Raw genomic sequence first — 40904 nt, 5'->3', positions numbered from 1 at the left:
ATGTAGATATATTTTCCGCGGAAAAGGTTGTAGCCGGTTTCAAAAACCGCAATGGCCGCAGCCTCATTGTTATCTTCGATAAAAACGATTTGGCGGTTATCCGCAAGGGTTTTCTGTACTGCCTCGTTGTAAATATCGTCGGAAAGAGAAGGCCGCAACGCCTGGATGGCACTGCGGCATTTCGATATATCAGCGTCTGTTTTTACAATCTGAACTACTGTCATCCTTTATTGACGGGAATTGTTAGGTTGCTCAAATTGTGACCCATTTTATCTCTTTTTGTCAAGAGGTACTTTTCATTGTGAGGATTAGAAGGAATTTCAACGGCTACGGAATCTACTATTTCCAAACCATAACCGATCAAACCCGCACGTTTTTTAGGGTTATTGGTGATCAATTTCAGTTTGGTAACTTCCAGATCGCGAATGATCTGAGCACCTACACCATAGTCCCTGTCATCCATCGGAAAGCCCAGTTCCAGGTTGGCCTCGACCGTATCGCGCCCCATTTCCTGTAATTTGTAAGCCCTTAATTTATTGAGTAAACCGATCCCCCGGCCTTCCTGATTCATATAAACGATCACTCCCTTGCCGGCTTTGTCGACCATTTCCATCGCGGCATGAAGCTGAGGGCCACAGTCGCAGCGGCATGAGCCAAAAATATCACCCGTGACACAGGAAGAATGTACGCGAACCAATACAGGCTCGTCTTTTTCCCAAGTACCTTTTACGAGTGCCAAATGTAAATCTCCAGTGTTGATCTGACGGTAAGCGATCAGGTCGAAATGCCCCCACTTGGTAGGCATATCTACGCCAATTTCTCTTTTAATCAGGGATTCTTTACGAAGGCGGTACTCGATCAGGTCCTTGATACTGACCAGTTTGAGATTAAACCTATTGGCGATTTCCCGTAGCTGAGGAAGACGCGCCATGGAGCCATCTTCATTCAGAATTTCGACAAGGACGCCGGCTGGCGACAATCCTGCCAGACGTGGGAAATCGATCGCTGCCTCGGTATGTCCCGTGCGGCGAAGTACTCCACCTTTTTTTGCTTTTAAAGGGAAAATATGTCCAGGACGGCCTAAATCTTCGGGTTTAGTATCCGCATTGACCAGGGCCTGAATGGTTTTCGAGCGGTCGCTGGCAGAAATCCCGGTAGTGCAGCCATGTCCGAGCAAATCCACCGAAACGGTGAAAGCTGTTTCGTGCAGGGCTGTATTATTACCCACCATCATTTCCAGTTCCAGTTCTGAGCAACGTTCTTCTGTTATGGGAACACAAATCAGTCCACGGCCTTCTCTTGCCATAAAATTGACAATTTCGGGGGTAACCAACTCGGCAGCGCAAATAAAATCACCCTCATTCTCCCGGTCCTCGTCGTCAACGACAATGATCAGTTCACCTCTTTTTATGGCTTCGATGGCATCTTCTATGGAATCCAGTGCGATCGGATTGTTATTATTACTCATTAATCGGATTGATGAAAAATAGTTTTAAACTAAAACTCGTTTTTACCTTGCAAAGGTACATTGTTAATATTGAAAGTTCTATTTTTGAACCTCCATGCATCTTAACAAAGGATTTCCTTGAAGCGTTTCAAAAGGTTGTTGCACTAAGCAGAGGCATTATTCGGAGACTATTTTACACATTATATGAACATTAAGCTACTGATCGCATTTTTGTTGGGCACATTTTTGCTTTTTCAGAAAGATGCTTTAGGCCAGGGCTTTTGCGGAAATACGGGCGGCTTTACGGTCATTCCTTCTCAAGGATGCGCGCCTTTGACCGTGACAATCAAAAATCAGGTTGCCAAGGCGGAAAATATCAGCTACGCTTACAATTTCAACCGCTCTCAAACGACGGTACCTGACATTAAAGAGACAACTCAGGACTCTTCTCATACCTATACGCTGGCAGGTACCTACACGATCCTGCAGTTCGGGAGCGCCGGTGGTACCGGTTTTAGTCAGTGTAAAGATGTGGTGGTAAAAGAAACCAGGGCTCCGACGGCCAATGTGACTGTGTGTAAAAGCGGCAAAGTTCAGTTGGATATGGTTCTGGATAGCATTTCGGAGGCCTATGATTTTATTGAAATAAACTGGGGAGATGGCACTCAGGTCTGGAACTGGAAAAAGGGAGGCAGCAGTATTTTTCATATTTACAGCAGTGCAACCCAAAGACCAGACATAAGGCTTACAGGAAAGTATGATGGAGGTCAGTGCGCGCAAAGCACTAGCACGTCAATAATCCCAGGCAAATCTTCGCAATCGCTTGCAAGTGTCCGCATCAGAAATGTGGAGATGCTCTCGTCGGGGGATGTCAAGCTGATATATGACGGTTTGGAAGGCGTACCGACAGAAGTGCTGATAGATAAGGGAGATGGACAGTTTGTGTCTACTGGCAAGAAAGGGCAATCGGCTGGACCGCAGGCAGTTACAATTAACGGCCTTAATCCTCAGCAGATTTACAGGTTCAAATTGTCTTCAAAAGATATATGTGATGACATGATCGAAAGTCCGATCGTCAGTAGCCTGATCATCAAGGAAGGCCCGTTTTCGCTGGATGAGATTATTTCAGTAGCCTGGGAACATTACCCTAACACCGATCAACTCATTGAATATCAGTTGAAAAGAGACGGCGCAGTTGTATTCACTTCCTCTGATCAGCTTTCTTACCTCGATAAGGATGTCAAATGCGGGAATACCTACAAATATGAAATCGTAGCGATCATTGAAAATGATGTCCGGTCCTATTCGAGCTTTGTTGATATTGAACCAAAATCATCAGCACCAGGCGTCATTAATACGGCGAGTGTTACGGTAGAGGACGATAACACCATTACGACCAAGGTGGAAGTTTCAGGGGAAGGATTGACCAGCACTTACAACCTGATCGTCGAGCGTGCTCTGCTCGGAAATACTGATTTTCAACAAGTTTCACCGGCAGGCAATCAAACTTTGCAGTTTCAGGATGCGAATGTCAATACTTCAGAGAACTCTTATTGTTATCGGTTTGCCTACGAAAATGCATGTAAATTGAAATCGCCGGATTATAATGCGCCGGTATGCTCTATACTATTAAGAACCAATACACCGGAGATCGTCTGGAATTCAGATGCGCCGTTCACGGATGCAGTAGGGTCTTATGACCTTTTGCAAATGGATGACAAAGGAAATATCGAAGATGCGATCCCTAAACAACTTGGTACCAGCCATACATTGGATTTGAGCTCTCAATCGGCTTTTTCTTTTCGGATAAAGGCCATTTCTGGCAATGGAAATTTTACGAGTTTTTCGAATATACTGAATTTCATAAGCGAAGCAATTATCCTGGTGCCCGATGCATTTACACCAAATGGAGATGCTTACAATGAGCGATTTGAAGTAAAAGGCTACTTCATTTCTGACTTTAAAATGTCGGTTTTTAATCGGTGGGGAGAAGTTGTCTTTCAGTCCAATAATATTGCGGAAGGCTGGGACGGCCGCATGAAAGGAGAAAAGGCGCCCGGCGGTTACTACTTATACAAGATAGAGGCCTCTGCTTCTTCCGGCAGTAAAGTGGTGAAGAATGGAAGTCTTTTACTGATAAGATAGATTTTTTTAATGGCGTAGTAGTCAGGATAATACTTTCGCAGCATTTCCCGTTTAATAGTTAGGCCAAGTTCATAAACCTGGAATAACCTATTTTTGAAGTCTTATCGCCCCGACATTCTTTTTCATTTCGTTCAATGTAAATGTAGTCTTTGTAAAAGAGTCATGGTTTAATATTGCACACATATGAGATTACGGTTACTATCATTATTTTTCACTATAATAAGTTTTTCAGGGCCAATAGCATACGCTCAGGGGCTATGCTCAGTTGGAGGTGGCGGCTTTACCTTGGATAGCTATGAAGGCTGTGCGCCACTTCCGGTGAAAATCACAAACACTATTCCTAACGCGCTTGCAACTGGTTATAATGCGTTTTACGATGGACGTGCAAACAATCCTGCAATTCAGGAAGTTGCCCAGTTCACCTACGTCAATCCGGGAAGTTTCATCATGCTGCAGCAGGTAGTAATTGCGAGCGGCAAAGTTTATGCGTGCAGAACTATAACTGTTTTGGAAACGAGACCGGTAGTCGCTCAGTATTCATCTTGTGGTGGTGGAAAAGTTGTATTGACACTCACCGATGATGTGATTACCAAGGCATATGACCAGGTTGAAATAAAATGGGGAGATGGGGAGACGTCAACATGGTCTAAGGGGGAGCCATTAACAATGGAGCACAATTATGCCAACACCAGCGGCAATCCTACCGCGTCCATAACCGGTGTTTACGCTTCCGGCAAATCTTGTGATCGGGGAAAGGTAGCATCACTTCCGATATCATTTCAACAAGCGCAGCTCAACGAAATTGAAATAAAATCAGTTGAAATGCGAGGAGATGGCACATTGCGATTGAATTATCAAGGTGTTGTCGGAATTCCCACCGAAATCAAATATGCCCCGAATGGAGGAAATTATGTGGTGGACGGAAAGCGATCGTCAGGTGGGGTACAGCCCTATGATATTAAGAATCAGAATGTTAAACAGGTTTATAATTTAAAGCTATCCTCTGAGGACCTTTGCCAGGGCACCCGTGACAGTAAAGTATACAGCAGCATGACGCTCTCGGGGACGTCTGACCAGGGTGAAAATGTGCTTACATGGAGCCAGTATCCCAATGCCGATGGTTTTGCGGGCTACGACCTTTTAAGAGACGGGACGGTTATCAAGAGCTTTACCTCCATTTCTGAGCTCACCTACACAGATAAAGATGTTCAGTGCGGAAGTTATTCAGAATATCAAATTATTGCGAGAATAGGGGATGTGGTGTCTACTTCTGCACCAGTAGGGGTTAAAGCAGAAATTACAGCACCGAAGCCAATTCAGGAGGCTTCTGTTTCTGTTTTAGGAGCTAGTCTGGTGTTGATCAAAGCGAATGTTCCGGGCTCAGGTGGAAATGGAACATACAACATGACCATCGAAAAAGCGGATGCAGGCACCACCACCTTTAAAAAGATCATCACATTGTTCAATCAAAGTGAATATTCGGATATCGATGTGAAAACCAATGACAAGTCGTATTGCTATCGGATAAGCTATGAAAACTCCTGTGGCCAGAAGCTAGCCCCGTCTGAACCGATTTGTACTATTCTTTTACAAAAAAACCTCACAACGCTTTCATGGACACCACCACTTCCTGTGCTAGGGGGTATAAGTGGTTATGACGTCATGCAGACCGGATCCACAGGAAGCGCAGAAATTATTCCGGTTCAGATGAATACCCAGTATACCGTCAAACTGAATGCGCAGAGTGATCTTGAATATAATTTCCTGATCCGAGCAATGTCGACAAATGGCGCATTCGAAAGCCTCTCGAATATCATCAATTACAAAAGAAGCGCAGGGGTTTTTGTACCACAGGCTTTTTCTCCTAATGGTGACGGATATAATGATGTGTTGGAAGCAAAATCTACACAGTTACAATCGTTTAATTTCTCGGTACTGAACCGTTGGGGAGAAGTTGTATTTCATTCCGACGACATTGCAAACAGCTGGGACGGTAATGTTAATGGCGCCAAAGCGCCGGTTGGATCCTACGTTTACAAAATGACATTCGTCGACGATATCAATCAAACTGTTGAAAAAAGTGGTACTTTTATGCTTTTACGGTAGTTACCATTTCTGTAAAATTAATTTTATAAAGCATAAACTTAATAAGTACTAATATGTTTGGAAATATGGCAGACATGATGGGGCTCATGGGCAAAATGAAAGACCTTCAGTCTCGCATGAAAGAAGCTCAGGACCAGTTAGTCACAATCACCCAAACAGCTGAGTCGGGTGGCGGAATGGTGAAAGCCACTGTTAATGGACAGAAAATTGTCATTGGCCTCGATATCGATAAAGACCTGGTGAATCCTGATGATAAGGAAATGTTGCAGGACCTTATCATTGCTGCAGTCAATAAAGCACTTGATAACATTGAACCGAAAATCAAAGAGCATTTACAAAAAGCAACAGATGGCGTTCTTCCCAATATTCCAGGTCTGGATTTAGGAAGTTTCATGAAATAACTGATTGATTAATGGCTTCCTCAGTTGCGATTGTAATATTGAATTATAACGGTCGGCATTATCTTGAAAAATTTCTCCCCAATATAATCCGCTATTCCCAGGGCTACGAAATCTGGGTGGCTGATAATGCCTCAACCGATCAATCCATTGAGTGGCTCAGCGAACAATATCCTGGACTAAAAACCCTGATTATCTCCGAAAATAAAGGTTACGCAGGCGGCTACAACGAGGCATTAAATCGCATCAGTTCGGACTACTACATTCTTCTAAATTCTGATATTGAAGTGACGGAAAACTGGATAGAACCAGTCATTTCGTTTATGGAATCAGACATTAAGATTGCCGCATGCCAACCCAAAATACGCGCATTCGACCTTCCTACCCACTTCGAATACGCCGGTGCAGCCGGTGGTTATATGGATTATCTAGGTTACCCGTTTTGCAGAGGCAGGATCTTTGATACGCGGGAAGAGGATCTGGGGCAGTATGACGATGAAAAAGATGTTTTTTGGGCAACCGGCGCATGTCTTTTTATAAGAGCAGCAGCTTTTCACGAAGCGAAAGGCTTTGATGAATCGTTTTTCGCCCATATGGAGGAAATCGATCTATGCTGGCGATTGCTCAACATGCAATACCGGATTACTTACTGCGGTAAATCCGTAGTATACCATGTCGGCGGAGGAACGTTACACAAGTCTAATCCGAGAAAAACATTTCTGAATTATCGGAATAATCTCATTATGCTTTTCAAAAACTTACCTAAAGGAAGAAGATGGAAGACGGTTTTGATAAGGCTTGTACTGGACGGAATATCAAGTGTACGTTTTATGGCAACCGGCGCCTGGCCTGACGTAATAGCCATTATCAGGGCGCATTTTGCGTTCTACGCCTTGATTCCGTCATTGACAAAGAACACTAAAAGAACTACTTACAGGGCGCCTCTATATTACCGTAGTGTAGTATGGGAATATTTTGTGTTGGGAAAGCACCGCTTCAATCAACTAACAGGTATTAAATCTGCTACAACTCCCAAATCGTAGGGCTGTTATGCCTCCTCCAATGCTGGTGCAGCTCCATCCAGAATGCCAGGATCAGGTAAATGATAATCGGTGAGCCGAAAGTCATGAAGGTAGCGTATATAAAGTATCTCCTGATGCTGCTGGCAGGGAAATTAAGCTTTTCACCTAGCTTCGCGCACACTCCAAATATTTGATTCTCAACGTAATACCGAAGTCTGTTCATACCTTATTTTTGAATAATTACCTCATAATTAACGATTTTCGCCGGGATAACCAATTCGGCAAAATATTTTTTACTGAATGGAGGTCGAAACGGCAAAATACCGCTAACTCTTAAATTTTCAAATTCTTTAATCAAATAAATTGTTTTACAAACAATTTTTGTTTCTTTGTGATTAAAGATTTTGTAAGTAGTTCATTATAATCAAGATGCCTTGTTGAAAATTGCCAAAATTTCTTCTGCTAATGCGTTGAGCCTCCCTCAATTATTTGGTACCGCCATTTAGACTTATCACTGAAACGCTTACAATCTTCTTGTATTTTCACCTTATTTCAATTTTTTTATTTCAACCATTATGCCAACAGGTACTGTAAAATTTTTCAATGAAGCTAAGGGATACGGCTTCATCGTTGAAGACGACACAAACAGAGACATTTTTGTCCATGTGACAGGATTGGGAGGACTTACTATCCGTGAAAATGACCAAGTTGAATACGAAGTCGTTGAGGGTAAAAAAGGACTAAACGCTGTGCAGGTAAAAAAGATATAATTATATTTTTTTTGCAGGAATTTGAAAATGCCGCCCTTGGAAGCGGCATTTTTGATTTTTATATCATCCCACCCACACTTTCACATCGTCCAAAAGCGGCATTTTCTCCTCTATTTTTAGCTTTTTACGCATTCCGCCTAGGTCATTAAAGATCTTGTTCGGACTAGCAGCTTTCAATTGTTCGATCGTCAGAATATTCATTTTCTGCAAGGCCGGTATCCACACGGCCGGAACTCCAGCGTCCACGTAATCTGATTCTCTGGCAACTTCCGCTTTCTTCTCGGGGCGCATTTGCGGGAAGAAAATGACTTCCTGAATGCTGGAATTATTGGTAAGTAACATTGTCAAACGGTCAATTCCAATACCGATACCGGACGTAGGTGGCATTCCGTATTCCAGGGAGCGAAGGAAATCGTCATCCATTTCCATGGCTTCATCATCGCCGCGCTCTTTCAATGTAAGCTGATCCTCAAATCGTTCGCGTTGCTCGATCGGGTCATTTAATTCGGAATAGGCATTTGCAATCTCCCTACCATTCACAAAAAGCTCGAAACGCTCCACCATGCCTTTTTTGGTACGGTGTTTTTTCGTAAGCGGTGACATTTCCACAGGATGGTCGATGATGAATGTCGGCTGGATAATGTGGCTTTCGACCTTTTCCCCAAAGATCTCATCGATCAGCTTTCCTTTACCCATACTATCAGTTACTTCCATGCCCCAGGCGCGGCATTGTTCCCGAATCGTGGCCTCGTCAGAACCATCCACGTCCAGGCCGGTATATTGATGTATGGCGTCGGTAATGCTTAAACGCGGGTAGGGTCCAGCAAAATCCAGTTCTACATCTGCAAAAGTTGCTTTGGTAGTACCATTTACCGCGAGTGCCACCTTTTCCAGAACCTGCTCTGTCATTTCCATCATCCACAGGTAATCTTTGTAGGCAACGTATAGCTCCACAGTGGTGAACTCTGGATTGTGCGTACGGTCCATTCCTTCATTACGGAACAGTTTTCCAAATTCGTAAACGCCTTCAAATCCGCCAACGATTAGTCGTTTCAAATGCAGCTCAGTAGCGATCCGCAAGTATAGACCTAGATCCAGGGCATTATGATGCGTAGTAAAAGGTCTCGCAGCAGCACCTCCATGAATGGATTGAAGCACAGGAGTCTCCACTTCCAACCATCCATTTGAATCGAAGTAGGAGCGCATGGTGGTGATAATCCTGGCGCGTTTGATAAAAATATCACGTACTTCCGGGTTCACGATTAGGTCCACGTAACGCTGGCGATACCTGAGTTCCGGATCGGTAAAACCATCGTGCACAATGCCATCTTCGTCGCGTTTTACAACTGGCAACGGGCGCAGCGATTTATTTAAAATCTTGAACTCCTGGACATGAACAGAGATTTCGCCGGTTTGCGTAGTAAAGACAAACCCGGTAACACCAATAATGTCACCAATGTCGAGCAGCTTTTTAAAAACAGTGTTGTAAAGCGTTTTGTCTTCACCTGGGCAAAGATCGTCACGGCGGAAATACAATTGTACGCGGCCGGTACTGTCCTGAAACTCGGCAAAAGCCGCGCTTCCCATAATGCGAAAACCCATGAGCCTGCCGGCCATGGTCACATGTTTATAGTCAATCTTATTGTTTTCGTAGTTTTTAACGATGTCGGCGGCATAAGTATTGACCGCAAACTCTTCTGTGGGATAAGGTTCAATTCCCATCCGCATTAATTCTTCGCGCTTCTGACGCCTTAATATTTCCTGTTCGCTTAGTAGCATTTGATCAAAATAATTTTTGAAAACGAGATTTCAGTATTCCAAAATAGTGCGCAAAACTAGTATTTTTTGCCGGGAATAGCGAAAATGGAAACCATTAAGATACTTTACTTGGTTGCTGAGGAATATATGCTGGCACGTTATTAATGTAAATTGCATTAAATCCTTTCAATTCATGTTTGCAAGAGTCCTTAAAATCTTTGGTATCGTTGCCCTTTGCGCCGTATTCATGTTTGGAGCAGTGGAGTTCTGGGTTTACAAGAACAGAGAGAAGATTTTCCGCAACGTGCAAGAGGTTGTCAATGAAAATCTCAACGGAAAATTGGAAGTGGCGGACTTTAAATTCCGCCCTTTTTACGGTGGTTTGGGCCTTAATTTTACGCTTTCCGGTGTTAAATTGACGGACAGTCTCTACCAAATTCATCAAAAGCCTTTCCTGGAAGCTGAGCAGATACACGTAGCCCTCGACCTCAAAGGTTTTTACAAAGGCGATATCAGAATCAAAAACCTCATCCTGCAAAACGGAAATCTCAGACTGTTTGTGCAGAAAGATGGCTACTCAAATCTCAGTATTTTTAAGTCTCAAAAAGACAAAAAGGACAAGAAAAAATCTGACGGTAATAGTGCGATTATGGAAAAGCTGGGTAATCTGCGCTTTATCAACTTCGGCGTCAGCTACGGTGATTCGGTGAAACAGAAATTCTACGGCGCAATTTTCAGGGATGTTACCAATATTATCACGCTCACTGATTCTGCTACCAATGCTAATCTAAATGGCTCCGTTTACTTCAATGGACTTACATTTAAACCGAAGAAAGGTGGGTTTTTGGTCAATCAGGAAACGACGCTGGCGGTAGCACTGGCCTACGACGAGGAGGCGAAGACTCTAAAAATTTACCCATCAATACTAGAAAGTGCTACCCATGATAAGATTGGCATCAATGGTGAATTTGACTTTTCCGATACCATCCGAACTTTCACTCTGAATTTTGAAGCCAAAAATATTGCCGTTAAAAACGCGCTGCCTCTTTTGACGGCGAAGGTTTCCAGGCAGATTGATTCAATCGGTATTCAGACAAATGTGGACACACAAGTGAAGGTAAAAGGCCAGCTTTCGGGGGAACAGCCCAGAGTTGACGTTTATTTCATCACGGATAAGTTTGAATACAACCTGCCGGTTGGGGTCATGCGCAATATGCAGGCCGAGGGCGTTTTCACTAACCAGGGAGATACTACAAAATTGTCAGGTCCATCCAATTCCCGATTGACGGCTCCGAAGATTACCGGTATGTTTGAAACGATTCCTTTTAGTTTGGGACTGGTAGTAAACGATTTCCTGAATCCCAAGGCAAAGTTAGACGGCCGGATCGAAGCGGATTCCACTAACCTGGGGCAGCTGCTAGACCCTGCTAAGTACCGGTTTAAAAATGGGACTGCGAAAATCGATTTTCATTTCAATGGAAGCCTTAAAAACTTTTATGACCCGGTAAAAGACCGTTTCAATGGAAAGCTGTGGGGAAAGGCTTCTCTGAACAATATTTCAATGGATTACCTCCCCCGTCAGGTTCATTTGAAGCAGATAAAAGGGGACCTTACATTCAATGAATCCGCGGTGGTACTTCCTGACCTTCATTTTTTTGATGGTCAGAATATGCTTTACGTCAGGGGAAAGTTAATTGACTTAATACCTTACCTGTTCGGTTCTCCTAAACCGCTAAGGGCACAGGTTGACATTAATATTCCAAATTGGCAGCTCAATTGGCTGGAAAATTTACTAGCTCAAAGAACAAGCAGGAAGAACACTACCAGAAAAAAACTGCGGCTTTCGGAACTGTTGGATGATGCTATTGATAAAATGGAGATTGTCGCTAAGCTCGACTCCAAAACGTTAAAATACCGTCATTTTACAGCCAAAGATGTGAAAGGCCAGTTTACCATCAAGAACAATGCAGTGAGCATTGAGTATTTCGTAATGAAGGCTTTTGGAGGTGGGAATGTGCGGGTTTCCGGTGAGATGGATAATTCCGGAGTTGGTTTGCCACACCTTTTCATACGGGGAAAAATTGTGGATGCGGACGTGCATTCTGTGTTTTACTCGTTCGATAATTTTGGCCAAAAAACCTTTACGCATGAAAATTTAAAGGGAATTTTAACCACAGATTTTAATTTCGAGTCCAGACTGAACAACAATGTGAAGCTGGTACCATCTAGCATGAAAGGTTTGCTGCGGATTAATTTGATCAATGGCTATATTATAAATTTTGAGCCATTTATGAAGATGAAGCGTTTGATTTTTAAAAAGCGGAACTTCGAGCGAGTGAAATTTGCCACAATTCACAATGATTTTAAACTCAACGGCCAAGAAATTGAGATACCCCCGATGGAGATAGAGTCCAATGTAGTCACGCTCTACATTGATGGTATTTACAGTTTTGCCAAGAAAACGGACATCAACATTCAGATACCGCTCAGCAACTTCAAAAAGCGTGATTCTACTTATGTGCTAGACCCTAATAATGAAGAGAAGAAAGACGGTTCAAAGATCTATCTGCGTGCGATTGATGAAAACGGTGAAGTGAACATCAAACTGGCATTCAGGAAAAAAAGAGACAAAGATAAGGCAAGGAGGGAAGACGAGGCCGTTCAGGATACGCTCCAAAAGTAACTTACACTCGCTCGTTACTGAACATATAGCCAACTCCTTTCAAAGTCTTAATGTAAGTATCACCCAATTTTTCACGCAACTTGCGGATATGCACGTCGACAGTCCTTTCGAGCACATAAATGTCGGCTCCCCATATTTTTTGAAGCAACTCATCCCTGCTGAACACCTTATTAGGCGTTTGTGCCAAAAAGAAAAGCAGTTCAAATTCCTTTTTGGGCAGTACCGTCGATTTTTCACCAGCCTGCGTAACCGTATAATTTTTCCGGTTAATCGACAAGTCCAGTATCTCAATGGTATCCCCTGATTCAGCCTTTTGTGCCTCTCTTCTGAACAATGCATTGATCCTGCTCATTAAAGCGCGGGGCTTAATGGGCTTGGTAATGTAATCGTCCGCGCCAACATCAAACGCAGCGACCTCAGAGTATTCCTCTGAACGGGCAGTCAAAAAAAGTATATAGGTATTCTTGATCTCAGGATTTTGGCGCAACATACGGCCGGTTTCGATACCGTCCAGTTGAGGCATCATGATATCAAGTAGTATCAGATCAGGAATAAAAGTCTTGGCAATTTCAATTGCTTTTTTGCCATTGGAAGCAGTTAGTACTGAATAGCCTTCCTTGGTTAAATTATATTCGAGGAGTTCAACAATATCAGAATCGTCATCAACTACTAATACTTTCGGTGCTGATGCAGCAGATTTAGCGGTGCTCATTGTTTTTATGATTAAAACGCGATTCGAAATTAGTAGATGTGACGTTCACATTATATGAATTCGGATATTGTTAACACAAACATAATATCAATGATAAGTAATCCGGTACACTGCTCCCTGCTCATTGGTAACCAGCATATCGGTATTGTTCAAAAAAATAAGTGCCTCATTTTGCTTCTTCACCAGACGGAAACAGCCCAATGGTTTTTTGAAATTGATTACATTGTTTTCAATACCAAATAATAGGATTTTACCATAAGTAAGTAATGCGAAAGTTTTACCGTCCGGGCTGATATCGGCAGAAGTAACCTGTGAATTAATCTGGATACTGTCTATCGGAGCGAGTATATGAGTGCCGTTCCCTGCCGGTAGCTGGTACAATTTAACAGATTTCTCCTTTCCCCAGTTTTTTGAAAAAAGGTAAAGGTTATTGTGATTGTAAAAAAATGATTCACAATCGAAAACCGGCGTTGTAGATTTGGAAGCAGTATTTTTTTGTTGTAAGTAACTAAATGTAATTTTCTCTGCATTCGGCTGATCAATGCCCCATTTGTAAATATCAAAACTGGTTCGCGGCGCAGCATTGTTACCAAAGTCGCCTATGTACACGTTACCAGCCTGATCCTGGGCGAGATCTTCCCAGTCGGTATTGTTGGCTCCCGGTATTTTTTTTGTTGAAATGAGCTTGCCGGTCAGATCAAATTCATATAATTCAGGTTTTCCCCCGCTATCATTGTGAGTCCAGAAAGAATCGTTGTTACTGCCTTTGGCGAGGCCTGAACTTTCATTCACGACAGTTGGAAGCTTGCCTATTTTCTTAATTTTGTAGTGAGATCGCACTTTCTTGAAATCGTTGATGCGATGATCAGGCTGGCAGGTGCAGAAAACGGTTTTGACAGCAAACCACAGATATATCAACTTATTCATGAATTCAACGTTACGACCTCTTCCAAACAAAGATAAAGAAACACCCATTTACATCAAGCTTGCGAGTACGCTCGTCGCATTGATTTCGACGGTCTATATTTTATATGTGCTCCGCGAGACCATTATCCCGCTTGCGTTTTCGATTTTGCTTGCCATTCTTTTGCACCCGGTCTGCGCCTGGCTGGAAAGGCACAGGGTTCCACGTATCGGTTCGATTTTGTTGAGCATACTTACTTTGTTCATCGTCATTGTCGTACTGGTCTACGTCGTGTCTTTGCAAATTGGCAGTTTTGCAGAGGAGCTTCCCCGGATCACCGAGAAGGCTGAAACGATTTTGGATCAAACATTGACCATGGGGGAGAAGTACCTGAATGTGAGCCGTACACGGCAGGTAAGTGAAGGGAAAAAGTACCTGATCAATGCATTGAGCGAGGGTAGGGCGATTTTGCTGAACACATTGGTGACTACTACTGGCGCGATTTCAACATTCATTCTGATCCCGTTGTACATTTTCTTCTTCCTGCTCTACCGCGATTTTTTCAGAAGATTTGTTCACAAAGCAGTCGGAAGCGTTCCTAATGAAGATTTGAACCTGCTTTTGAAAAAAATATACGAAGTGATCCGGAGCTATTTGTCAGGATTATTTCTGGTTATTTTGATAGTAGGCGTGCTGAATAGCATTGGGTTGCTGATTTTGGGCGTTCCCCACGCGATATTTTTTGGGTTTCTCGCCGGGTTTTTAATCCTCATTCCTTATATAGGTATACTCATCGGCTCTATTCTTCCTGCATTGCTTAGCATTGTGACCATGGATTCGTCCTGGTATGCGGTGGGAGTAATTGGTATTATGAGTTTTGTTCAGTTTTTGGAAGGCAATTTTATTACGCCAAACATTGTCGGTTCCAAAGTGAGTGTCAACCCGCTTGCTGCCATTGTAGCCTTGTTTTTGGGAGGACAATTGTGGGGACTGTCCGGATTAATTCTCGCATTGCCGGTGACAGCGATCCTGAAAGTAATTCTGGACACGATACCTAGCCTGGAACCTTACGGATTTCTATTGGGAGAGCCTGTTCATGAGGTGGCAGAAGAGAATGCCGAAATATTCAGGGAGCGGGTAGTGGAAAAGGAATTCAAGAAAAAACCTTATCGCCGGTACCGCAACAAGCCGCGTAAGAAACCGGACGGAAGTACTCCCGGACCGGCCGCTGAGGCTTAGTTACTTGGCCACCACTTTTTCCACGCTGACTCCCACGCTCATCACGAAAGGAAGCGGATTCTGCCGCATGGACTGGGAAAGCGTAAAAGTGTAGGTACCGGATCTTGGGAAACGATAACCTTTCAGAAAAGGAATTTTGTGATCAAAAAGGTCCCCCAGACCGTGGCCATAGGGTTTTCCGGTGGTTTCATTGGATAGGTACACTTCTTCGAGCGTATTAGAAATCACTTTTTGATCAGGTCCGGTAAAGTTTCTGGTCAGGTATAAGTTGTAGTAAGGATACTGTAATGTGTTCCGCAGCAAATAGTAAATGTTGTAAACCTGCGTCGTATCTGTAATTTCTACCTTGAATGTTGGTTTATTTTTAATGTACCAGAGGCCGTCATCAATGTCTTCATGCGCTTTGTAAACCACATTTTGATCGCAGCCTGATAAGAACAGACAAAATAGAGAAACAACGGCCAGCCGGGTAAACTTCATGAAAGGTTCGGATATATGGATCGCAAAGCTAATTTTTTATGCATTATAAGCTTGTCTGTTCGGAGAAATAACGGCTCAGCCAGGAATTAGAAGCTGGAATTTTCCATCTTTTCATCCATTGCGCCTTGGTACTAACCTGATTGTCAAAAATGGTGGTGTAGGGCAAAATTATTTCATCTGTCACAGCCTGTTTGATCTTAGGAACCGGAATGGTCTGGACTTCATCCTGATCATCGACGTAGGCAAGTGAACGGTCAAAGAAATCAATGCTCATTCTCTGGCCGATTTCCTGCAACCAATGAACCGATTTGTCAATGGAGCATCCGCTTGGTAATTCATCCCGCTCATCCACGGCAATGACTACAAAACGATTTTCAAAAACCTTCCCCGACGCAGTTAGTGACTTCCCGTGGGCTTCCCAAGTATCCAGCGAAGCTTTGAGGGTCTCTGTGATAATCCCGGTTTCTTCGTTGGTTAGTGGCCTGTTGGCCTGGTACACCCAAACACGGGACTGAAGATCGATATTACTAAATGGTATATACATGATTGAAATGAGCTTCTTAAAGGATTGTCATACCAGAATATGACGTCACAAATGGTAAAACGGAAACAACTATGCTCGGGACTAAGTTCTTAGAATAAAGCTGTAGGACTACAATCCCTGAGCCTGTGCTACAAGTTCCGCGAGGTCATAAATTTTTACAGAATCCTCCTTTTCTTTGTTTTTGATGCCGTCAGTCATCATTACCATACAAAACGGGCAGGCCACGGCAATAGTATTTGCACCGGTATCCAAAGCCTCCTCAATGCGTTCCACATTGATGTCCTTTTTGCCCGGCTCCGGTTCTTTGAACATTTGCCCACCACCTGCGCCGCAGCAAAGCCCTTTCGTCCGACAGCGTTTCATCTCTACTAAATCAGCATCCAGTGCTTCCAATACACTCCTTGGAGCTTCGTAAACATCATTGGCGCGACCCAGATAGCAAGAATCGTGGAATGTTATTTTTTTTCCTTTAAAAATCTCACCGCCTTCCAGACGTACCCGGCCTTCGTTGATAAGTTGCTGTAGATACTCGGAATGATGCATGACATCATAATTCCCACCCAGTTCGGGATACTCATTTTTAAGCGTATTGAAGCAATGCGGACAGGCCGTAACGATTTTTTTGATGCCGTACATGTCTAGTACCTGGATATTTGACATTGCCAGCATTTGAAATGTGAATTCATTCCCAGCGCGCCTGGCCGGGTCGCCAGTACAACTCTCTTCGGTTCCCAGCACTGCAAATTTGATCCCTGCCTTGTTTAATATTTTGACAAAAGCGACGGTGACTTTTTTGTACCGGTCATCAAAAGACCCCGCGCAACCTACCCAGAACAATACTTCCGGAGACTCATTGCTGGCGGCCATTTCAGCCATGGTAGGGACCGTATATGTGGTTTCTTTCATAAAATCAAACATTTGAATGTTTAAAGGCAGCCTATTCAGCGGCTTTGGAATTTAAGCCGTCAACCCAGTTGAAACGGTCACCAGGAGAAAATTTCCAAGGGGCCTGATTCGTATCCAGATTCTGGAACATCGCATTCCAGGAAGCAGGGGCGTGGGCCTCGTCCATAATTTTATATCTGCGCAGCTGTAAAATAATGTCAAGTGGGTTAATCAGCACCGGACATTCCTGTACGCAGGCATTGCAGCTCGTACACGCGAGAATTTCCTCTTCCAGAATGTAATCGCCCATCAGGCTTTTACCGTCATCTTTAAACTCACCCTGATTAGCTTGCATATTTCTGCCAATGTCTTCCAGGCGGTCGCGGGTATCCATCATGATTTTACGTGGCGATAGCTTTTTCCCCGTCAGGTTAGCGGGGCAAGCTGACGTACAGCGCCCACATTCCGTGCAGGAGTAGGCATCCATTAAATTCTTCCAACTCAGATCCTGAACATCCTTCGCTCCAAAACGTTCGGGAACAGCCTGCGCATCTCCGGCCTGAGTTTCAAGACCAAGCATGATTTTCACTTCGCTGGTGATTTCAGGCATGTTATTCATTTTTCCTTTTGGTGTGAGGCGGGAAAAATAGGTGTTAGGGAAGGCCAGAACAATGTGCAAGTGCTTCGAATAAGTCATGTAGACAGCAAATACGAATATGCCGACAATATGCAACCACCAGGCCACACGCTCATAAATGATTAACGTACTTTCATTCCAACCAGAAAAAATAGGGTTCAATGCATGACTGATAAAGAATGGTCCGGAGCTCGTATAATGCACGCTCCCAAGATCCTGCAAGACGCTATCTGCGGCATTCATGGTCAGGATCGCAAACATCAGTACAATTTCGAAAATGAGGATCAGTTTACCGTCAAGCTGCGGCCAGCCATTCATTTCGCGATGCCGGGAAGGTTGTAGTCTTTCCACTTTCGTGACAGTCCGCCTCAATAAGAAGATACCGCAAGCCAGCATCACACCGAGGGCCAGCAGCTCAAAAAAGCCAATTAGAAATGGATAAAAAGAACCCAGCAGTGGCGCAAACAGTCTATGAGTTCCTAAAACACCGTCCAGCACAATTTCCAGTACCTCGATATTGATCAGTATAAAACCCGCGTAGACAGCAAAGTGAAGGATTCCGATAATTGGCCGGTCGAACATTTTTTTCTGACCAAAAGCAACGCGCAGCATAGTAGCAAAGCGTTTTCCGGGTTGATCTTTCCGGTCCTCATCTTTTCCCAGCAGGATGGTCCTTTTAATAATGCCAACCCTTTGAAAGACTAACCATGCGGTTACTCCGAGGACTGCTATGAAAATGATTTGCTGGGTTATGGCCATGGTAGTGTACATCAATTGAAACGGGCAACCATATTGGTATGCAAGCATACTACAAACAAATATGGGAAAAATGTACCGTGGTACAAATGGTTTTGAAATTTAATTAAGGAAGACCATTTGTTAAGACAAAGGTTATCAGCGAAATAGCATCGGACATTAAACAAATTGAGAAATATTTTTATAAAAAATTTGTAAAGCCAAAACAGGTTTCTATTTTTGCACTCCCGAAAGGAACCAATTGAGCCTGGTGATGTAGCTCAGTCGGTAGAGCAAAGGACTGAAAATCCTTGTGTCGGCGGTTCGATTCCGTCCATCACCACAGAATACAAAGCTAGCCGCTTGATAATCAATAGATTGTCGAGCGGTTTTTTGTTTGGTTTATATTCTGGTTGTCCCACATTTTTCGCTCAAAAATTTGACTAAAATGGAACTTGATAATAATCAATTCAAATAACAGATTCTTTTAGGCAAAATGGAACGGAACGGAACAACTGCGGGTGAAAAAAGAAAAAGCTATGAATGCAAAACAGATCAATTAATCGTGTGAAATCGTAGTCTTTTTGACTCAGCATGGCTTTCGGGCAACGTCTGTAAAAGGCGATAACTATTCATATATCAGCATGATACGAAATCCAGAGAAGCGCGTCATTCAAGGTATACATCACTAAAAATCTATGGTACGACCATGCAATTGGAGTAGGACGCAATTTGATTGACTTAGCCTGCCTGATTCTTAAAACCGACAATGTTAAAGCGGTGATTAGGTTATAACTGGTAATTTTTCTTCTTTTCACCCGCAACAAACAGCGCAAGTTCCAAAGCTGCCAAGTAGCAGTAAGCTACTTATAGTGAAGAAAGGAGAGCTCCTTTGTACAGAATCAAAGGCAACCCGTAACGTGTGGATATCTATTTATGTGCTTTTTGTCTAAGAATAATTATTTGATATTCAGGTCATTAAATTTATCTATGGTGTTAAAATCGGTTCATCACGTACAATCAGCTACAGTTGTCGCAAAATCTGCGATAACTGACCCTTTCCCTCTTTTTTGGTACCCGTAGGTCACTTTAATTTGAGCTTCCTGATTTGTTTAAAGAGTCAGTTGAGAAGATGCGGTAAATATCACCGTTATTCGCCGCATGCAATGCTACAAATATTTTGACAATGCGGCGAATAATTAATACATTTAACGCATAATATGCGGTGAAAATATGTATATCCATCAAAGAAGACAATGGCCTCATTTTACCTGGAACGCAACGGTCATTTCAGATTTGCTGGGGACTGTTCGGCACAAACAAGGACGAATAGTAGGCCGTATGGAAGGTCTTGGTTTTTCACTCAGAGAGGAAGCCGTATTGCAGACATTAACGCTGGATGTGCTCAAAACAAGTGAAATAGAAGGTGAAGTTTTAAATGTTGATCAGGTAAGATCTTCCCTGGCGCGAAGGCTTGGAATGGATATCGGAGCACTGACACCCGCTGACCGACATGTGGATGGTGTTGTGGAGATGCTTTTGGATGCTACACAGCATTACACACAGCCTCTTTCCGAAGTGCGGTTATTTGGATGGCACGCCGCACTGTTCCCAACAAGTCGTAGCGGCATGTATAAAATAACAGTAGGGCAATGGCGTGATGATTCCACCGGGCCTATGCAAGTAGTCTCAGGTGCCATGGGTCGCGAGAGGGTTCATTTTGAAGCTCCTGTTTCCGAAAAAGTACCTGCCGAAATGGACACTTTTATCAGTTGGTCCAATACTGATCAAAACCAGGATCCTGTATTGAAAGCAGCGATCGCACATTTATGGTTTGTGACCATACACCCCTTCGACGACGGTAACGGCCGAATAGCCCGTTCCATTGCAGATTTGCAGCTGGCAAGATCTGACAATAGCGCTCAGCGCTTTTACAGTATGTCTGCACAAATCCAGTTGGAACGAAAATACTATTACGAAATTCTGGAAAAGACACAGAAGGGGAATCTGGATATCACAGAATGGTTGGTTTGGTTTCTTTCTTGCCTGGATAGAGCTTTAAGCGCAACTGACACGATTTTGAATGTCGTATTGACAAAAGCTCGCTCTTGGGAATTCTTTGCTTCCAAAGTTATCAATGAGCGTCAGAAACTAATGCTAAACAAACTTCTGGATGGCTTTGAAGGAAAGCTTAATACATCTAAATGGGCTAAAATTGCGAAGGTCTCCAATGACACCGCTCTGAGAGATATTCTCGATCTTGTCAACCAGGGTGTGCTGGAAAAGGAGGACGCCGGAGGAAGAAGTACGAATTACCGATTACATGAAATTCGTTAGGATACCGGATCAAGCATGGTTACCGTTTACTGTTAGTCTGGTGCTATTTTTCCAAAACGCTCTACCTGAGTGCTTTGTTTCTATGCTTGCTTATGGCACCCTTTCCCGGATGATTAGGATTTATTTGAAAGAAATTTCCTTAGCTCAAGAATCAGCGATTCAGGCATGTAATCCTCCGGAACATTCTCTGTTACCTTTCTCGCTAGCGTACTTCGTTTCCCTTTCTTAAATGGCGTGAAGTTGCGCAAAAGAGCTACAATGTCCTCTTGATTGGCATCAAACGGGCTATCCTCCTTAGTACCTTAAAATATGGTCTCATCAAAGCGATGAGCTTCGGCTTTGGGATAAGTGTATAAATGTCGGCATCTTCTCTTATAAGAGTCAGTGATGCGGTTTTAAAACAATTTGGCCGAATGGGGTTATTTAATTAATAATCAATAGGTTACAAATGTTTTTTTTGCTATTTTCTTGCTTGTATAAATCTATTTTGCTAAGCTTGTATCGATGATCGCCTCTCAGACCAAGGATTAATTGCAGTTGATTCAACGCTTTCTCTTTCAGTATACTCAACGAAATTTTTGGATCTCACCTTAGCGCCAAACTGGCGCTTGAACAAGGCTTTTATTGTGAGTATTTGCTTCTGACTGTTACACATGTGGGTAGATTTAGTTAAACTCTTCAACCGGCATTTTACATGGCATTTCTCGAATCAGCTGCCCTCACCCGATTTCTTATTAATGAAAATTTTCAGGCCATCGTGCGAAAAGGGCCTCTGACAGGGAATGGTATGTCCAATTTTGGAGGTTATTTGGGTGAACGAGATGTGGCTGATTTACAGAATTTTATCTTTTCTCGAGCAGAAATAGTCCGCAAAAAATAGTCTTTATTTCAAGTCGGTTCATTAGCAATGCACTTAATAAAATTCAAAATGAAGAACTCAATCAAGATTTCTTTTGCCGCATCCATTTTGATCGCATTATTTTTTGAACTGGCGGCATTTTGTCAAATTATTAAAGAAGAAATCGTTATTCCGCCGTCGCCTTATCCGATAAGCAATGACGCTTTTTCCGTGTCAACCATAGCAGAAGGATTCTCAATCCCATATGGAATAGCCATAGTCAATGAGAATGAATATTTTATCACAGACAGGATTGGTAAATTATTCCATTTTCAAGATAGTAAATTAACTGAGGTAAGTGGAGTGCCGATGGTTGCCATTTTGGTGCATACAGGAAAAGCAGAATTAGTCCACGGGGGATTAATGGACATTACTCTTCATCCCAATTACACAACCAATTCCTGGGTCTATTTTTCTTACGTATCCGTTGATTGTTTTGCAAATGTTGCCAGATGTAAAATACAGAACAATGCGATCAATGGATTTGAGATCATATTTGCGACCAAAAATCAAAATGTTTTTGGAAATGGAATGCGGATTGTTTGGGAAGATGACACACATTTTTTTCTGAATGTCGGCGGTTCCGCTTTTTCTACAAAAGACCATCCCATATTAGTTTCCCAGGACCTGAATTCCGAAGGCGGAAAAATCCACCGGTTAATGGACGATGGAAGAATTCCCTCCGATAACCCGATTTTGAATGGCTTCAAATCTCCCACCTCCATATGGACTTATGGCCATAGAGACGTGCAGGGTCTATATTATGATAAAGGGGCAAAAACATTGTTCGGCGCGGAGCATGGTCCAAAGGGAGGTGATGAGTTTAATATCATTGAAAAAGGGAAGAACTACGGCTGGCCGCTTTTCTCGTATGGCATTCATTATGATGGAGTGGGCGTTTCAATCATTTCAAAAGACTCCGCCGCTAAGTTTACGACATTGCCGGAACATTACTGGACAGTTCCTTCCAGCGATGGAGGACAATCAATTGGGCCGGCTTGCATGCTAAAAGTCGATGGTGGAAATATCCCGGAGTGGAATGATCATTTTTTGATTGGCTCCCTGTCATTCAGGAGATTAATGAAATACAATCGCGCTACGGATAAGACCTTTGGTTTAAAAATAGAAGGCCGGATCAGAACAATAAAGCAATTACCAAGCGGGGATTTCATCGCTTTAATTGAGCGGAGCAATCTTACGGATTCAAATGGGAAAATCATAAGAATTAAGAAATAGAAAGTAAATCATTCAAATCTTTTGGATATGAGAACATACTTTTTTTTGATGCTCTGCGGGAGCATTCTTTTTGCATCTTGTGATCGTAATTCTAAAAATAAAAAAGTTGAAGCAGGACAACTCTCGAAGAGTTTTCCGGTCTGTGGCATTCCTGATCTGACCGATCAAGAATGGTATGCTTCGGGTAAAAAAGCGCCCCTCCTAAAAGGAATAGAAGGCGTGAATTATCCGATCACTACAAAAAGCATGGAAGCGCAAAAATATTTTAACCAGGGCTTAACGCTGGCCTATGGATTCAATCATGCCGAAGCGGCCCGCTCCTTTTTTGAAGCCACCAGGCAGGATTCAACCTCGGCCATGTGCTGGTGGGGTTTTGCCTATGTATTAGGACCCAATTACAATGCCGGGATGGTAAGCGGCAATTTTCAACGCGCATATGCTGCGGTAAAAAAGGCAAAAAATTATTCAAATGCTTGTACGCAGAAAGAAAAGGATCTGATTGAAGCGCTAAGTCGTCGATATGATAGCGATACAACAATTGCCCGGCCTGTTCTTGACTCATCTTATGCCGTTGCGATGCGAAACGTTTATTCGAAATATGAAAACGATGCTAATGTGGGCGCGCTATTTGCCGAGGCGCTGATGGATTTGCACCCGTGGGACCTTTGGAAAAAAGATGGCAATGCGCAGCCCTGGACTACTGAAATCATCGCGGTACTTGGAAAAAGTTTACAAAAAGATCCCAGGCACGTTGGGGCCAATCACTTTTACATTCACGCCATCGAGGCCTCTCAGCATCCGGAAAATTCGCTTGCAAGTGCCGATTTGCTTCGTGACCTGGTGCCTGGTTCGGGGCATCTTGTGCACATGCCCGCCCATACTTACATACGTACTGGCCGCTATCACGATGGCGTGGTCACCAACTTAAAAGCAATCCGTGCAGATAGTTTGTACACCGAAGCCTGCTACGCGCAGGGCATGTATCCCTCCGCCTATTATCCACACAATTATCATTTTGTTGCTGCCTGCGCTACACTCGGTGGCGAGAGTAAAACCGCATTGAGGGCTGCACAGGAAATTGTATCGCATACCAATAAAAAGCTGCTGATGGACAAGGCATGGGTACCGTTCCAGAACTTTTATTCCATCAAATGGTATGTGGCCGTGAAATTGGGCTTGTGGAAACAAATTTTGAACACTAAAACGGATAAAGACTTAAAATACCCAACCACTATCTGGCATTACGCACAGGGAATGGCCAACCTATCCCAAAATAAACTGGACATTGCAAAAATGAATTTGGACGAAATGAAAACGTTATTGGCCGATTCTGCATTAAAAGCAACGCCCACTTGGAGAGAATGTCTGATCGCCGGAAAAACACTTGAAGGAGAAATAAATGCAAGAGAGAAAAATTACGCAAAAGCAATTTCGCTATTAAAAGAGGCAGTCAACCATGAAGATTCATTGAAATACGCCGAACCACCGGAATGGCCCTTTTCTGTACGTCAAAACTTAGGCGCAGTGCTTCTGGAGGCTCAAAAATATCAGGAAGCGGCGCGCATTTATGACGAAGATTTAAAAGTTTACCCCGAAAACGGCTGGTCATTGCGGGGATTGATGAGTGCCTATGAAAAGCTCGGTCAAAAAAACAAATACAAACAAACCAAGCAACGCTTTGAAAAAGCATGGAAGCATGCCGATTTAGCAATTTCTTCCTCACGGATATTGTAGCGATGCATTCAACTTACGTCATGAGCGATAGTGCAGGGCAAGCTTTAACGAGTTGAATAAATTCGAAATTTTATAGAATTTGTGCGACAGGCTTAGCAATAAGAGGTCGATTATTTAATATATTCATTCCCAATAATCGCACCCCAAATTTCAAATCACTATGAACAAAATGTATGTTTCTTTTGCTTCCCGTACAATGGCAGCCGCCATTGCAATGTCGCTAATCGTGGTTGGCTGTAAAGACACCGGAATTGATTCCAATCCGTCTTCTTCACCTGTCGGTTCTGACAACAATGCGCGTGTTGGCGCTGAAAGTGAGTATGTAGAGGGCGAGCTGCTTGTTCAGTTTTCCGAAAGCGCAACGGAGGCAGTCAAATTGAAAGCGCTGGACAAGGTAAAAGGTCAGCCTATTGAGAAAATCCTTACCAAAGCGATGGAACGCGCTGGCAAAAAGCAGGGCGTGCAATTGATCAAGGTTGGCAAAAAAGTGGCGGAGGCTATTGCAGACCTCAAAGCATCCGAAGGTGTCGATTTTGCTGAGCCAAATTTTGTTTATTACCACACGGCTACTCCCGTGGACCCGTATTATACAAACGGGTCGTTGTGGGGAATGTATGGTGCTGGCACGTCACCTTCAAATCAGTATGGCAGCAATGCCGCCGCCGCATGGGCCGCTGGCAAAACCGGTTCGGCATCTGTTTATATCGGTATTATCGATGAAGGAATTCAGCTTACACATCCCGACCTGGCAGGACAGATCTGGGTGAATCCCGCAGATCCGGCGGATGGGGTTGATAATGATGGTAACGGGTTAAAGGATGATACAAACGGCTGGGATTTCGCTAACAATGATGCTTCCATTTATGATGGCGGAAACAAAGGAACGCTGGACGACCACGGCACGCACGTGTCGGGTACCATCGGTGGTAAATCGAATACGCAGGGCGTCGTGGGGGTTAACTGGAATGTAACGCTTATTTCGGCCAAATTCCTGGGCAGAAGGGGCGGTACCACGGCAAATGCGATTAAGGCAGTCGACTACCTGACAAATCTGAAAAACCGTGGCCTCAACGTTGTTGCCAGTAATAATTCGTGGGGCGGCGGAGGTTATTCGCAAGCACTTTATGATGCCATTAGTCGTGCCAACAATGCTGGTATTATGTTTATTGCGGCGGCGGGAAATGCTGGAACCAATAATGACGTGACTGCCAGCTATCCTGCAAATTACAATTTGCCGAATGTAATATCCGTTGCGGCGATTGACAAAAACGGGGCCCTTGCAAGCTTCTCTCAATATGGTGCGACCACTGTTGATATCGGTGCGCCGGGTGTTGCGATTAATTCTACTACTGCATTCAACACCTACTCATCTTACAACGGAACTTCCATGGCCACTCCTCATGTGAGCGGCGCTGTTGCGCTGTATGCATCCACGCATCCGGGGGCTTCTGTGGCGCAGATCAGGAATGCCATTTTATCAAGCGCAGTCCCAACGGCTTCTCTCGCTGGAAAAACGGTAACAGGCGGAAGACTTGATGTAAATGCGGCTTTGTCGAGGTAGAAGTTTGAAAGTCCTGGATACTTTACGTCATCTCAATTATAAAAGTCAGTCAGCCGGAAAGCTGACTGACTTTTTAGGTTTACCGAAACAAGTCCAGATAGTCCTTAAAAATATAAAGCTTATTACGTTGCCCACCCGAAATCTCTTGTAGTATCTCCAACTTCTCGAAATCCGAAAGCAATTTATAATTGGTAACCTTCGATTTCCCGGTAATGCTTTCAATCCTGGACACGTCTATTACAGGCTGACCATAAAGATATTCGACAATTTTCTTGGCATCACTTGCGCGATTTCCGAAGGATTGGATTTTTATGTCCAGACTTCGTTTCAATTGCAAAATTCCGTCGAAAGTACTGACCCCGGTTTTTGAAATTTCAATGATCCCAACCAGAAAAAATTTTAGCCACTGATTGATATCATTGTGTGTCCGGGCTCGCATTAGATTGTCGTAATACAAAGTTCTGTTTCTCTCAAAATAGTCCGATAGGTAAAGTATCGGCTGCTTCAATATTCCTTTGTTTACAAGGTAAAGCGTTATAAGCAGTCTCCCAACTCTGCCATTTCCATCCAGAAACGGGTGAATGGTTTCAAATTGATAATGGATCAGCCCAATTTTGAGCAGGTCGGGTAAAGGATTGATCTCATCGTTTGCGAATTTTTCAATGTCAGACATCAGGTCAGCAATGGAAGTATGCACCGGCGGCACAAATACGGCATCGTTGATAGTAACACCGCCGATCCAGTTTTGACTGATGCGATATTCGCCGGGCTGCTTATGCCTGCCTCGTACGCCCTGAAGCAAAGTTTTATGCGTTTGTCGTATCAGCCGCGACGAAAATGGAAGCGTATGCAGTTGTTTGACAGCCTCATTCATGGCGCTGATATAGTTTTGTACTTCTTCCCAATCATCACGCTTTTCCATTGAAATTTCGTCCTTTTCGAGGAAAGCCTCTTCCAGATTGGTTCGTGTACCTTCGATCTTGGACGATTGAGTGGCTTCCTTCGCGATGTGCATTCGAATGTATAGGTCGATGTGGACATATTCGGAATACATATCCAGCCGTCCAAGAGATCTGTCAGCCTTGCTCAGGAGGCTAAGTAGCTGCATATCATCTACTAACCAGTCGCGGTTTATGTTTTCGGGTTGAAAACTTTTGTAATAACTTTGGCTTACATATCCGCCAGCCTTGAAATCCTTCATCGGATTAAAAGTTAACTAACAAGTCACTTAGTTCAGAAAATGTATCCAAAACTAAACTAAAAAATCAATTAGTTTAGTTCTATGGCTAAAAACTGAACTAACGGTTTTTTTAATTCGGATTTTTGGCTAAAAGCTGTACTAAAATATTTGTAAATTAAGTATGGTCGAATATGACAGGTGCTATTACGAGCTCCATCCCAGCTCCCAATTAACGTGGGTCATTTTTTCGATTTTTGACTCATGTGTTGATAAACGTTTACCCGTTTTTTTGATTTTAGTAGCAGGCAGAAAATTATTGAAGTCTCGATTCTGTCAGAAATTTTCCAGTATTTGATGTATTGATACACCTAAGCCTTTGGCGATTTCTTGCAGATAAAAGAAGGATGGATTGATTTTGCCCGCTTCCAGTCTTTGAATCGATTGCTGGTTCTTACCGATCGCATGCGCAAGTTGCTCTTGCGTGATATTTTTCATTTTCCGCAATTCTCGTATTCTAAGACCAAGCTGTATTAGTAGAACATCCTTTTCCATGTCGGCAATAAAATACAACGAATCAGTTGTGTGCTATTCTGTTATTCCAATTTACTTTTGTGCAGTAAACGACGACATCGGTTCCAATAGATCTATTACATCAATATTCAAGAAGAAAGCAATCTCATACAATTCTGGAATGGAGGGTTGACTGTAATTAGTACACCACTTGGATACGGTCTGCGGGCTAACGTCCAGATGCTCCGCAAGAACCTTATTCTTGATCTGTTTTAGGGCAAGATATGCTTTGACGCGATTATATACACGCTTATCTGTTTTCATACAGACAAGTTATAAAAAGCGTTTTAAATGATTTTTCGGTATTTATGTGATTTTTAGGTTTTTAATTAATCTAAAAAGTTAAAAATATCTTTAAAGGATAATTTTAGATAAATTGAGTTAATCATATATTTGCTAGATAATATCTTTTAGTTTGAATGAATGTCTTTGAGGTGTATTTATTTCCTTTATCTGGATACATTTTATCGCCTAAATTCTTTAACATCAAAATACACACACTATGAATTTTAAAATCATCACCGTCCCCGAAACACAAACCGAAGTATGTCTTCACCGCGATCGCAATGAAGGGGGAGAAGAAATCGTACGCATTACAGCACTTGTGATCAGTTTGACTGGTACAGAGCCCATGCTGGAAACAGTGGTAAGGTTCGCGGATGCCTGGTCGGCGCAGTTTTTTGTGGAAGATTATTCGGAGACTTCGGCGAAGGGTTTTTTGAGGCAGTGTTTGGAAGAGGAAGGGATTAGGACTGGACGGGATTGCGTTTGAATGTAGCTGCATTTAATCTACCAATTCAGTTGTTAATCCATTAAACAATGCCAGCTTTTGGAATGTTGAACAAAATAAACGAGATTTGGTACAACAAAATAAACGAGATTTAGTACAGCAAAATAAACGAGATTTGGTACGTCGTTAAAAACGAGATTGCATCATGGCGACACCGTCAGAAAAATTAGCTGATTCACTGGAAATACTCCATAAGCTGCAAAGTGAGCAGCAATTATCAATTATACAGGCAAGGCATTTAAGTCGGACTCATAAGGAACGATTACTAAAGACAGGCTTTATACAAGAAATTATCAAGGGATGGTATATGCCCTCTCGCCCCGATGAGGTAAAAGGTGATAGCACTAGCTGGTACACTTCATTTTGGGATTTTTGTTCAGAATATTTAAATAATAAGTTTGGCCAGGATTGGATATTGTCGCCCGAACAATCCCTTTCAATTTATGGAGCGAACTGGATGGTACCCCGGCAGCTTCTGGTTAGATCTCCCAATGCTCACAATAACACCCTCAATTTACCTTACGATACATCCATATTTGATATCAGGCTTTCACTGCCTGCGAAGAATGAAATTCAGGAATCAGAAGGTTTAAGGATATATTCTTTGTCGTCGGCACTTGTAGCCGCGTCACCGGTATATTTTACAAGAAATCCGATGGATGCCCGCACTGCTTTATCCATGGTTCGGGATGCCTCCGACTTACTTACGATTTTGCTTGACGGAGGGCATAGTATCATCGCGGGTCGCCTTGCCGGAGCATTCCGGAATATTGCGAATGACCGTATTGCAGACGAAATTGTAGAAACCATGCAGGCGGCCGGATACGATGTTCGGGAAAATGATCCATTTAATGAAAAACTTAAATCAGTATTTTCATTCAGGGAAGTTTCTCCGTACGTTAATCGAATTAAGCTTATGTGGGAACAAATGCGCGAGGTTGTTATCCGGAATTTCCCCAAACCACCAGGAATTCCGAAAAATGTTGACAGCTATTTGAAAAATGTAGATGAAGTGTTCGTTACAGACGCTTATCACTCACTTTCCATCGAAGGATACCGCGTAACTCCGGAATTAATTGAGGGCGTGCGTAAAGGAGAGTGGAACCCAGAAAGAAACGAAGCCGATAATGATCAAAAAAATGCATTAGCTGCACGTGGATACTGGCAGGCATTTCAGGCAGTAAAAGAAAGCATTGCCAAAATTCTTGACGGCAACAATTCGGGCGATGTTTTAGATAGTGACCATCGTATTTGGTACAGAGAGTTGTTTTCACCAAGTGTTGCTATCGGTTTATTGAAAGCAAGTGACCTTGCCGGATATCGTAATGGGCAAGTTTATATACGTCGTTCCATGCATGTCCCTCTCAACAGGGACGCTGTGCGAGATACAATGCCTGTTTTTTTTGATTTACTAAGGCAGGAGAAGGAAGCCGCGGTCAGGGTTGTTCTGGGACATTTCATATTTGTCTACATTCACCCGTATATGGACGGAAATGGAAGAATTGGCCGGTTTTTGATGAATGCTATGCTTGCATCAGGCGGATATCCATGGACAGTAGTTCCATTAGGAGAGCGTAATAACTATATGCAAGCATTAGAAAGAGCAAGTGTTAATCAAGATATTACTGAATTTGCTCAATTCCTTTCAAGATTAGTGCAGGGAGGATTAGAGGGAAAGGCTCTGCCCGATATTCCTAAATCCCCATAATCCCTCCCGCAAAAATAAAATCGCGTTTTTTATCAAAAGGCTATTCCTCAACACGATACTTACCCCCAGCATCAAAATCCAGCCCCGAGTACTCCAAAAAATCAAAATCAGGTTGATCAAATAAAATGCGTGCTAGTAGTGAACAGATCATTGTTTTCATGGCTAATGATAAATGGTTTGTGATGAATTTTGCTTTTCGCCCCCCACCCCGTGTGGAAAACTCAACGGCCGGAGAGCATATCCGCTTAAACCGGAGTGAAAGGAGAAAAGCGATTTTTGATTGTTGATGAAGTGTAATTCTATTCACCTCTTTTGAAACACAGCTTCACGGTATGGGGGTACAATGGATCGCTGTATTTCAGAAGGAGTTTTTTACCGGTCAGTTGCCTGATCAGGTCGGAATTCAGTTCTTCGTTTTCACTAAAAACCTTCACCCGTCCAATGGAAATGCCATCAGTGAGATAGAAGCGGATGACTACTATTCCGGCCCTGTTCTTATCCCTCAGGATTTTGGGATAAGTAAGGTACCGTTCCAGCTGGCGGCCTACTTCCCCTTTCGCCTCGACGCCGTTGCTGAGGTTGAAAGAAGCAGGATTGTCCCCGGAAATAGGGAAGAGCGACATTAAATAGAGAAACAGAATTTTCATAAAGCATGGCTAATTGTTCTGCAAGTTTATGACGCTTCTGTTCCCGATAATATACCTACAATGGGGTGTGGTCACAGAATTTTTTCTTCCCTCAAAAAATAGGCGACCTCCGTAGCGGAATTGAAGAGCCTGGCGAACTGAGTCCTGGCACCAGTCAATATGCTCTGATTATGCTTATCGATCGTTTGCTTGCTCAATGATAGCTTTTGCCCTACACGCAGGCTGGTCCAACCAGTACCTTGCGCGTAAATTTTCAGGATTTCAAATTGTCTTTTCGTAAATGGCAGATGCTCCCGTATCCGCTCACGGTAACGCTCTACGAACACATTGTACAGTTCATTGTTGTTGTTTCCGGCCAGATCGCTGTACCGCGGCGCCATTGATTCGCCGTCGTACTCTTTCACGATCGTGAAAAGGTTGGCGTAAGCTGTGAGCCTGCCCTTTGCATCGTATTGGAATGATGTGGATTCCCGCTTGACCCACCAGTAGCGGCCATTTTTTTCGCGCATCGGAAGGCACGCGATAATACGCTGGTCCATGAATTTAAAGAAACCCGGGTTCTGGCCGGTGACTTCTAGCGTCGCGATGGCCATTTGCATTAATTGCCCCACATAATTGGGATGGATCGCTTTGAGGTAGTCGTACATCGAAAACCGTGTGGTGGGGTAACCCAGCCACCGTTCGAGGCCGATGCAATTGGTGAGTTCGAAAGAAAGCAGATCGACCACGAACGAAAATCGCTCGCTGCTCACTAACGTTTTCACGGAACTTAAAAATGCGTTTTGCTCCTCCTCACTCACCTGGAATGGCAGTTCGATGTCAGTGAGACACTGATTACAACTGGCCCTGAACGCCTGATAATCCTTTCTTAAAAGTGTCATAAAAATGGAAGTTGAATAAGTACCTGATTGCCTTGATGCAGAATGATGGGGTTATCCAAGCGTCTGTCTTGGGAAGTTGTTCGGGGGGCGGTGAACGAAATGCAAAATTCAGGTTTTTGCGGGATTTACACCCGTACTTATGATGCATTTACAGGTAAATTTGTTGCATACCTGCTAGGGCGGCAGTATGAAATGGAAGTGTTAAGCCTTTAACCATTAGTGACTTAAATAGGTTTTGGGTAGCAGGTGTATCATCACGCGAAGTCTGGTTACGATTTTGGCTTGTTGCGGTAACTTGCATTATTTTGTTCGAAAATTAGCGTCAGGCACCTCGCACTTCGATCCAATCCCCTGTTTCTTTTCATCACTTACACACACTGATTTGACTTCTTTCAACCAGACCATCCTGGGAGAAAAGAAACTTTTCACATTGTTTTCCCAAGACCGGGAAAACATACTTTACTGAAATCAGATCCAATGATATGCGTAGTTTGATTTTTACTTTTTTCAAAAAAAAGTATTGTATTCTCGTCGCCCTGACGCTTTTCAGATGTTTGAATGGTGTTGATGCTTTGGGTCAAAAAACCGAGGCTGATACATTGAAGCAGGAGTTGAATCTGCACCAGGCAGAAGATACAGTCCGGGTGGACATATACATCCGTTTGAGCCGCTTTTATTTTGGCGTGGATCAAAAGCAGGCCCAGATTAATGCTGAGGCTGCATTAAAACTGGCTGAAAAACTATCGTTTCATAAAGGTATCGCAGCCGCGAAGATCTGGCTGGCGATGAATTACCAGATGATGGGGCAGAATGAAGCGGCGGTCAGGAACGCCTTAGGTGCTGAGGCTATTGCTGAAAAGTATGAATTTCCAGGCCTGCTCGCAGAGAGTTACCGGACGCTCGCGTTCATTTACACAGATCTGGAAGACCTGAAAAAGACGGAAGATTATTACCTCAAAGGTTTGAAATATGCCATTATTTCTAAAAACTTTGGCTTACAGGCCAGGATTTTAAATGGCCTAGGTGACGTTGAGATGCGGAAGGATAAGCCTTATGAAGCTCTTAAACGGTTTTTTCAAAGCCTTGCTCTCGCCCGGGAGCATTCTATGTCTTTTTATCTGCCGGTGATCCTTTCCAATATTGGCGCGACTTACGGCACTTCATTAAAGAATACGATTTTACAGGAGAAATATCTTAAGGAAGCACTACTCGCCGCAAGAAAAAGCGGCAACAGGTACGTGGAGGCCACAGTATTGGCAAATATGGGCCAAATGTTTACAAAAATGGGCAAGTACCGTGAATCGGAAATGTATCTGCATCAATCTTTAAAAGTCGACCAGGAAAGCGGTATTAAAAACGGGACACAAAAAGTGTATCTCAAGTTGGTCGAGCTGAGTATGAAACAAAATAACTTTCCCAAAGCAAAGCAGTACATTGATGAGTATTATGAGCTGAGAAACAGTTTGTTGAACGAAGAAAAAAGCAAGCAGATTGTTCAACTCGAGGAACAGTTCAAATCGGAAAAACGGGAGCAAAAAATCCAATTGCTGGAACAAGAAAAGCGATGGCAGATAGCCTCTAAAAACTTCTGGATCATTGGCTCTGTGCTCCTTTTTATAGCGGCCGTCATTATCTATTACCTGCAGCAGTCGCGCAACCGCAAGTCGAGGCAATTGTTGGAAGTGCAAAAGACACTGATCGATCAACTGGAAGAGACAGATCTGCTCAAATCCCGCTTTTTTGCCAATATCTCCCACGAGTTTCGTACCCCGCTTGCGCTTATTCTGGCCCCGATCGAAGAGATCCTGAATTCACCCAATCCCTCCATTTATGACCATAAGGATCTTAAAATGGTGAGAAGAAATGCCAATCGCTTGCTTGACCTTGTCAATCAGTTGCTGGATCTGTCCAAATTGGAAGCGGGCAAGATGAGCCTTCAGATCCAGCAGGGCAATTTGCAGGAATGGCTTCGTGTACTGACGGCATCTTTTGAATCACTGGCCGAGGCAAAGAAAATCACATTCACTGCCAATATTGAAATGGCCCGGCCCGACGCCTGGTTTGATAAGGACAAACTGGAAAAGATCATCAGTAACATACTTTCCAATGCATTCAAGTTTACTCCGGCGGGTGGAAATGTGACATTATCAATACATGCCAATGCTGACGACTCTGAAATGCTCATTACCCTGGCAGATACAGGCATAGGTATCGCCCGGGAAGACGTACCGCATGTGTTTTCGCCATTTTATCAGGTACGCAGAACAGTGGACGATAGCCAGCCGGGAACAGGACTTGGGCTGGCGATGGTCAGTGAGTTGGTAAAACTACACCGCGGAAAGCTTGATTTTAGAAGTGAGCAAGCCGCCGGTACGATCATCAACATCGCATTACCGATAAGCAGGGAAAAGCTTCATTTTGCCGAAGAAATGATGTTGGAAACAGAACCTGTTATTCTAAAAACGACAAAGGAGGAACATTATATTACCACAGACATAGAACCCAATAGTGAGGCTCCCGACTGCATTTTAATCGTGGAAGATAATCCGGAGCTCCGGAATTTTATTGCCAATGTGTTCCATGACCAGTTTAAAGTGATCACCGCGAATGATGGAGAGGAAGGTTTGAAAACTGCCATTGACATGATGCCAGACCTGATTATTTCCGACGTAATGATGCCCCGGATGGACGGGATCGAACTTACCCAACAAATCCGGGATCACGAGCTGACGAGCCACATTCCGGTGTTGCTCCTCACTGCCAAGTCGGACAGAGAGTCGCGTATGGACGGCCTGCGCACCGGTGCGGACGATTATTTGGCCAAGCCGTTTTCCACGGAAGAGTTACGGGTGCGAGTAACGAACCTGATTTCGCTCAGGAAAAAACTGGCGGCCAAATACCGGAACGAGATCATGAATGGAGCGACGAAAGAACGGGTTCCTTCGTCTGACGACAAGTTTGTGGCCAGCCTGCGCGCTGCGATAGACGCGCATATGGGTAATGCTTCATTTAGCGTGGAGCAACTCGCCGAGGAAATGTGCCTGAGCAGGACGCAATTATTCCGAAAGGTGAAAGCATTGCTGGACATTTCGCCCAATGAGCTGATCAACGACATCCGTTTGCAGCGTGCTGCTATCCTTATACGTTCCAAAGCAGATTCGCTCACGCAGATCAGCTATTCGGTTGGATTCAGCGAGCAATCTTATTTTGCCAAAAGATTCCGCAGAAAGTACGGTGTCTCGCCGAGCGAATACGCAGATACCTGATTTTGAGCACTTTTTGCAACGTTTCTATCTGACTTTGCAACATTTGTCATAGCCTTCCCTCCATCATGGCTGATACTTTTGTGACCCTGTTCCCGGCATATTGCCCGAGCAGAAATTCACACAAAACAATAGTCCATGAAAATTTTTAGCACATTTCAATTGGCATTGAAGTTTCTCTGCCTTGTACCATTGCGAATACCTGTTATGGTTTTGCTGCTTGGCTTTTTTACTCAGGCCTGCACGGATCATGTTACACCTGACGAGGGTGATGAAGATGATCCCGTTCAACTACCTGGCACACCCGCTGGCAAATTTTATGCGTTGGCGGAAGGCAATCTCTTGTACGAAATTGATTTCAACAATACCACACAGGCACTTGACGTCATCAAAATAGAGACGCAATATCCTGATGAAAAAATAGTCGCTATCGATTTCAGGCCTGCTACCGGGCATTTATATGCGATTAGCAGCTTTGGCGAGGGATACATGGTGAACGTAAATGTCAATCGCATCGTCCGTACCACCGCGATTAATCCGTTTGGGACTCGTCCAAAAAGACCAATTAACTTTAAGGACATCGATTTTGATCCTGTCCTGGATAAGTATCGGACATTGATGGATGATCAGAATTACCGGTCAGACCCTGAATTATTGGATATCGATTTTGACAACGGTGAGCCACTGGGCGTAAAAGATCCCAACCTGGGAGCTATTGCCTTTGATAATAACTATGCTGGTGCAACCGGTACCACGCAATATGCAATCGACCCGGTCAATGATCGCCTGATTCGATATGAAGACCGGGCATCAAGACAAATTCGGGTTGTAGGTGGCCTTGGTGTAGACATTAAAGTGATAGCCGGCTTTGATATTTCTCCGAGAACCAGCGGAAAGCAAGCATATGCCATCGCTTCCGTGTTAATAGGGGATAATTGGGAGTTGCACCATGTAAACCTGCATACCGGAAAGCTAACCAAGGTCGGCAGTATGCCTGGCGGGAACAAATTCCTGAGTATTGCTATCCCGTCACCAGTGGCTTATGCTTTGGATAAAAATCATAATCTCTTGGTATTTAATCCGGAGGACCAGCTCGAAAAGGACCCTCAGCATCTGATTATTTCAAAGCCTGTTACCGGTATTCCTCAGGATGTAAAATTGCTAGGTATCGACTTTTCAGTTTCAGTAAGGCCCCGAATTTACGCACTGGGCAGTAATAGCAAAATTTATGAGATCAATCATACGACAGGACAAGGCAAATATTACACCACATTGTCAATGCCGTTTGATCTTACAAACGATCCAGCCTTTGGAATTGATTTTGATCCGTATAATAACAATTTGAGGGTTGTCAACAGTACCAAACATGGGTTCAATGTAGATCTGAATGGAGGCATAGTATCCGATTTTAGAGCTCTGACATTCAACGGAGATCCCGTAGGTCTCGATGCAGGAGCTTTTGACAACAGTCAGGTAGGAGTCAAAAATCCCGGAGATACTCATTTTTTTGTCATCAGCAGTGAAAATAAGACGCTCTACAAAAAGGCATACGGCTCGCAGGAACTTAGCAAAGTCGGTGATTTGAATATCCAGTTTGACAAATTCAACGGTTTTGACATTGGTGGCAAATACGACCGAGGCTATGGATTGTTCAAAGTAGATGGCAGCACGGGATTGTATGAAATCAATCTGACTAATGCATTGGTGAGGCGGAGAATTTCGACACTGCCTTATGATGTGATCGGTTTGGCACTTGGCAACTACTTGTATAACACGCAGGGCAACTAACCAACCTAAACATCTCAAACTAAAAACCATCTCAACCATGAAAATTTCTAAAATAGTACCATTACGTATACCAACCCTAGTGCTGCTCCTTGGACTGCTGATTCAGGCTTGCGAAGATCATCGCCAATCGGTCAATCCCAGTGATTATGAATTGCCCGGTTTCATGGTCTATGCTTTAAATGACAATAATACAGTGTACCGGATTGATACGAGAAAGCCTTGGATCATGATGGATTCTATCAAACTGGAGACGAGAGACCCGGGTGAAAAAATCGTTGCGATTGATGCCCGGCCAACAACGGGAGAAATATTCGCCATCAGCGATAACGATATTGTCTATGTGGTTAATACGACTGGCTACCGTGTGCGAAGACCGGTTTTTATTTTTTACAAATTGGGACTTGACGTAGATCTGAGTAAAACGACTGTCGGTTTTGACATTGATCCGGTTAAGGATCGGATGCGGATAGTTACCGGCAAAGGCGCAAATGTGCTGGCAAGGTTGGAAGACGGTCAAATCGAGGGAAGAGGTGTTTCGACACCTGATGTAGGAGCAGTTGCATATAGTAACAACTATCCGGGTGCAACAAGCACTTCGCTTTTTGGAATGGATGCTCATGCTGATAAGCTTGTGAGATATGAAGATCCTGATGCTGGTAGTATCACTACGGTAGGCAATTTTGGTATAGACGTTGAGGAAGTGGGTGGGTTTGACATTTCGACTACGACAAGCTTCGGGGACCAGTTTGGTATCGCATCTATTCGATATGAAGGTAAATGGGAGTTGGACTACGTCAATCTGAAAACGGGCAAATTGCAGAAGATAGGAGATTTGCCTAAAAGGAAAATTATCGGGGTTGTGATTCCGGCCAATGTAGCCTATGCGATCAATGACGGAAATACTTTGCTGACATTTAATCCAGTGGGATCGATCGATGAAGACGGCGATATTCGTGAAACCCGGATCAAAGGCCTTCCTAACGGCGTAAAGCTGCTGGGTATTGATTTTAATGTCAGCCCATTGACGAAGTTGTACGCATTGGCCAGTGACAGCAAAATCTATCAGATCAATCCGGGGACTGGCGAGGCTAAAATGTCATGTAAGCTGGATCTTACGATTAATCTCAGTGCGGATCCTGGGTTCGGTGTCAGTTTTGAGCCTTTTTCAAATGAAATGAGAGTCATGACAAGCGATGGGCTTTTCTTCAGCGCAGACGTGGAGACGGGAAGGGTTACCGAGCTGAATCCGCTCTATTACCCGGCAGGAAAAGTGAAGGGTCTTGATGCGATGGCTTATGCAAATAGCCAGCCAGGTCTTGAAAAGCCTTACGACTACACATTTTTGTTCGGAATCGACCGGGAAACGAATGTGATCCTGCGACAACCGAGTGCAAGTAACAATTTGAAGAAGGAGGGAACACTGAACATTTCGGGGAAAATAGACAAGGTGAATGGTTTCGATTTTGGCGGGTATTCCGAGTTTGCGTACGGCATATTGAAGGTAGACGGCGAGACGAGATTTTACAAAATCAATGCCGTAACGGGTCAAACGGAATCGAGCCGCTTCAAGTACAATAATGTCGGTGGACTTGCCATGGGATACAATTTTTATAACATGCCATACTAATTGCAGCGGCTTACAAAGCCGACTATTTTACGTCTTTTTTTAAGAATGTCATTGAGAGTGGTTTTTGGGAGAAACTGCTTCTCAATGGCATTTTTTGTTAGCGTTTCAATATGTCAAATACCGGCTACAAAAATTGACTTTGAAAAATAAGCCCTGGTAAAAATCGTGGAAATAACATTATAGGACTTACTTTTGTGTACTCATACGCCACGTTCCAAAGAATATTACTGCATGCAAAAAGTAGATGTTTGTATCAACTACTATGGAAAGCCTTATCAAACAGCCGTTACTTTGCTAAGCTTATGGGAGCATTCTTCCAGGCACATTGATAAGATTTTCGTAATCGTAGAAAAAGTCCAGCCCTACGACGAGTATGGCAGCGTACCGCTCCTTAAATATGTTTTGAAAGACCTTCGGGTAGAATATGTTTACCCCAAACATTTTTACTATGCAGGCTCACCACCGGTAAGCTGGCTCGACGACCCCGAAAAAAGGTACGGTCTCAAATACCAGTATGCTTTTGAAAATTCTACCAGTGAATTCCTGTTCCTAACGCATAACGATTGCTTATACCACAGCGATCTGATCGGAGAAATGCTTCCTGCTGCATCGCAGGATAAAGTAGCAGGCGTAGGGCTGATAGGGCAATGCTGGAATTGCCCGGCCATGTCTGCTAAACTTTGCGATGGCGCCAGATTTGAAAGCTACGTGCCGAACGCCACAGAGCTCAAAGAATTGACGGTTCAATACAGCCCGCCACGTGAGAAAATCCACCTGGAACTGATCGAAAGCGGTTACATTCATCCGCTTCCCGAATGCAGGCTCAATGAGTATGCGTGCCTGATCAATGTTGCGGCTTACCAGCAGAATGTGTTTCCAAAAGGAGATATCCTGCCGCTGGGTGGCAACTGGCACGGTACCGACTGGGGGACGATCTGGTTTTATGAAATGTACAACCGGGGATACAAATTTGTGAACTTCCCTTTCGAACCGAAAATGGTTCACGCGCCTTTTTCCATCAATGGAAGCGGCCACGTAGCCGATTCGGATTTTGATCTTTACAGGGAAACAGAAAGGCAGGCGCAGGAGTATCTGTTAAAAAACAGCAGCATTACGGGAGATATTCCGCTATCCGTGAGCATGGAACAAAAGCAGATTAAGGCTAACCGGTTTTTGGGAAAAATAATTAATAAAGTAAAAACTACGCTGAGCTCTTTATAACCTCAGTTGCCAAAAATCCGCCTGTCTGTAATCAATGTGCGGTGTTCTTCGAGAAAAACGCAGAATGCGTTGATCTGCATTTCCTGATGTGAAAAGTCGAGGGTGTGATCGTATTCTTCGTGGTACACTTCCGTAAAATCAGTGATAATGTAGCGGAGGCTTTTAATGCCTTTGGACCGTAATGCAGGCAGATAAAAGTTCTGGTGACTTTTGGCATAACAGCCCGGCTCGTACTTTTTGGTGGTTTTGATATCCACTGCCAGCATTCTGCCCAGCACATCCACGTAGCCGTAAAGCAGCACATTTCCCAGCTGATATTCGCAGTATACCTGCGTTTTCATCATCGGACGAGGCAGCAGCGCTCGTACCTGCGCCAGGATATCCGCGTCAAAACGTTCTTCATCCGTTCCTTTAATGACCGCTTCTTCAAAAGACGAGCCTCTAAGCTGCGCCTCAGTCTGCGGTACAGGGACCCTATTTATTCTGTTAATGAGCTCATTGTCATCAATGTAGCCTTTTTCAAAGCGATCGTAGCTATTGAGCAATGTGGGATAGATCTTGTATTTAACAGCGTTCAATTCCATTTTGTAAAGAAAATATTCCCAAAGTTATTTCCCTAAACCTTTGAAACGATAGGTGAGGGAAACAGTCAGGAAACTGAATTTGTCATTGGGAGTATCGCTATACGATTCTGCTTCTTCGGGATTAATGAGCCTTTGTCCCGAAGTAGCATCCATTTTATCCGTCCGGACGAAATAAAAACGATAGTCGATACCCACTTTCCATTTACGGAACAGTTCATAGTCCAGAGAAGTGCCCAGCGGGAGAATTCCTTCGCGCGTCTTTTTAATTCCGGTTGGTCCATGCGGCGGCCCCCAGCGTAAAAACAATGGATTTCTTGCGCTCAATGTGCTGTTAGTGAACCTGATCAGTTTATTATTATCAATGTCAAAGGCATTGCTGCTAAAATAGATCAATCCCAGTCCGCCGTAAATCCA

At 43.6% G+C, this 40904-nt stretch carries 33 protein-coding genes, 1 tRNA gene and 1 pseudogene (1 of these 35 running past the window's edge); 19 read left to right on the top strand and 16 right to left on the bottom strand.

Annotation, left to right across the window (positions count from 1 at the left end; translation table 11 throughout):
• Positions 1 to 224 (bottom strand): annotated as a pseudogene (locus ABIO93_RS05255) (GNAT family N-acetyltransferase); the annotation flags it as partial.
• Positions 221 to 1468: a bifunctional 3,4-dihydroxy-2-butanone-4-phosphate synthase/GTP cyclohydrolase II gene (locus ABIO93_RS05250; protein ID WP_348065166.1), complete on the bottom strand. Its 1248-nt coding sequence runs from the start codon at positions 1466 to 1468 to the stop codon at positions 221 to 223. The pseudogene ABIO93_RS05255 and the gene ABIO93_RS05250, both read right to left, overlap by 4 nt.
• A 183-nt stretch (positions 1469 to 1651) precedes the next feature.
• Between ABIO93_RS05250 and ABIO93_RS05245 the strand changes: the two genes are divergently transcribed.
• From ABIO93_RS05245 to ABIO93_RS05230, 4 genes are all read left to right on the top strand, one after another.
• Positions 1652 to 3592 carry a gliding motility-associated C-terminal domain-containing protein gene (locus tag ABIO93_RS05245; protein ID WP_348065164.1) on the top strand — a complete coding sequence of 647 codons (1941 nt, stop codon included), beginning with the start codon at positions 1652 to 1654 and terminating at the stop codon, positions 3590 to 3592.
• Positions 3593 to 3775: 183 nt separating this feature from the next.
• Positions 3776 to 5698 (top strand): gliding motility-associated C-terminal domain-containing protein, encoded by a 1923-nt coding sequence (locus tag ABIO93_RS05240; RefSeq protein ID WP_348065162.1) that lies wholly within the window; start codon positions 3776 to 3778, stop codon positions 5696 to 5698.
• A 53-nt stretch (positions 5699 to 5751) separates the two neighbouring features.
• Positions 5752 to 6099, top strand: coding sequence for a YbaB/EbfC family nucleoid-associated protein (locus ABIO93_RS05235; protein WP_348065160.1), 348 nt, complete (start codon positions 5752 to 5754; stop codon positions 6097 to 6099).
• A gap of 11 nt (positions 6100 to 6110) precedes the next feature.
• Positions 6111 to 7139, top strand: a complete 1029-nt coding sequence (locus ABIO93_RS05230; RefSeq protein WP_348065158.1) for a glycosyltransferase family 2 protein — start codon at positions 6111 to 6113, stop codon at positions 7137 to 7139.
• Here ABIO93_RS05230 and ABIO93_RS05225 read toward each other — a convergent pair.
• Positions 7120 to 7341: a PspC family transcriptional regulator gene (locus ABIO93_RS05225; RefSeq protein ID WP_348065156.1), complete on the bottom strand. Its 222-nt coding sequence runs from the start codon at positions 7339 to 7341 to the stop codon at positions 7120 to 7122. The genes ABIO93_RS05230 and ABIO93_RS05225 overlap by 20 nt on opposite strands.
• A 352-nt stretch (positions 7342 to 7693) precedes the next feature.
• On the opposite strand from ABIO93_RS05225, the gene ABIO93_RS05220 reads away from it, so the two are divergent.
• Complete coding sequence (locus ABIO93_RS05220; RefSeq protein ID WP_026629450.1) at positions 7694 to 7888, top strand: cold shock domain-containing protein; 195 nt, start codon at positions 7694 to 7696, stop codon at positions 7886 to 7888.
• A 63-nt stretch (positions 7889 to 7951) separates the two neighbouring features.
• On the opposite strand, the gene lysS is transcribed toward ABIO93_RS05220, so the two are convergent.
• Positions 7952 to 9667 carry a lysine--tRNA ligase gene (lysS, locus tag ABIO93_RS05215; protein WP_348065153.1) on the bottom strand — a complete coding sequence of 572 codons (1716 nt, stop codon included), beginning with the start codon at positions 9665 to 9667 and terminating at the stop codon, positions 7952 to 7954.
• 172 nt (positions 9668 to 9839) lie between these two features.
• On the opposite strand from lysS, the gene ABIO93_RS05210 reads away from it, so the two are divergent.
• Complete coding sequence (locus tag ABIO93_RS05210; RefSeq protein ID WP_348065151.1) at positions 9840 to 12329, top strand: hypothetical protein; 2490 nt, start codon at positions 9840 to 9842, stop codon at positions 12327 to 12329.
• Between the two features lies 1 nt (position 12330).
• On the opposite strand, the gene ABIO93_RS05205 is transcribed toward ABIO93_RS05210, so the two are convergent.
• Positions 12331 to 13041 (bottom strand): response regulator transcription factor, encoded by a 711-nt coding sequence (locus ABIO93_RS05205; protein ID WP_348065149.1) that lies wholly within the window; start codon positions 13039 to 13041, stop codon positions 12331 to 12333.
• An 87-nt stretch (positions 13042 to 13128) separates the two neighbouring features.
• Positions 13129 to 13968, bottom strand: a complete 840-nt coding sequence (locus tag ABIO93_RS05200) for a hypothetical protein (RefSeq protein ID WP_348065147.1) — start codon at positions 13966 to 13968, stop codon at positions 13129 to 13131.
• Here ABIO93_RS05200 and ABIO93_RS05195 point away from each other — a divergent pair.
• Entirely contained in the window at positions 13967 to 15184 is a 1218-nt protein-coding gene (locus tag ABIO93_RS05195) for an AI-2E family transporter (RefSeq protein WP_348065145.1), read from the top strand. The two genes, ABIO93_RS05200 and ABIO93_RS05195, sit on opposite strands and share 2 nt — an antisense overlap.
• On the opposite strand, the gene ABIO93_RS05190 is transcribed toward ABIO93_RS05195, so the two are convergent.
• From ABIO93_RS05190 to ABIO93_RS05175, 4 genes are all read right to left on the bottom strand, one after another.
• Positions 15185 to 15664 (bottom strand): gliding motility lipoprotein GldH, encoded by a 480-nt coding sequence (locus ABIO93_RS05190; protein WP_348065143.1) that lies wholly within the window; start codon positions 15662 to 15664, stop codon positions 15185 to 15187.
• 43 nt (positions 15665 to 15707) lie between these two features.
• Entirely contained in the window at positions 15708 to 16208 is a 501-nt protein-coding gene (locus tag ABIO93_RS05185) for a hypothetical protein (protein WP_348065141.1), read from the bottom strand.
• Positions 16209 to 16316: 108 nt separating this feature from the next.
• Entirely contained in the window at positions 16317 to 17114 is a 798-nt protein-coding gene (locus ABIO93_RS05180; RefSeq protein ID WP_348065139.1) for a (Fe-S)-binding protein, read from the bottom strand.
• A 31-nt stretch (positions 17115 to 17145) separates the two neighbouring features.
• The gene (locus tag ABIO93_RS05175) at positions 17146 to 18489 is read right to left on the bottom strand and encodes a (Fe-S)-binding protein (RefSeq protein WP_348065170.1); all 1344 of its coding nucleotides are present in this window, start codon (positions 18487 to 18489) and stop codon (positions 17146 to 17148) included.
• Positions 18490 to 18735: 246 nt separating this feature from the next.
• On the opposite strand from ABIO93_RS05175, the gene ABIO93_RS05170 reads away from it, so the two are divergent.
• The 6 genes from ABIO93_RS05170 (at position 18736) to ABIO93_RS05145 (ending at position 26231) form a co-directional block, all read left to right on the top strand.
• A tRNA-Phe gene (locus ABIO93_RS05170) sits at positions 18736 to 18808 on the top strand.
• Positions 18809 to 19698: 890 nt separating this feature from the next.
• Positions 19699 to 20802 carry a Fic family protein gene (locus ABIO93_RS05165; protein ID WP_348065137.1) on the top strand — a complete coding sequence of 368 codons (1104 nt, stop codon included), beginning with the start codon at positions 19699 to 19701 and terminating at the stop codon, positions 20800 to 20802.
• A gap of 694 nt (positions 20803 to 21496) precedes the next feature.
• A complete protein-coding gene (locus ABIO93_RS05160; protein WP_348065135.1) occupies positions 21497 to 21682 on the top strand; it encodes a hypothetical protein in 186 nt (61 codons plus the stop codon).
• Positions 21683 to 21730: 48 nt separating this feature from the next.
• Entirely contained in the window at positions 21731 to 22936 is a 1206-nt protein-coding gene (locus tag ABIO93_RS05155; RefSeq protein WP_348065133.1) for a PQQ-dependent sugar dehydrogenase, read from the top strand.
• A gap of 27 nt (positions 22937 to 22963) precedes the next feature.
• Entirely contained in the window at positions 22964 to 24670 is a 1707-nt protein-coding gene (locus ABIO93_RS05150; protein ID WP_348065131.1) for a hypothetical protein, read from the top strand.
• A 160-nt stretch (positions 24671 to 24830) separates the two neighbouring features.
• Complete coding sequence (locus tag ABIO93_RS05145; protein ID WP_348065129.1) at positions 24831 to 26231, top strand: S8 family peptidase; 1401 nt, start codon at positions 24831 to 24833, stop codon at positions 26229 to 26231.
• A gap of 79 nt (positions 26232 to 26310) precedes the next feature.
• Here ABIO93_RS05145 and ABIO93_RS05140 read toward each other — a convergent pair whose 3' ends face one another.
• Both ABIO93_RS05140 and ABIO93_RS05135 read right to left on the bottom strand, forming a co-directional pair.
• Entirely contained in the window at positions 26311 to 27432 is a 1122-nt protein-coding gene (locus ABIO93_RS05140; protein ID WP_348065127.1) for a Fic family protein, read from the bottom strand.
• Between the two features lie 312 nt (positions 27433 to 27744).
• Positions 27745 to 27963, bottom strand: a complete 219-nt coding sequence (locus tag ABIO93_RS05135) for a helix-turn-helix transcriptional regulator (protein WP_348065125.1) — start codon at positions 27961 to 27963, stop codon at positions 27745 to 27747.
• Positions 27964 to 28483: 520 nt separating this feature from the next.
• Between ABIO93_RS05135 and ABIO93_RS05130 the strand changes: the two genes are divergently transcribed.
• The gene (locus tag ABIO93_RS05130) at positions 28484 to 28753 is read left to right on the top strand and encodes a hypothetical protein (protein ID WP_348065123.1); all 270 of its coding nucleotides are present in this window, start codon (positions 28484 to 28486) and stop codon (positions 28751 to 28753) included.
• A 163-nt stretch (positions 28754 to 28916) separates the two neighbouring features.
• A complete protein-coding gene (locus tag ABIO93_RS05125) occupies positions 28917 to 30479 on the top strand; it encodes a Fic family protein (protein WP_348065121.1) in 1563 nt (520 codons plus the stop codon).
• Between the two features lie 299 nt (positions 30480 to 30778).
• Here ABIO93_RS05125 and ABIO93_RS05120 read toward each other — a convergent pair whose 3' ends face one another.
• A complete protein-coding gene (locus ABIO93_RS05120; protein WP_348065119.1) occupies positions 30779 to 31126 on the bottom strand; it encodes a hypothetical protein in 348 nt (115 codons plus the stop codon).
• 71 nt (positions 31127 to 31197) lie between these two features.
• Entirely contained in the window at positions 31198 to 32007 is an 810-nt protein-coding gene (locus ABIO93_RS05115; RefSeq protein ID WP_348065117.1) for a hypothetical protein, read from the bottom strand.
• Between the two features lie 482 nt (positions 32008 to 32489).
• On the opposite strand from ABIO93_RS05115, the gene ABIO93_RS05110 reads away from it, so the two are divergent.
• The 4 genes from ABIO93_RS05110 to ABIO93_RS05095 all read left to right on the top strand — a co-directional run bounded on the left by ABIO93_RS05110 (position 32490) and on the right by ABIO93_RS05095 (position 39906).
• A complete protein-coding gene (locus ABIO93_RS05110; RefSeq protein WP_348065115.1) occupies positions 32490 to 35273 on the top strand; it encodes a response regulator in 2784 nt (927 codons plus the stop codon).
• A gap of 135 nt (positions 35274 to 35408) precedes the next feature.
• Positions 35409 to 37058: a DUF4394 domain-containing protein gene (locus ABIO93_RS05105; protein WP_348065113.1), complete on the top strand. Its 1650-nt coding sequence runs from the start codon at positions 35409 to 35411 to the stop codon at positions 37056 to 37058.
• A 37-nt stretch (positions 37059 to 37095) separates the two neighbouring features.
• Positions 37096 to 38685 carry a DUF4394 domain-containing protein gene (locus ABIO93_RS05100; RefSeq protein ID WP_348065111.1) on the top strand — a complete coding sequence of 530 codons (1590 nt, stop codon included), beginning with the start codon at positions 37096 to 37098 and terminating at the stop codon, positions 38683 to 38685.
• A gap of 231 nt (positions 38686 to 38916) precedes the next feature.
• Positions 38917 to 39906: a hypothetical protein gene (locus ABIO93_RS05095; RefSeq protein ID WP_348065109.1), complete on the top strand. Its 990-nt coding sequence runs from the start codon at positions 38917 to 38919 to the stop codon at positions 39904 to 39906.
• Between the two features lie 2 nt (positions 39907 to 39908).
• On the opposite strand, the gene ABIO93_RS05090 is transcribed toward ABIO93_RS05095, so the two are convergent.
• Complete coding sequence (locus ABIO93_RS05090; RefSeq protein ID WP_348065107.1) at positions 39909 to 40490, bottom strand: hypothetical protein; 582 nt, start codon at positions 40488 to 40490, stop codon at positions 39909 to 39911.
• A gap of 24 nt (positions 40491 to 40514) precedes the next feature.
• Positions 40515 to 40904: the final stretch of a hypothetical protein gene (locus ABIO93_RS05085; RefSeq protein ID WP_348065105.1), read on the bottom strand. Its footprint extends 402 nt past the window's final position; the window shows 390 of its 792 coding nt (coding positions 403-792); the start codon falls outside the window, past its right edge; its stop codon occupies positions 40515 to 40517.

It is taken from the genome of Dyadobacter sp., assembly GCF_039919315.1.
Lineage (GTDB): Bacteria > Bacteroidota > Bacteroidia > Cytophagales > Spirosomataceae > Dyadobacter.
This window is presented reverse-complemented; position numbering and strand designations above follow the sequence as displayed.

Bases quoted from the DNA above. Each gene is read 5' to 3' on its own strand.
- ABIO93_RS05250 (WP_348065166.1), bottom strand. From the start codon at position 1,468: ATGAGTAATAATAACAATCCGATCGCACTGGATTCCATAGAAGATGCC.
- ABIO93_RS05245 (WP_348065164.1), top strand. From the start codon at position 1,652: ATGAACATTAAGCTACTGATCGCATTTTTGTTGGGCACATTTTTGCTT.
- ABIO93_RS05240 (WP_348065162.1), top strand. From the start codon at position 3,776: ATGAGATTACGGTTACTATCATTATTTTTCACTATAATAAGTTTTTCA.
- ABIO93_RS05235 (WP_348065160.1), top strand. From the start codon at position 5,752: ATGTTTGGAAATATGGCAGACATGATGGGGCTCATGGGCAAAATGAAA.
- ABIO93_RS05230 (WP_348065158.1), top strand. From the start codon at position 6,111: ATGGCTTCCTCAGTTGCGATTGTAATATTGAATTATAACGGTCGGCAT.
- ABIO93_RS05225 (WP_348065156.1), bottom strand. From the start codon at position 7,341: ATGAACAGACTTCGGTATTACGTTGAGAATCAAATATTTGGAGTGTGC.
- ABIO93_RS05220 (WP_026629450.1), top strand. From the start codon at position 7,694: ATGCCAACAGGTACTGTAAAATTTTTCAATGAAGCTAAGGGATACGGC.
- lysS (WP_348065153.1), bottom strand. From the start codon at position 9,667: ATGCTACTAAGCGAACAGGAAATATTAAGGCGTCAGAAGCGCGAAGAA.
- ABIO93_RS05210 (WP_348065151.1), top strand. From the start codon at position 9,840: ATGTTTGCAAGAGTCCTTAAAATCTTTGGTATCGTTGCCCTTTGCGCC.
- ABIO93_RS05205 (WP_348065149.1), bottom strand. From the start codon at position 13,041: ATGAGCACCGCTAAATCTGCTGCATCAGCACCGAAAGTATTAGTAGTT.
- ABIO93_RS05195 (WP_348065145.1), top strand. From the start codon at position 13,967: ATGAATTCAACGTTACGACCTCTTCCAAACAAAGATAAAGAAACACCC.
- ABIO93_RS05200 (WP_348065147.1), bottom strand. From the start codon at position 13,968: ATGAATAAGTTGATATATCTGTGGTTTGCTGTCAAAACCGTTTTCTGC.
- ABIO93_RS05190 (WP_348065143.1), bottom strand. From the start codon at position 15,664: ATGAAGTTTACCCGGCTGGCCGTTGTTTCTCTATTTTGTCTGTTCTTA.
- ABIO93_RS05185 (WP_348065141.1), bottom strand. From the start codon at position 16,208: ATGTATATACCATTTAGTAATATCGATCTTCAGTCCCGTGTTTGGGTG.
- ABIO93_RS05180 (WP_348065139.1), bottom strand. From the start codon at position 17,114: ATGAAAGAAACCACATATACGGTCCCTACCATGGCTGAAATGGCCGCC.
- ABIO93_RS05175 (WP_348065170.1), bottom strand. From the start codon at position 18,489: ATGGCCATAACCCAGCAAATCATTTTCATAGCAGTCCTCGGAGTAACC.
- ABIO93_RS05165 (WP_348065137.1), top strand. From the start codon at position 19,699: ATGTATATCCATCAAAGAAGACAATGGCCTCATTTTACCTGGAACGCA.
- ABIO93_RS05160 (WP_348065135.1), top strand. From the start codon at position 21,497: ATGGCATTTCTCGAATCAGCTGCCCTCACCCGATTTCTTATTAATGAA.
- ABIO93_RS05155 (WP_348065133.1), top strand. From the start codon at position 21,731: ATGAAGAACTCAATCAAGATTTCTTTTGCCGCATCCATTTTGATCGCA.
- ABIO93_RS05150 (WP_348065131.1), top strand. From the start codon at position 22,964: ATGAGAACATACTTTTTTTTGATGCTCTGCGGGAGCATTCTTTTTGCA.
- ABIO93_RS05145 (WP_348065129.1), top strand. From the start codon at position 24,831: ATGAACAAAATGTATGTTTCTTTTGCTTCCCGTACAATGGCAGCCGCC.
- ABIO93_RS05140 (WP_348065127.1), bottom strand. From the start codon at position 27,432: ATGAAGGATTTCAAGGCTGGCGGATATGTAAGCCAAAGTTATTACAAA.
- ABIO93_RS05135 (WP_348065125.1), bottom strand. From the start codon at position 27,963: ATGGAAAAGGATGTTCTACTAATACAGCTTGGTCTTAGAATACGAGAA.
- ABIO93_RS05130 (WP_348065123.1), top strand. From the start codon at position 28,484: ATGAATTTTAAAATCATCACCGTCCCCGAAACACAAACCGAAGTATGT.
- ABIO93_RS05125 (WP_348065121.1), top strand. From the start codon at position 28,917: ATGGCGACACCGTCAGAAAAATTAGCTGATTCACTGGAAATACTCCAT.
- ABIO93_RS05120 (WP_348065119.1), bottom strand. From the start codon at position 31,126: ATGAAAATTCTGTTTCTCTATTTAATGTCGCTCTTCCCTATTTCCGGG.
- ABIO93_RS05115 (WP_348065117.1), bottom strand. From the start codon at position 32,007: ATGACACTTTTAAGAAAGGATTATCAGGCGTTCAGGGCCAGTTGTAAT.
- ABIO93_RS05110 (WP_348065115.1), top strand. From the start codon at position 32,490: ATGCGTAGTTTGATTTTTACTTTTTTCAAAAAAAAGTATTGTATTCTC.
- ABIO93_RS05105 (WP_348065113.1), top strand. From the start codon at position 35,409: ATGAAAATTTTTAGCACATTTCAATTGGCATTGAAGTTTCTCTGCCTT.
- ABIO93_RS05100 (WP_348065111.1), top strand. From the start codon at position 37,096: ATGAAAATTTCTAAAATAGTACCATTACGTATACCAACCCTAGTGCTG.
- ABIO93_RS05095 (WP_348065109.1), top strand. From the start codon at position 38,917: ATGCAAAAAGTAGATGTTTGTATCAACTACTATGGAAAGCCTTATCAA.
- ABIO93_RS05090 (WP_348065107.1), bottom strand. From the start codon at position 40,490: ATGGAATTGAACGCTGTTAAATACAAGATCTATCCCACATTGCTCAAT.